At 38.5% G+C, this 57,671-nt stretch carries 44 protein-coding genes and 2 pseudogenes (1 of these 46 running past the window's edge); 9 read left to right on the top strand and 37 right to left on the bottom strand.

Going from position 1 to position 57,671, the window contains the following annotated elements:
* The 3 genes in view from H6G32_RS17035 to H6G32_RS17025 are tightly spaced (at most 2 nt apart) and all read left to right on the top strand, a layout consistent with a single transcriptional unit that may run on beyond the window.
* Positions 1-112, top strand: partial view of an NHLP bacteriocin system secretion protein gene (locus H6G32_RS17035; RefSeq protein ID WP_190460398.1) — the 3' end only. Its footprint begins 1,337 nt before the window's first position; only the last 112 of its 1,449 coding nucleotides appear in the window; its start codon lies beyond the left edge, outside the window; the stop codon is at positions 110-112.
* Entirely contained in the window at positions 99-2,378 is a 2,280-nt protein-coding gene (locus tag H6G32_RS17030; protein ID WP_190460396.1) for an NHLP family bacteriocin export ABC transporter peptidase/permease/ATPase subunit, read from the top strand. Before H6G32_RS17035 ends, H6G32_RS17030 begins: the two co-directional genes overlap by 14 nt.
* Positions 2,379-2,380: 2 nt before the next feature.
* Positions 2,381-5,338 (top strand): NHLP bacteriocin export ABC transporter permease/ATPase subunit, encoded by a 2,958-nt coding sequence (locus H6G32_RS17025; RefSeq protein WP_190460394.1) that lies wholly within the window; start codon positions 2,381-2,383, stop codon positions 5,336-5,338.
* On the opposite strand, the gene H6G32_RS17020 is transcribed toward H6G32_RS17025, so the two are convergent.
* The 29 genes from H6G32_RS17020 to H6G32_RS16880 form a co-directional block, all read right to left on the bottom strand.
* Positions 5,326-5,589 (bottom strand): hypothetical protein, encoded by a 264-nt coding sequence (locus H6G32_RS17020; RefSeq protein ID WP_190460392.1) that lies wholly within the window; start codon positions 5,587-5,589, stop codon positions 5,326-5,328. The genes H6G32_RS17025 and H6G32_RS17020 overlap by 13 nt on opposite strands.
* A gap of 58 nt (positions 5,590-5,647) precedes the next feature.
* A complete protein-coding gene (locus H6G32_RS17015) occupies positions 5,648-6,541 on the bottom strand; it encodes a helix-turn-helix domain-containing protein (protein ID WP_190460389.1) in 894 nt (297 codons plus the stop codon).
* Positions 6,542-7,475: 934 nt separating this feature from the next.
* Entirely contained in the window at positions 7,476-8,270 is a 795-nt protein-coding gene (locus tag H6G32_RS17010; protein ID WP_190460387.1) for a DUF928 domain-containing protein, read from the bottom strand.
* A 258-nt stretch (positions 8,271-8,528) separates the two neighbouring features.
* Positions 8,529-11,858 (bottom strand): type 2 lanthipeptide synthetase LanM family protein, encoded by a 3,330-nt coding sequence (locus H6G32_RS17005; RefSeq protein WP_190460385.1) that lies wholly within the window; start codon positions 11,856-11,858, stop codon positions 8,529-8,531.
* A 425-nt stretch (positions 11,859-12,283) separates the two neighbouring features.
* Positions 12,284-12,673, bottom strand: coding sequence for an NHLP leader peptide family RiPP precursor (locus H6G32_RS17000; RefSeq protein ID WP_190460383.1), 390 nt, complete (start codon positions 12,671-12,673; stop codon positions 12,284-12,286).
* Between the two features lie 133 nt (positions 12,674-12,806).
* Positions 12,807-13,205 (bottom strand): NHLP leader peptide family RiPP precursor, encoded by a 399-nt coding sequence (locus H6G32_RS16995; RefSeq protein WP_190460381.1) that lies wholly within the window; start codon positions 13,203-13,205, stop codon positions 12,807-12,809.
* Between the two features lie 198 nt (positions 13,206-13,403).
* Complete coding sequence (locus H6G32_RS16990; RefSeq protein WP_190460379.1) at positions 13,404-13,784, bottom strand: NHLP leader peptide family RiPP precursor; 381 nt, start codon at positions 13,782-13,784, stop codon at positions 13,404-13,406.
* A gap of 189 nt (positions 13,785-13,973) precedes the next feature.
* On the bottom strand, positions 13,974-14,339 hold the full coding sequence (locus tag H6G32_RS16985; RefSeq protein WP_190460377.1) for an NHLP leader peptide family RiPP precursor: 366 nt from the start codon (positions 14,337-14,339) through the stop codon (positions 13,974-13,976).
* 327 nt (positions 14,340-14,666) lie between these two features.
* A complete protein-coding gene (locus H6G32_RS16980; RefSeq protein WP_242046625.1) occupies positions 14,667-17,894 on the bottom strand; it encodes a type 2 lanthipeptide synthetase LanM family protein in 3,228 nt (1,075 codons plus the stop codon).
* Between the two features lie 201 nt (positions 17,895-18,095).
* Positions 18,096-18,416, bottom strand: a complete 321-nt coding sequence (locus H6G32_RS16975; protein ID WP_190460373.1) for an NHLP leader peptide family RiPP precursor — start codon at positions 18,414-18,416, stop codon at positions 18,096-18,098.
* Between the two features lie 35 nt (positions 18,417-18,451).
* Complete coding sequence (locus H6G32_RS16970) at positions 18,452-18,829, bottom strand: NHLP leader peptide family RiPP precursor (protein WP_190460368.1); 378 nt, start codon at positions 18,827-18,829, stop codon at positions 18,452-18,454.
* Positions 18,830-18,864: 35 nt separating this feature from the next.
* Complete coding sequence (locus H6G32_RS16965) at positions 18,865-19,236, bottom strand: NHLP leader peptide family RiPP precursor (protein WP_199328142.1); 372 nt, start codon at positions 19,234-19,236, stop codon at positions 18,865-18,867.
* On the bottom strand, positions 19,233-19,604 hold the full coding sequence (locus tag H6G32_RS16960; RefSeq protein WP_190460366.1) for an NHLP leader peptide family RiPP precursor: 372 nt from the start codon (positions 19,602-19,604) through the stop codon (positions 19,233-19,235). Before H6G32_RS16960 ends, H6G32_RS16965 begins: the two co-directional genes overlap by 4 nt.
* 213 nt (positions 19,605-19,817) lie before the next feature.
* On the bottom strand, positions 19,818-20,180 hold the full coding sequence (locus H6G32_RS16955; RefSeq protein WP_190460364.1) for an NHLP leader peptide family RiPP precursor: 363 nt from the start codon (positions 20,178-20,180) through the stop codon (positions 19,818-19,820).
* 216 nt (positions 20,181-20,396) lie between these two features.
* A complete protein-coding gene (locus tag H6G32_RS16950; RefSeq protein ID WP_190460362.1) occupies positions 20,397-21,422 on the bottom strand; it encodes an aldo/keto reductase in 1,026 nt (341 codons plus the stop codon).
* Positions 21,423-21,524: 102 nt separating this feature from the next.
* Entirely contained in the window at positions 21,525-24,803 is a 3,279-nt protein-coding gene (locus H6G32_RS16945; protein ID WP_190460360.1) for a type 2 lanthipeptide synthetase LanM family protein, read from the bottom strand.
* Between the two features lie 133 nt (positions 24,804-24,936).
* Positions 24,937-25,218: a Nif11 family protein gene (locus tag H6G32_RS16940; protein WP_190460358.1), complete on the bottom strand. Its 282-nt coding sequence runs from the start codon at positions 25,216-25,218 to the stop codon at positions 24,937-24,939.
* A 252-nt stretch (positions 25,219-25,470) separates the two neighbouring features.
* Positions 25,471-25,704 carry a hypothetical protein gene (locus tag H6G32_RS16935; protein ID WP_190460356.1) on the bottom strand — a complete coding sequence of 78 codons (234 nt, stop codon included), beginning with the start codon at positions 25,702-25,704 and terminating at the stop codon, positions 25,471-25,473.
* Positions 25,705-25,721: 17 nt separating this feature from the next.
* Positions 25,722-26,030, bottom strand: a complete 309-nt coding sequence (locus tag H6G32_RS16930; protein ID WP_190460354.1) for a Nif11-like leader peptide family RiPP precursor — start codon at positions 26,028-26,030, stop codon at positions 25,722-25,724.
* A 232-nt stretch (positions 26,031-26,262) separates the two neighbouring features.
* Entirely contained in the window at positions 26,263-26,583 is a 321-nt protein-coding gene (locus H6G32_RS16925; RefSeq protein ID WP_190460352.1) for a Nif11-like leader peptide family natural product precursor, read from the bottom strand.
* 698 nt (positions 26,584-27,281) lie between these two features.
* Positions 27,282-27,623 carry a Nif11-like leader peptide family RiPP precursor gene (locus H6G32_RS16920; RefSeq protein ID WP_190460350.1) on the bottom strand — a complete coding sequence of 114 codons (342 nt, stop codon included), beginning with the start codon at positions 27,621-27,623 and terminating at the stop codon, positions 27,282-27,284.
* Between the two features lie 464 nt (positions 27,624-28,087).
* Complete coding sequence (locus tag H6G32_RS16915) at positions 28,088-33,484, bottom strand: trifunctional serine/threonine-protein kinase/ATP-binding protein/sensor histidine kinase (protein WP_190460347.1); 5,397 nt, start codon at positions 33,482-33,484, stop codon at positions 28,088-28,090.
* 68 nt (positions 33,485-33,552) lie between these two features.
* Positions 33,553-35,379, bottom strand: a complete 1,827-nt coding sequence (locus H6G32_RS16910) for a hypothetical protein (protein WP_190460345.1) — start codon at positions 35,377-35,379, stop codon at positions 33,553-33,555.
* Between the two features lie 98 nt (positions 35,380-35,477).
* Positions 35,478-36,644 (bottom strand): hypothetical protein, encoded by a 1,167-nt coding sequence (locus tag H6G32_RS16905; protein ID WP_190460342.1) that lies wholly within the window; start codon positions 36,642-36,644, stop codon positions 35,478-35,480.
* Between the two features lie 65 nt (positions 36,645-36,709).
* Positions 36,710-37,363, bottom strand: coding sequence for a 2OG-Fe(II) oxygenase (locus H6G32_RS16900; RefSeq protein WP_190460341.1), 654 nt, complete (start codon positions 37,361-37,363; stop codon positions 36,710-36,712).
* 36 nt (positions 37,364-37,399) lie between these two features.
* Positions 37,400-38,848 (bottom strand): MBL fold metallo-hydrolase, encoded by a 1,449-nt coding sequence (locus H6G32_RS16895; protein WP_190460339.1) that lies wholly within the window; start codon positions 38,846-38,848, stop codon positions 37,400-37,402.
* Between the two features lie 369 nt (positions 38,849-39,217).
* On the bottom strand, positions 39,218-39,379 hold the full coding sequence (locus H6G32_RS16890) for a hypothetical protein (protein ID WP_190460336.1): 162 nt from the start codon (positions 39,377-39,379) through the stop codon (positions 39,218-39,220).
* 319 nt (positions 39,380-39,698) lie between these two features.
* Positions 39,699-42,308, bottom strand: coding sequence for a CHAT domain-containing protein (locus tag H6G32_RS16885; RefSeq protein WP_242046624.1), 2,610 nt, complete (start codon positions 42,306-42,308; stop codon positions 39,699-39,701).
* Between the two features lie 78 nt (positions 42,309-42,386).
* Positions 42,387-45,428, bottom strand: coding sequence for a two-partner secretion domain-containing protein (locus H6G32_RS16880; protein ID WP_190460333.1), 3,042 nt, complete (start codon positions 45,426-45,428; stop codon positions 42,387-42,389).
* A 33-nt stretch (positions 45,429-45,461) separates the two neighbouring features.
* Here H6G32_RS16880 and H6G32_RS16875 point away from each other — a divergent pair.
* The 3 genes and pseudogenes from H6G32_RS16875 to H6G32_RS16865 all read left to right on the top strand — a co-directional run.
* Positions 45,462-45,629: pseudogene (locus H6G32_RS16875) on the top strand (transposase); the annotation flags it as partial.
* A 314-nt stretch (positions 45,630-45,943) separates the two neighbouring features.
* Positions 45,944-46,105 (top strand): annotated as a pseudogene (locus H6G32_RS16870) (IS4 family transposase); the annotation flags it as partial.
* A 191-nt stretch (positions 46,106-46,296) separates the two neighbouring features.
* Positions 46,297-47,964, top strand: a complete 1,668-nt coding sequence (locus H6G32_RS16865; protein WP_190460331.1) for an NB-ARC domain-containing protein — start codon at positions 46,297-46,299, stop codon at positions 47,962-47,964.
* A 196-nt stretch (positions 47,965-48,160) separates the two neighbouring features.
* Here the strand turns inward: H6G32_RS16865 and rdgB are convergent, their stop codons facing one another.
* The 3 genes from rdgB to purN all read right to left on the bottom strand — a co-directional run bounded on the left by rdgB (position 48,161) and on the right by purN (position 51,120).
* Positions 48,161-48,748 (bottom strand): RdgB/HAM1 family non-canonical purine NTP pyrophosphatase, encoded by a 588-nt coding sequence (rdgB, locus tag H6G32_RS16860; protein WP_190460330.1) that lies wholly within the window; start codon positions 48,746-48,748, stop codon positions 48,161-48,163.
* A 181-nt stretch (positions 48,749-48,929) separates the two neighbouring features.
* Entirely contained in the window at positions 48,930-50,366 is a 1,437-nt protein-coding gene (locus tag H6G32_RS16855) for a phosphoglucomutase/phosphomannomutase family protein (RefSeq protein ID WP_190460328.1), read from the bottom strand.
* 85 nt (positions 50,367-50,451) lie between these two features.
* Entirely contained in the window at positions 50,452-51,120 is a 669-nt protein-coding gene (gene purN / locus H6G32_RS16850) for a phosphoribosylglycinamide formyltransferase (protein WP_190460327.1), read from the bottom strand.
* Between the two features lie 129 nt (positions 51,121-51,249).
* Between purN and H6G32_RS16845 the strand changes: the two genes are divergently transcribed.
* Complete coding sequence (locus H6G32_RS16845; RefSeq protein WP_190460325.1) at positions 51,250-52,137, top strand: carbohydrate ABC transporter permease; 888 nt, start codon at positions 51,250-51,252, stop codon at positions 52,135-52,137.
* Here H6G32_RS16845 and H6G32_RS16840 read toward each other — a convergent pair.
* From H6G32_RS16840 to fraC, 3 genes are all read right to left on the bottom strand, one after another.
* Positions 52,134-52,913 (bottom strand): ABC transporter permease, encoded by a 780-nt coding sequence (locus H6G32_RS16840; protein WP_190460430.1) that lies wholly within the window; start codon positions 52,911-52,913, stop codon positions 52,134-52,136. The two genes, H6G32_RS16845 and H6G32_RS16840, sit on opposite strands and share 4 nt — an antisense overlap.
* A 17-nt stretch (positions 52,914-52,930) precedes the next feature.
* A complete protein-coding gene (gene fraD / locus H6G32_RS16835; protein WP_190460324.1) occupies positions 52,931-53,938 on the bottom strand; it encodes a septal junction protein FraD in 1,008 nt (335 codons plus the stop codon).
* A gap of 64 nt (positions 53,939-54,002) precedes the next feature.
* Entirely contained in the window at positions 54,003-54,542 is a 540-nt protein-coding gene (fraC, locus tag H6G32_RS16830; RefSeq protein WP_190460323.1) for a filament integrity protein FraC, read from the bottom strand.
* Between the two features lie 344 nt (positions 54,543-54,886).
* On the opposite strand from fraC, the gene H6G32_RS16825 reads away from it, so the two are divergent.
* Complete coding sequence (locus tag H6G32_RS16825) at positions 54,887-56,023, top strand: cob(I)yrinic acid a,c-diamide adenosyltransferase (protein ID WP_190460321.1); 1,137 nt, start codon at positions 54,887-54,889, stop codon at positions 56,021-56,023.
* Between the two features lie 51 nt (positions 56,024-56,074).
* A complete protein-coding gene (locus H6G32_RS27125; RefSeq protein ID WP_255502436.1) occupies positions 56,075-56,206 on the top strand; it encodes a hypothetical protein in 132 nt (43 codons plus the stop codon).
* Between the two features lie 106 nt (positions 56,207-56,312).
* On the opposite strand, the gene H6G32_RS16820 is transcribed toward H6G32_RS27125, so the two are convergent.
* Entirely contained in the window at positions 56,313-57,209 is an 897-nt protein-coding gene (locus H6G32_RS16820; protein ID WP_190460319.1) for a hypothetical protein, read from the bottom strand.
* A gap of 41 nt (positions 57,210-57,250) precedes the next feature.
* Positions 57,251-57,508 carry a hypothetical protein gene (locus H6G32_RS16815; protein ID WP_190460316.1) on the bottom strand — a complete coding sequence of 86 codons (258 nt, stop codon included), beginning with the start codon at positions 57,506-57,508 and terminating at the stop codon, positions 57,251-57,253.
* Positions 57,509-57,671 lie beyond the last annotated feature (163 nt).

The raw sequence follows: 57,671 nt of genomic DNA, 5'->3' as shown, positions 1-57,671 counted from the left end.
ACAGAGGAAAATCTCTTCTGGAACTACTACTGTTGTGCGAGTCAAGGTAGAAGAACGCGCTCCCATAACATTTATGTTACCTATTTTGAGGTCGTTCAGTGGCATCTACTAATTCTGCTATAGTTTCACCTATAAATGTTTGGCAGTACCTGAAAAAATTACTGCCGATGAGAAGCAGACGAGTAAAAACACCCACTCTTTTGCAAATTGAGTCTGTTGAATGTGGTGCTGCTTCTTTGGGAATTATTTTAGGTTACTGTGGTCGGATTGTTCCATTGACAGAATTGCGCCGAGAATGCGGTGTGTCCCGCGATGGTAGCAAAGCGTCTAATGTGTTGAAAGCCGCAAGAAATTATGGTCTTGAGTCCAAGGGCTTTAAAAAGGGACTAGATGATCTGCTAAATCTCCAGCCTCCCTATATTGTCTTTTGGGACTTTAGTCACTTTTTGGTAGTCGAAGGATTTTCCAAACAGAGAGTTTATCTGAATGATCCAGCTACAGGTCGCCGTAGTATTTCTTGGCAGGAATTTGACCAGGGTTATACCGGAATAGTGCTGGTGATGGAACCAGGTACAGAGTTCCAAAAAGGTGGTCGTAAACCTAGCATGATTGGAGCTTTGTGGGATCGGCTACAGGGGTCTACTAGTGCTTTACTTTACTGTCTAGTAGCTGGATTTTTCTTAACTCTGGTGGGAATGGCAGTACCAGTATTCAGCCAGATATTTGTAGATGAAATCTTGGTAGAGCGAAGGCTAGACTGGCTGAATCCATTATTGGTAGGAATGGCGATCGCTGCATTACTTCAAGCAGGCTTAACCCTACTGCGGTTGCGCTATCTGCGTCGCTTGAAAATCAAGTTGTCTGTTGGGATGTCCACTCGTTTTCTATGGCATATGTTGCGCCTACCCGTAGATTTTTATGCTCAACGATTTGCTGGAGAAATCACTAACCGCGTCAGTCTCAACGACCAAGTTGCTAATGTGCTTTCGGGAGAGTTGACCACAACAATCATTGATGTAGTCATGGTATTTTTTTATGCCATAATCATGTTTCAGTATGACTGGTTACTTACCTTGATTGTCATTTGTTTGGCTAGTATAAACATTTTTGCCTTACGCTTAGTTTCCCGTCAACGCGTGGATCTAAATCAGCAATTGATGCTGGATTTTGGCAAATCTGAAGGTGTTTCCATTGCTGCCCTTCAAAGTATAGAAACACTGAAAGCATCAGGGTTAGAATCGGATTTCTTTGCTCGCTGGACAGGCTACTATACCAAAGCTATTAATAGCCAGCAGCAAATGGATGTGACTAACCAATTATTTTCTATCTTACCCACCCTCGTAGAAACTATTTCTTCGATGTTATTGTTGGTCATTGGTGGGTTACGAGTCATGGATGGGTATCTCAGCATCGGGATGCTTATAGCTTTTCAAGGTTTGGTGAGGAGTTTTGTAGCACCAGTGAGCAGTCTGCTCAACTTCGGTAGTACCCTTCAAGAACTGGAAGGTAATTTGATTCGCCTTGATGATGTACTAGATAACCCAACCGATACTTCAGTAGAACAGAGAAACTTGGTTGACGACTATGAAAAAAATCAGGATATTCACCTGCTTTCTTCCTCTACATCTTTGCCGAGATTGCAGGGATATGTGAAGTTGCAAAACCTGACATTTGGCTATAGCCGCTTAGAAGCTCCCTTAATCAAAAATTTTAACATCTCGCTTAAACCAGGACAGCGAGTAGCTTTAGTAGGTGGAAGTGGGTCTGGTAAGTCCACTATTGCCAAACTGTTAAGCGGACTTTATCAACCATGGACGGGACAAATTCTCTTTGATGATCAACCCAGAGAACAAATTCCTCACCAACTACTAACTAACTCTGTGGCTATGGTAGAACAGGATATTTTGTTATTTGGTGGCACAGTTAGGGAGAATTTGACTCTTTGGGATCACACTGTATCCGACAAAAAATTGAAGAAGGCTTGTCAGGATGCAACTATTGATGATGTCATACTTTCAATGAATGGGGGCTATGATGCAGAACTAATGGAAAGTGGGGCTAATTTAAGTGGAGGTCAACGGCAAAGGTTAGAAATAGCCAGGGCTTTGGTGAATAATCCCTCTATACTCATCATGGATGAGGCCACCAGTGCCTTAGATGCAGAGACGGAAAGAATTATTGACGAAAATCTGCGGCGGCGAGGATGCACCTGCATCATTGTGGCACACCGATTAAGCACGATTCGGGACTGTGATGAAATTATTGTCCTTGAGCAAGGAAAAGTAGTACAACGAGGCACGCATCAACAGTTGTGGCAAGTTGAGGGTGTGTACTCGCGGTTAATCCGTACAGAAGGTGAAGTCCTGGAGGAAGAATAAAGATGCACACACAAACAGATAACCAATTAAATAACTCAAAATCCCAATTTTTTATCCGAGGTCAAACTTATACATTTCAGGGAAATGAGCCGATTTTGTTAGATGACCCGTCTAGGGTTTGGTTGATTCAATCTGGCTCTATGGCATTATTTGCCGTCAAAGTTAAAGATGGTGTTATAGAAGGAACTCGCCGTTATTTATTTAGTATTAATGAAGGGTATGCATTATTCGGCACTAGTAATAGTGCGATTGATCAGCAACACCAAATTTTGGCTGTGCCGATTGGAGAAATTGAACTACTACAAATACATCAAGAATGTTTTCGCGAGTTAGTAGCTAATGCAGATACCAGAGAGAGAGCTATAACAAGCTTACCTCACACCTGGATAGAAAATTGGCTGTTGGAATTTAGCAGTGTATTGTCTCATGTTACTATCCCCACAATCGAGGTCAAGCCTGGGGAAGAAACACGGTTTTCTCTACTAGATGGTCAAACATTCCAGCCAGAATCAGGGGCGATCTGTTGGGTACAAATTCAGCAAGGGAGTGTCGGCTTTCTGGGGTTGGAAGAACAGAATTTGACAACTGCAACCGGATATTTCCCCCTGACTGACAAAATGTGGCTAGAAGCAATGGAGGGGGTTCAACTAACCACCCAAACAACCAGCCAATTTTGGAACTCAGATCACCTCCTAGCAGGGTTGTCTCAGATACACATTCAACTACTGCACAGTGTTGACTTTTTAGATCGGCAAGAAGCGCAAGATGAAATTATGCGGTTGCGCGATCGCCATCGTCTCAATCGTCAAGTAACATCTGAGTCCTTGGGAGAACTAGCATCAACTATCGGTTCTCAAGAGAGCAACTTTTTCCTGGAAGGCACACCCTTATTAGTGGCGGCTGGGGCTGTAGGAAAAGCTTTAGGGGTGACTATTCGCCCCCCGACGCGTTCAGAAAACCTCCAACGAGTAAAAGAGCCATTGGAAGCGATCGTCCGAGCCTCTCGCCTTCGGATGCGACAAGTGTTGTTACGCGATAACTGGTGGGAAAAGGATTGTGGCCCTTTAGTTGCCTATACCGAGCTAGACAATCGACCAGTAGCAATCTTGCCAGTTTCTCCTACTAGCTATGAAATCTTTGATCCCATTGAGCATACCCGCATCAAAGTAGATGAATCTATAGCCGAGACAATTGCTTCTGTCGCTTATATGTTTTATCGGTCTTTTCCGGATCAGGTACTCAAAAGTTCTGATATACTCTCATTTGCACTCAAAGGACGTGGTAGGGATATCCTACTCACATTATTGACTGGTGTTGCTGTCACAGTGTTAGGGATGCTCTCACCCCAAGCAACGGCAATCATCATGGATAATGCAATTCCAGATAGCGATCGCGGATTGTTGCTGCAAATAGGCATGGGGCTACTAGTTGCTGCCTTGAGTACAGTCGTATTTCAGCTAGCACAGGGTTTTGCTCTGTTACGAATCGAAACAGGGGTATCTACTAGTACTGAAGTCGCGGTATGGGATCGGCTACTGAATTTACCAGTATCCTTTTTCCGGCAGTACACTACAGGGGATCTGCACTCACGGGCATCATCTATTGGTCAGATTAGTCATCATCTCAGTGCTAACACCATTATCAAATTCATCACTAGTTTTTTTGCATTGTTCTATTTGGTACAATTATTTTACTACAACTTCAAATTAGCCCTACTAGCAGTTGCAGTTGCGATAGTAAGCAGTGTCGTTACTATGGTCTCTGGTCTACTTATGGTTAAAAAGGTGCGTCCCCTGTTGGAATTGCAGGGAAAAATTTTTGGACAAACAGTACAAATCATTAATGGAATTTCTAAACTGCATATTGCCGGGGCTGAGGAACGGGCTTTCGCCTCTTGGAGTAAAAACTATACTCGGCAACTTAAACTTACACTCAGCACCCAACAGATAGAAGATGCTGTTGTTATTTTCAATACGCTGATGCCCACATTAACTTCTGGAGTTCTTTACTGGCTTACTATCAACCAGTTTAAAGAAGCTCAGACTTCAGGAGCTATGGTGATCACAATTGGCACATTTCTCGCTTTCAACGCCGCCTTTGGAGAGTTTGTCGGCGGAACTACGAAACTGAGCAACATAGTAACGGAAATTGTGCAAATTACTCCTCACTGGAAACGTACTCAGCCCATTTTACAAGCCATACCAGAAGTGGATTTGAGCAAAGCTGATCCGGGGAAACTAATTGGCAAAATTCTTGTAGATCGGATTACGTTTCGCTATCGCAGTGATGGACCATTGATATTGGATGACGTTAGTATCTCCGCAGAGCCTGGAAAGCTAATTGCTCTTGTTGGGGGATCGGGAAGTGGTAAATCCACTATATTCCGATTATTACTGGGATTTGAGGCTCCTGAAAGTGGTAGTATATACTATGATGGTCAAGACATCTCTGGGTTAGATGTAGATGCACTCCGGCGGCAGTTAGGCGTTGTTTTGCAAAATGGTCGTCTGAATGCAGGATCTATTTTTGAGAATATTGCGGGTGGTGCGAATATTACCTTCGATGAGGCTTGGGAAGCTGCTCGGATGTCTGGCTTTGCTGAAGATGTAGCCGCTATGCCAATGGAAATGCACACAGTTGTTAGTGAAGGGGGTAGTAATCTCTCCGGTGGACAACGACAACGGTTGCTGATTGCTCGCGCTCTAGTTTTGAAGCCCCGTATTTTATTATTTGATGAAGCTACCAGCGCACTCGACAACAGAACCCAGGCGATCGTCAGTGAAAGTCTAGATAAAATACAAGTTACTAGGATAGTGATTGCCCACAGACTTAGTACCATCCGTAATGCTCACCTCATCTATGTACTCCAGGCGGGCAAAATTGTGCAACAGGGAAGTTTTGCAGAGCTAGCTGCTGTTGAAGGGCTATTTGCTCAATTGATGGCTCGTCAAATGGCGTAAATAAAATGGCAAAGAGCATCTCTTTGTACCTGACGTAGTGCTTCTCTGCGTTGTAGTAACCTGAGTTGCAAACAGAAGAATTCATCAAAAATCAAGCGCCGACGGGCAGCTGACAAACTTTGCTGATTTGGGGGAAAGTGGATGTGAGCGATCGCCTTTTTTAGTTGTACTAAATTGTATTTGTCCCTCAATGCGTTAGGGAGCGGGTTTATCAGTTCACTCAATGCCAACTCATCAATTTCGTAGAACAAACATTGGCATTGACTGATTTGTCGCCTCCTCAACGCAACAGCTTAGAAACTGCTTAAGTCAACTTACGCAAATTTGATTCTGTGCGTTTCTCCAAGCTTGGGGCGTAGTCTGATGCTGTTCACGAAACTGGCGAAAGAAATGACTCTCATTTTGAAAACCTACAGCATTAGCAATCTGACTAATTGATAGGTTGGTTTCTCTAAGTAATTTGCGTGCTGTTACCATTCGGTATTCGCAAATCCAATTATTTATCGTCTTTCCTGTATGACGACGTACTAAGTTCGTTAAGTAAGATGGACAGTAACCAATGCCTTTAGCCACATCAGACAAGCTAATTGGCTGTTGATAATTTACTCCAATAAATTCAAAGACTTTATTTAACAGGCTTTGATTAGTAAATGACAGAGAGTATTCTTTTTTTACTGTTTCAGCAACAGACATATATGTTGATTGTTGATTACACAGAGTCTCCAACTCTTTCTCTTGGGTAGGCTGTTGTATTTCATTCCTTGGTAAAATTAACGGAATTTGTTGGTACTTGAGATGACATATGAAGAGATAACTATACTTTTTGCCTTCGCACTCTACAGAGGTGACAGTTACGTGTAATGGTAAGCTATGACCTTCTTTTGTATGATGTAGAGTCTCAAAGGATAAATAACGTTGCTTTTCTATAGTGTTGCAAAAGCTTGACCAAACATTGATCAAGAAATCTAAATTTAGGTTTTGTATACCCATATACATCAGTTGCTCATGACGATAATCAACCAAACGACAAGCAGCTTGGTTAACGTATAAAAGCTGTGGGTTTAGTTTTTCATCTGGTTCTATCCAAAAAATTGGATCTGTTACGCGATCCATCAAAAACTTAGTAAAGCGTAACTCTTCTTGTTGTAATTTCAGTGTCACTTGGGGATTACTTTGTTCAGCAATACAGGTGCTAGAAACCATAGTTCAACCTCTCTATAATTAATAGACTGATCCAAAATAAAGAAATATCTACCAAAACTGAATTATATGGATCATGGCAATACAGTTCGGATTAACTAGGAGGCTGTCGGAGTTTTTTGTCTGTGTTGTCTCACGCTACTACCCCTATTTCAATAAATAACTTTGTTAACAAAAACTGATTGGGGATAATGGCGAAGATGCAGCCGAATCAGACAGTCTATTTAATTAGGTTTGACAGCAATTAAGAACGTAATGACCTCAGCAAGAGCAAATATAGGTGTGAGAGGAATTGAATTGGTGAAACTTTGCCCAAAATCATACTTTTGGCAAGTATTAGTTAACTGAGTTAAGGTTAACTTAGTTAATCAATGCTCGTACATATGTGAAGCTAACAAACAAAGATTAAGCTCAGTTTATCTTTTGATAAAATTTTACAAGCTAATCTTTTTGGGAGTTTTATGTATTTTCAATAGACCGAAAACTTTGGCGATGGCTCCGCCCGCCGCCGGCAGCGCCAAAAAATAGTATGATACCGTTTTTGGGAAAATGTGCAAAAGTTGATTGCTTTGGGTAGATTATCAATAAACCCCAAAAATTAACTAAAATCAACCAGATGGCAAGTACACTTCATAGGCTACTCCATAGTTGCAGTCTACGGCTTGACGTAAAAACTCAAGCATCTGTTTAAGGGGAATTTTCGGTCTAAGTAAGTAGGCGAGAATAAATAAAACTATGTTAAGGAATGTAAAAAAATAGATTAGCTCGTAGTAAGGACTAAAGTCCTGATTACAAACTTTTAATTATTTACGCTGCACTACTTACTGAAAGCTGGTAAGCAAATATCTGGGTATAAAACTGCTCAGAAGGCTCTCAATAGTTTCATTACTGAACCGATTAGTTCAGTTTAGCTGTTTTGGGAATTCGCCAACTGTATCTACTCAGTAAATAGAACCAAAGGTTTTTGGGCAATATCTTGTAAACCGACAGAACTTAACAACTTAACCCAATTCATTTTAATATTATTGTTTTGTGGATTAGCTGAAACTAATTTCCCTAAACTTGTCAGTGCGTCATACCAAATATTGTGATCAATATAAACTGTGTACTCCGGATATTTGTTTTGTTTCAATTTCATCTGAAGCTCTGGTGTGAGAGTAACTCTTTGTATCCAGGCATCAACATAAAAATATCCAGCCTCTGAATCTGCTTCTTGACAATAGAGTTTAAAGTACCAGTGATATTTCTGACTAATTTTTAGAAAGTATTTAGGATTTGATGGAACACTAATACCGATGACTGCATCTGTTTGGGTTAACTTTAGAGATGTGCGGTATATATCGGCTCCAGCGTCATTTTGTAAAATAAATTCTCCAAATAAGACATTTTTTGGTGTGTAAGGTATATAAACCCAGAAAGTGGGCTGTTCAAAGACGGTTGAGGCTAACAAGGCCTCAGAATTCTCCTTACCAGGAACTAAAGCAGTTAGGGGCGTATTGAATGCTGGACAATCATTACGGCTAGTTCCTCCTCGGCGACGACCGATGGGTGCTCCATTGTCTGGAAGATCCGGTGGACGAAAAGAATAAATTTGTCGGTCATTTACAGAAGTTTTCTCTGACATGACAGACTGTGCCTGTGCTGATAGACCAGAATTACAATAAATTGCGATCGCTAAAAAGATGACACAGATTAGTCTTTCAGATTGAAAGAGTATTTTTGTCTCAACCATGGTTCAAGGCTTGGAGTTTTTTCTATTCTCTCATCTAACACCTAATTAACGCCTAATTAATATTTAATTAATGTTTAATTAACCTTAAATGGTAGTGGTAAAGTAGTGATAATAGAGGCTGAAACTCTTGTTCTAAAAGGACTGACAAGAAAAAAATCACTACTTTCTTACCACTATCTTGGTTGTGTGGTTATGTGCGGGCTGTTTACCGAGATTCAGCACACAACGAATCGCACTAATACTCCCCCTCTATCTAACTCAATCCCATAACAAGACAGATGGTAATCGTTGAGGATATAGCAATCTCAACAACTCATAGCCAATACCAGCCGTTCCTTGACAAAAGCCTGGATTATCAATCTCTGGGGATAGATTAGGCAGCAGTTGGAAAGTACCAAGTTGTTGACTTCTGTGCAAGGCTAAAGCTATCTTTTGGCTTGCCGTTTCTAGTAGTTCTGGACGATTTAATTGTTCAGATGCAATCAGCAACACTTCTAGATGTCCAAAATTACCACAGGAAAGGTTATCTAATGGTTCTAGTTGTGATTTGAGGATTTCTGACAAGTTGGCTTCTATCTCTTGTCGAATCTCATTTGTATCGAGAGTATTTAAACCTCCTAGACGACCAAGAGTAATTCCGGGGAAGCCATGACACCAACTATTAATAGATGAAAAGATGTCGCTAGCGGGTAAATTACCTTTACTAGTTAAATATTTTTGCTCGTAGCTAATAGCTTCTTGCGCTGCTGATAAAAAGATGGAGTTTTGAGTGGCTGCATACAAGCGTAATAAAGCATAGGCAATCCCCGCTACACCTTCAGAGAATCCGATTAATGGTTCTGGTTCTTCATGAGAGTTCATCCATACTTGCTCGCCAATATCTGTATTCACCCGTAAATCTAATAAATGTTGACCCCAGGTAGTCGCTTGTACTAAAGTTTTTGGTTCTTTAGTAACTGCATATAAAGCTAATAAGCTCAGAATAATCCCAGCAGTACCATTCAAAATTCCAGGTGCTTGTTTTTCAGCAGTTGCATCTACTGTCATCCATGAGGCTATTTCTTTAGCATCATCAATTAACTTTGCTTCACCTAACAACTTGCCAATTTGTACCCAAGCATAGACGATAGAAGCTAGACCTTGAACACCACCAATTCCCATATTTCTAGTGAGAACTTCTTTGAAATATGGGTCTTTTTCTGATAAGTTTTGGCGTAATGCGGATATAGATGCTAGTGCTAATTCCCTAAATTCTGACTGGTTGGTGACATTTGCTAATGCTGCCAAAAATAGAGCTATGCCACAATTACCATTATATAAACTGTTTTCGAGGGGGATTAGTGTAAATCTGCGAAGATCAGTCTTATAGTTCATTCCCACCCATGCAGCATCTTGTTTAGTACCATGAACCGCTTGCTGCTGGATTTCTCGACCAATGTTGATGGCCTTTTGTAAGATAGTATCCTCTGTTAAAGGAACAACTGTGTTTGTACTAATATTCAGATTTGGGTTCTCTGCTATTAAACGACTCAAATCACCTGCACTCAGATTTGAGTAGAGTGCAGCCTGAATAATCTTAGTCTGCTCGGCTAAATTTTCATCACTCAGTTGTTGACAACGAGCAATCATGCTGTCATAAGGATAATCTGGGAAGAAATCCTCAATAGTTGTTTCTAAATTGATGGTGAGATCCTTCGCGTCAGAATTTCCACTGGCATAGGGAATATCTAACTGTTCTAAAGCCTGTTTTTCTGATAATATTGCTGACCATGAAAGACGTTGCTCCTCTGGTAAAAATATCAATCCTTTGCTGAGGATATCTAACTGAATGCTACGCTCTACACCATCTCGAAGACATTCATGATGTAAGGAATTGGCTAATATATTAAAATAAAGTTGTGTATGACGCAAGATAATACGTAATTTTTGATGTTTAAATAACTTGATGAGGCTATCCTCTGCTAATATAGTCTCTTGATGTTGGATAAAAAAGTGATACATTTGTTGAAAACCATCTATTAATTCTTGATGATGGTTTTTCAGTGATGTATCAAGAGCATCACCAAAAGGTTGGTTTCTAGTATCTTTTACCTCTTTACTGGTCTTTGTCTCCACCTCCATTACCATACCATCTGTATTAATATGATTCCATACCAGTTGTATGAGGTGAGTAATGTCTTCATTTATATCCCTAAGTCCAGCTACATCTATGGCTATCTTTATCGTTTGCCCAAGACCAATAGATGCGCCTGGTAATAGAGCTGTAGCAGTCACTGATTCAACTAATTTGTATGTTAATTTAAGTTTAGCAGCATCAATTTTTTCTGGTGTGAATTCGGGATTTAAGAGGGTTTCTAAATCTATCAGAACTGGTTGTTCTCCAGATGCAATGATGTTTTCATTATGAAAGTCTGTTCCTCTTAAAATATACGCAATACATAGCAGCATTCCTGCACGGTGATAATAGTGGTTAACTGCTTGTTGGTTTTCACAAGGTAAAGCCTCGACAAACTCAATCCAACCGTGAGTAGAATAATTGAGAACTGTCAATAATTTCAGGGGTAGAGTCATTCGTTGTTGATTTATCCAGCCCAGAAAATCAAAATAAGCCTGTTCTAAACCTAAGTCTTTAGGTTTGTAAACTAGCTTTAATTCAGAGGCAAATTTAATTATCATCACTGAACGCCCACGATTATGAGGATCGGAAAGTCCAGCTTCAATATTAACTACTTGTCCTAATTCTCTATCTTGGGAAAATTTTTGTTGAATTTTGCCCCACTCTGATGTTAATCTTAGGATAAATTCTTCTACATTTTCTACCCACAAATCTGTGACCGTCGCAGCTAATCTAGCAGCAACACTATAATTTTGAAAAAAGGATAATAACCGATTGCTAAGTAATTGTTGGACAAAATCCTGATACTTGTATCTAGAAAAACTTCCTTGCAATTTTTGGATAAGATGGCTGAGTTGAGAACTACGATAAGAGCGAAATAATGTAAATTCAATATTTAAACATTCTAACAAAATATCCTTTAATCTCTGGAGAAGATCACGCTCTAGTTGAGTGTGAACATCAGCTGATAAGAATTGGTAGTTAGCACCTAAACGAGCAATTAATTTTTTTCTTGCTGTCTCGATAAAGGGTATAAATATTTCTTGAAATGGGACTGGTTTCTGATTATGTATATATGGGTATTTTTGTATATCTGTCTCTGCAAAAACTTCCAGAGCAATAGAGCCAGCAACTACCATTGCTTGTCTTAAGGTGTCAATCCAATTTGGTAGTTCAACCGTATCTACCAGATTAGCCTTCCCTAAAGCAGAACGAACAGTATTAATATCTAGATTGTCCCAAGCCAGACGTTGGCTAAATTTTTGCTGGTCTCCTTTGGCTACAAGTTGACACCATTTTTCTAATCGCGAATTGATTAATTCTTGATTTGTTTCAGAGTCTTGGGGAACAAAATTTTCACCTAGTCGTTCCCAAATGGTGCTAGATTTTTCAACAATTTTTATCAGGTCTTGTGTATTTATTTTATCCTGATGATTAACTGCTAACTTTTCCAAAGTTGTTTGATTTTTCATGTTATACCTTTTTGGTGTAGCGGATTATATAGTGGCTAAGAGTGGCGTAAATCAATCTACTATTTCAAACAAGCTAAAGCTTTTATCTATAGACATTTTGACATTTGCTTTTCACTTTGTGGTATTAGTCTAAGCTAAGTTGTTAGGTTCAATAAAACTAGAAAAACTCTGATACCTCAATAGGATTGGGTTAAGGGTTATTAGTATTTATGACTATTATGTAAAAATGCGAGCAGAGACATTTTGACATTTGCTTTTCGCTTTGTAGTATTGGTCTAAGCTAAGTTGTTAGGTTCAATAAAACTAGAAAAAAGCTGATGCTTCAATAGAATTTGGTTAAGGGTTATTAGTGTTTACGAATATTATGTAAAGATGCGAGCATTTGCATCTTTACATAATAGTTTTGGCTTACACTATTAGTTTAGTTACTTACCTGTGAATCCAATAGAAAAGCCAGCAAACGCGTTAACAACTCCAGCCAAACTATATTTTGCTGCAGGGTATTTCGTAAGTTGCGCTGACATATAAGCATAAGGATTGCCACCAGCAATAGATGCTAATTCTTCATCAGAAATTTCTGCTAAATTACGATCATCAATCTGCGGGCGCATTGGCATAACAAAGTACAAATTGGTGGGGGTTTCTTCTAAAATTTGTACAGTTACTCCTTCTGGAATTTGGATATTAAATTCCCGTTCTATCACCGCCTTAGGATTGTTGAGTAGCTCTTGTTTATATTCCTCGCTTTTCCAAGCTCTAGCAATGATTTTAGCTTCGAGATTTTCTTGATTAATTTCTGGTTTTTGTTCGCTCATTTTCTTTCTCTTTAGTTTGATTATGATTAGAGGTAGTTTGAGAAGTGATTAAGGGTTATTAGCATTTATGACTATTATGTAAAGATGCTAACAATTGCATTTTTACATAATAGTTTTGGCTTACACTATTAGTTTACTTGCCTCCGCTTCCAATACCATAGCTAATACTATAGGCGCTTAGTCCAGTAGCAGTATATCTTCCAACAGAATATTTTGCAACCAGTGAAACCCCATTGATAATCGCGTTATAAATGTTTCCACCAGCAATAGATGCTAATTCTTCATCAGAAATTTCTGCCAAATTACGATCATCAATCTGTGGGCGTATTGGCATAACAAAGTACAAATTGGTAGGGGTTTCTTCTAAAATTTGTACAGTTACTCCTTCTGGAATTTGGATATTAAATTCCCGTTCTATCACCGCCTTGGGATTGTTGAGTAACTCTTGTTTATATTCCTCACTTTTCCAAGCTCTAGCAATGATTTTAGCTTCGAGATTCTCTTGATTAATTTCTGGTGTTTGTTCGCTCATTTTCTTTCTCTTTGGTTTGATTATGATTAGAGGTGGTTTGAGAAGTGATTAAAGGTGATTTGTGTTGATAACTATTATGTAAAAATGCGAGCAGTGGCATCTTTATATAGTTAGTTTTGGCTCATACCATTAATTCAGGTGCTTAGACGATGATAAGTTGTTGGGCTTATTAATACCCTTACGAATGAAGAAACACTTTTATTTCGACCCAATTTGACCTGCAATGTAACCTCCAATTACGGTTGATGAACCCCATATTGTAGAGAGTAGTTTATGTACCTTCGATGCCATTGCTGAAACAACACCACCAGCAATAGATGTTAATTCTTTTTCAGATATTTCTGCTAAATTACCATCAGTAATTTCCGGGCGCATTGGCAGAACAAAGTACAGATTGGTGGGGGTTTCTTCTAAAATTTGTACAGTTACTTCTTCTGGGATTTGGATATCAAATTCCCGTTCTATCACCGCCTTGGGATTGTTGAGTAGCTCTTGTTTATATTCCTCACTTTTCCAAGCTCTAGCAATAATTTTAGCTTCGAGATTTTCTTGATTAATTTCTGGCGTTTGTTCGCTCATTTTCTTTTTCCTTGGTTTGATTGAATTTTTCTTGGTTGCAGATTGACTTTTTGAAACATCTTCTAAGCCCTCAAAGAATGACTTAGAAATGATTAAGCTGTCACACATTTAACTTACATATCTTTTAGTGTTAACTGCTAGTAGTCAACGAACCGCATGAGTGACTATGTAATTTAAAAGCGCAATAGCTTATAGATTATTGTACTTTCTCCACTGGTCATAACTTACTGCTACTATACCGGCTATCGCTCCTTTCGAGAACTCTATTTTACCGGCAATACCACCGGCGATCGCTTGCAGTTCCTCCTCAGATATATTGTCTAAATCTGCTTCTGGAATCACTGGGCGCATTGGCATAACAAAGTACAAATTGGTGGGGGTTTCTTCTAAAATTTGTACAGTTACTTCTTCTGGGATTTGGATATTAAATTCCCGTTCTATCACTGCCTTGGGATCGTTGAGTAGCTCTTGTTTATATTCCTCACTTTTCCAAGCTCTAGCAATGATTTTAGCTTCGAGATTTTCTTGATTAATTTCTGGTGTCTGTTCGCTCATTGTTTCCATTTTTTTTAGAAATTTGACTCAGGAATTATTTGTTTCCTTACAGTTAAATAATATTAGAATTGATTGATAATTACTATGCTTTTTTTATAGTTATCATTCTAGTTTTTATAGATTTAATAAAATAATGGTTATTACCAATAAATTATTTAAATTAAACTCTAAAAGATGTTTAAATACTTATTATAAAACATAATTGCTAATTGGTTACAAATAACCTCCTTCCCTACCTAGTCTAGTAAGGAAGGGGGTTATGTTAAGGGTGGATTTTCGTAAATAACGTGGAAAATCAGGATTTAAATTAAAAAAGTTATAGTTAGTTTATGCAAATAATAAAACTGAGGGTAATAATTCTGGATAGTTAAGTCTCAATAATCCGTAACCAATACCAGCGACACCGTTGAAAAAACTAGGATTGTAAATATCCTGCTGCTGTCTAGAAAACAGGTAAAAAGAGCCTTGATTTCGCGCTCTATTCACTACCCAGGAAGCTCGTTGTTGAGCATCATGCAACAAATTTGGCTGCGATAACTGACGAGATGCTTCTAAGAGAATATCAATGATGCCAAAGTTACCACAATCAAGACGATCAACTCTATCAAAACTAGTTTTTTGGGTTGTATTTAAAGCAATCTCTATCTCTTGAGCAATTGGCTCATCATTAAAGATGGAGAGACTACCCAAGCGAGCTAAAGCAATACCAGCCGCTCCATGACTCCAACCACTCATAAAAGAGTTATCAGGAGTTCTTAAATCCATCCAATTACCAACCTCAGGTACAAACAGACTGCGTTCATAGGCGATCGCTGCTTTTGCACCCATGAGAAAATTAGTCTCTAAGGTGATATCGTATAGCCTCAACAAAGCATAGGCAATGCCAGCCGCTCCATGAGCAAACCCCGCTAAGAGTCTTTTCCCTGTAGTTTCCCAAGTTTTCACTCCCACGCTGCTATCAAGTCCCTGGCTGAAGATATGATGACCACTCTTGACAGCTAGCTCTAAACACATTGCATCGCCAGTAGCTTGATATAAGCTCAGTAATCCTAAAATTGCACCAGCAGATCCGGAAATTAAAACTAACTCTTGATCCTTAGCAATGGTTTTGGGTGTGAGTAGACTGGTGAGTTGTTGAGCATCTTCTAACAAAGTCGGTTCATTTAGGAGTTTGCTAATCTGCACCAGACCATAGAGCATCGAACCTAATCCTATCCCCGCCCCAATATTAATATACTGAATCAGTTTTTCTTGGGTTGCGGGCGGAGAACTATGCACAAATTGGCGTAATGGGATTAAGGAATCTAGAGCTAGTTGACGATATTGCTCATCTTTTGTCACTGTCCACAGTGCTGCCAAAAATAGAGATATACCACAATTACCATCATACAAACTATATCCTAGTGCTTGAGTGCTAAATCGCTCAACTTTTGGCATATATCCCAAGCCAATCCAAGCAGCACTACCATCCTCAGCACGAATTGCGCGTTGTTGAATTTGATTAGCGATCGCGATCGCCTCTTGTATACATAATTCCTGAGTTAATGGTGCAGTATTTTGGGGACTTGGCTTTGTTACTGCCACACAGTTAGACAAAGCACCTTCTAAATTATTCGCCACACTAGCACTAAATGTAGCTCGAATTACCTCTATCTGAAGAGTCAAGTCCTCTTGACTAAGTGTTTGCAATTTAGTCAGAACTTCTGGATAACTAGGTATTAAACAATCCGCAAAGGGTATGCTTGATAAGCCACCAAATAACTCTCCTTGATCTGTAAACGCGCTCAAATAAGGAATATCCATCTGTGCCATTGAGCGCAGTTCTTCACGTAATAAAGGCCAAAATAATGATTTTTTCTCCCCTGCCAAAAAAGGTAGGCTGAGAACATCAATCCTAATACTATAATCAATGCCGTCTTTCAAGCATTCAGGTCTAAGTGCATTCGCTAGCACAGAAGCATAAATCTGCGTTGCCCGAAAAAGATATCGAATTCGCTGATGACTAAATCGTGATAACGGACTATTATTTCCTACCAGGCATTCTCGATGATTAATGAGAAAACAGTAGATTTTTTCAAATCCTGCTACAACATCTTCTATATACTCACTTGGTGAGATAACGCAGCCGTCTATCCTTGGCAGATGGTTATCACCTTTTGCAATTTGAACCGATTCATGCTTAATGCACATTTTATCGGTATTAATATTCAAAAAAATCGGTTGCTCATATTCAGAATTTTGTTGTTCATTTATTCCCAGAGGGCTCAAATCATACACTAATTTCCCATCTAATAATGGATTCCACTGTGGTAAAAGATGGGTAGCCAATACAGAATTCTTGTGCAGAAAATCAGATGCTAAATTGAGGGCATTGAGTTTTTTCTCAGATTCTCCTTCTTCTTTCATTATAGGATGTATAAGCGTCTCTAAATCTATCAGAATTGGATGTTCACCACAAGCTATCAAATTTTGATAATGACAGTCATTACCCTTGAGAACATATAGCAAACCTAGCAACATTCCAATTCGCTGATAATAACGCTCAATAGCTGGCTCATCCTTGCAAGGTAAAGTAGGTACAAACTCAACCCATCCATGATCGCAGCGATTTAGCACCTTGAGAGATTTAAAGGGTAAATCAATTCCCTCTTCGTTAATCCAAGACAATAAATTGAAGAATGCTTGATCTATTTCCAAACTTTTTGGTTTATACACCACTTTTAAACCAGAAGCAAAAGTGATGATAATTACAGTATGGTGATTGTTATGAGCATCTGAAAGATCACATTTAACCGATATAACTTGACCTGATTCCGTTTCTGGCTGAAATACTTGTTGAATTTCAGCATAATCTGCTGCTAAGTGAGTAATAAATTCTTCAATTGCATCAACCCAAAAGTCAGTTTTAGCAGCAATTAGCCTTGCTAATACAGGGTATTCTCGATATAAATCTACAAGTCCTCCCTGATGCAGCATCTGATTAATAAATGTTTTATATAAATCCCGATTGACAATATTTTGCGATTGTTTAAATATATAAGCTAAAGGAGATTCTCTTACAGCTCGAAAGCTGGAAAATTTTAACTCCGCAACAGATGCACCCAGATTCGATAATGCACTGAGTAAACTACGCTCTAGCATATTGTGAGCATCATCTGAAAGCAGATAATAATTACTGCCTGTACGAGTAACTAATCTTTGTCTAGCAAGATAAATAAAAGGTAAAAATAGTTCCTCAAACGGAATTGGTACTTCTGGGTCAATACAGCCATAGATAGCCTCTTGTCCAGAAGCGACTGTAGCAGCTTGAATCGACTCATGTAATGTCTTTGTCCAAGCGGGTAAATTGATTTTGTCAACTAAACAAACAGGTGCAATAGCCAGTTTTACAGTTTCCCAATTTAAGCCATCCAATAAAAGACGCCTTTCAAACTTTTTAATATCCCCTTTAGCAACATATTCACACCATGTTTCCAGTCTAGAACTTACTAAATTTTCAAATTGTGGTGCATTATCATTTACTGTAAACTGAGGGCTAAGACGTTCAGCTATCATACTGGATCTTTCAACAAGATCAATTAAATATTCGGGTAATATGCTCATATATTTATAACTATTAAAATATATAAATAGCTTTTCAGTTGTCAGATAACGGCGATATAGTAGGAGACTTAAACCCAATTAATATTGACTCATATAGATAGAGTTTCCTAATCACTCATTGGGAAACTCTATACTCGTGAGTATTTGTGTTATTTAGGTCAAGTGTTTATATGCTTTATAGAGTGTAGCTATATATCTCAAACCTCCAGCTACTGCATCTAATTCTGCTTCAGAAAGCGAACCATTACGCACCAATTTATCAATATCTATTGGTAATAACAAATAAAGATGCTTTGGACTCTGTTGTAAAACTTGAACTGTCAAATCATCAGGTAAGCTTGCATCCAACTCTTCTTGCAGAACTGCTTTAGCATCACTCAACAACCGTTGCTTGTAAGCCGGATCTTCTATTGCTTTAGCAATGATTCTTTCCTCTAGTGTTTGAGGGGTTAATTCTTCAGAATTTGTAGTCATGATTGTTTCTCAAGTAATTTGTATGCTTGTTACTTTCATAGACCTGGAAGGTATTTTTTTCCCTTCTCGTAAATATATCTAGCTACCGTATCAGCCACAGAATATACTAAGCCAGCTCCCAGTGCAGATAAAAATACTGAACCTCCAGCTACAGCTTCTAGTTCTGTTTCAGAAAGCGTACCGTTACGTACCAATTCATCAATATCCATTGGCAATAACAAATAAAGATGCTTTGGACTCTGTTGTAAAACTTGAACTGTCAAATCATCAGATAAGCTTGCACCCAACTCTTCTTGCAGAACTGCTTTAGCATCGCTCAACAACCGTTGCTTGTAAGCCGGGTCTTCTATAGCTTTAGCAATGATTCTTTCCTCTAGTGTTTGAGGGGTTAATTCTTCAGAATTTGTAGTCATGATTGTTTCTCAAGTAATTTGTATGCTTGTTCTTTTCATAGACCTGGAAGGTATTTTTTTCCGTTCTCGTAAGCATATCGAAATGCCGTATTAATCACGCTATGTGCCACGCCATATCCCAATACTGTCAATAACGAACCTCCAGCTACAGCTTCTAGTTCTGTTTCAGAAAGCGTACCGTTACGTACCAATTCATCAATATCGGTTGGCAATAACAAATAAAGATGCTTTGGACTCTGTTGTAAAACTTGAACTGTCAAATCATCAGGTAAGCTTGCACCCAACTCTTCTTGCAGAACTGCTTTAGCATCACTCAACAACCGTTGCTTGTAAGCCGGGTCTTCTATAGCTTTAGCAATGATTTTTTCTTCTAGTGTTTGAGAGTTTAATTCTTCAAAACTAGTCATGATCTATAAACAACTGAAATATAAGGTGTTGCCTTTTTGTACGCGTAATCTGTACTCAGTACTGTAGCTAGATAAGTTCCTATTTGAACCAATGAGCCTCCAGCTACAGCTTCTAGTTCTGCTTCAAAAAGCGTACTATTACGCACCAATTCATCAATATCCATTGGTAATAACAAATAAAGATGCTTTGGACTCTGTTGTAAAACTTGAACTGTCAAATCATCAGGTAAGCTTGCATCCAACTCTTCTTGCAGAACTGCTTTAGCATCACTCAACAACCGTTGCTTGTAAGCCGGATCTTCTATTGCTTTAGCAATGATTCTTTCCTCTAGTGTTTGAGGGGTTAATTCTTCAGAATTTGTAGTCATGATTGTTTCTCAAGTAATTTGTATGCTTGTTCTTTTCATAGACCTGGAAAGTGTTTTTTTACCTTCTCGTAAACATATCGAGATGCCGTATCAGTCACGGTATATGCCACGCCATATCCTAATACTGTGAATAACGAACATCCAGCTACAGCTTCTAATTCTGTTTCAGAAAGCGTACTATCCTCAATCACGATAAAAGAGGTGAAAAAACCACTATTTTTTCTTGTTAGCGTTATATAAGTCGTAAGTATATCGACCAATAGTAGTGGCAATTCCCCAGGAAATTGCACTGACTAGTGGGATAACACCTCCTGCTACAGAGTTTAATTCTGACTCGGAAATTATTCCTGCTGCCACTAACTCATCAATTTCTGCTGGCAACAGCAGATAAAGATGCTTCGGACTTTGTTGTATTACTTCAATGATCAAATCATCTGCAAGTTTTTCCCCCAACTCTTTTTCTATTACTGCTTTGGGATTACTTATTAAACATTGCTTGTAAGTTGGGTCTTCCATGGCTTTAGCAATGATTTTCTCCTCTAACTTTTGAGGTTGGAATACTTCATGGAATGACATAGTTTTCAGACTTGATTTGGCTATTTGTAATCTGTTTATATTGTCAATATATAAAATCAAAAACTTTATTACAATGCTATATTTGTAGGTCTTTTTATATTATTTATATTATTGATAGGACATTTTTTCAATGCACATAGCAATGCCCATACCATGATATGGTAGGCATTGCTATACTTAAGTTTTAATTGTGCAAGATATTTTCAGTAATCTATACTAAGTTTGTGGTTGGCGAAGTAGCTGAAGTAATAGCTTAGGGGGTAATTTCTGAAAGTTAACATCATACCGAATTATGTCAGCGTAGAGATTGAGATAATTAATCTCAGCAGGGGAGAGTTTTCCTTTCTGCATTGCGGCGATCGCCGCATCAATTTCTGCTCGGTTTGTAACTCCAGCTATCGCTACATCTACACAATTTTGTGATAGAGTATAGCGATAAAAATCAGGTATGTCAGGTCGCCAACACCACTCTGGTAGACTCGGATGCGCTATGCAAAGAGGAGCTGAATGAGAGGCCATTGACTTAAATGTAAAAACTCCGGGGCGTTGTGGATCTTGCGGTTCTAAATTGGCAAATATCTTTTTCTGTGCTGTTCGGTGGGCTGCATTATGCCTGACCATTACTACATCTAAAAGAGGATTATTTAAGTGTTCTTGAGCATAATCAAGATTATGAAATGAAGCACCAATATAGCGAACAGCCCCCATCTTCTTTAGGCGTTCAGATGCACCAAACATTTCTTCTATATATCTCTGATAAATCGTATCTGGCCCTCGTAGATGAGGAGAAGAATCTAAGCAATTTTTAAAGACTGCACGATCATCATTGCCAACCCAGCCCCACATTAATATGTCAATGTAATCAATTCCCAATTCTTCAAATTGATCATAAAGAGTACCAACTAAGGCTTCTGGACTTTTAATATATGTAACTGTTGCTAAAACTACTTTCTCCCGTACCGCAGAACCCCGTCCACAGAGTTGGCGCAAACCACCCGCCATATTTTGATAAATAAAATGATGCAAATCACTGGAATAGAAAAAAGTGTTAATTCCTTGGTCAAAAGCATAGAGTGTATCTTCGCTCGAAATACCACCACCACCACCAATTCCCAAACAACTAACAGTTAAATCAGTACGCCCTAGTTGGCGATAAAAAGGAAGAGGATATTTTGGTGAATGAAAATTACTTTCACTAGATAAACTACTATCAGATTTAACTACAGAACTTACCTGATTCATAAACTTTATTTTTGATTGGTTTAACAGGGGATTAAGTTCACCATAGGTGAAAGAGTCAGGATCATAGAACAGAGCACAAGCATCAGCGTGAATCGCAGGTTATTACTCCCATAGCAAAATTGAAGGCAACAAGTCAGGATATGCAATTCTTAATAGTTGGTAACCAATGCCAGTACTACCATGAAAAAAGCCTGGGTCGTAAGCTTTGAAATTTGATGAAAAAATAAATGTTCCTCTGACTTTAGCTTGGTTAGTTATGTGTCTAGCTACCCCTTGGACAAATTCTAAAAGCTCTAAACGGTCTAGTCTTTTGGCAGCCACTAATAAAGTTTCTAAGCGACCAAAATTTCCCCAGCATAGATTATCTACATCACCTAGAATATATCTTTGCGTTGTTTCTAAGGCTATCTCAATATCTTTATCCATTTGTTCGTTATTGCGGATAGATAGACCACCCAAACGTCCTAGAGCTATACCAGGCGCACCTTGAGAAAAACTAACTCGAAAGCAAGGGTTTTCCGCTCTTAAATCAGGCCAATTGTGAAATTCATCTGAAAAATGTCTCTGTTCATAAGAAATTGCCTCACTTGCTCCCGCTAGGAATCGTTCATCTTGGGTCACTGCAAATAAACGCAATAAGGCGTAGGCGATTCCCGCAGTACCTTGAGAAAACCCTGTTAGTTGTTTATCTTGCCAGTTTTGCCAAGCTTTAGGCAGATTATCAATACTAGTTTGATGCTGAAGCAGATGTTCACCACAGGCGATCGCTTTTTTTAATAATGGCGATGCTGTTGATTGCTCATCTGTCTCAATTTCATACAATTCTAGAAGACTCAGTAGTGTACCTGCTGATCCTTCCAGAATGTTGAATTTCTCGTCGGCATTGATTGCATCTATGGTTATCCAGGTAGCTATTTTTCTGGCAATCTCTAATAATCCAGGATTTTCCAGTAATTGACTAATCTTGATGAGAGCATAAATATTAGCAGCTATCCCTCTCAATCCATGAGCAGACTCTTGGGTAATAAACCGATTAATCTTTTCTACACTATTTAAATCTTCCAGTATAAGTTGGTGATATGGTTGCAATGATTTTACAACTAATTTTTGCCACTGCACATCTTTTGTAACTCTGAACAAACCTGCAAAAAACAGCGCTAAACCAATCATGCCATCGTATAGATTGTAGCCTAAAAGCCCAACATTAAAATCTTGATGTTTAGGTGTATATCTTAAACCACTCCAAATAATGTTATCATTATCAGTGTAAATAGCTCGTTGCTGCAATTCTTGTCCAATAATAATCGCCTGCTCTAATAACTGTGTTGCGATCGCAGATTTATCTTCTGATAAAACTTGTGTTGTATCTATTTTTGTCTCCTCACAGTTTTGTTGTGGTTCTTTATTAAACCGTCCATAAAAAGATTTTTGAATAATATCTATTTGTTGTGCTAAATCTTCTTCACTTATTTTATTGATTCGCGCTATCAAATTGTCAAAACTAGATTTCTCAAACTGATTTTGGATAACCGTACCTGTAGATAGAGACAAATCTCTACTAGATGAATCAATGCAAAAATAAGGAATATCCAAGTCCTCATCCATCCCTTGCAATTCAGCCTCTAACATCGGCCAATATAGTGGCTTTTCATCTGAAGTTAGAAAGGCTCTACTCAAAATCTCCAAAGCAATACTGCGATCTAATCCACTTCTCAGCAAATGTGGTCGCCAGGAGTCCTTGAGAGTCCACGCATAAACTTTAGTAGCACGAAATAGATATCTTACTTTCTGTCCAACCATATCGACGATTGGACTATCAGAGCCTAACAAAACATTTCGCTTACTAAGCAAGAACCTATACATCTGCTCAAATCCCACCACTACCTCAGCCAAATATTCCTTCGCTATACAAGAATTTCCTGCTAGCTTTGGCACATTATATCTTGGTTGCTCAGATGCTGTATATGTTAAACACATACCATCAGTATTAATATTTAAATAATTAGGAATATATTCATAAGTTTGCTCTTCTTTTCCTCCTAAACCACCAGCATCATAGTTTTGCTCATCAGCATCAGATAAACCACGTCTTGGTAGTATAAATGTCTGCAATACTGATTCCATTAAATACATATTGGCTATATTTAGTGTAGATTTCTTCTGAGACAGGTTTGTGATCATGGCATCCTGAGTCATCAGAGTCTCTAAATCTATCAGCACTGGCTGATCCCCATGAGCAATTAAATTTTCATAGTGAAAGTCATTTCCATTTAAGATGTAAGCAATACACAAGAGCATCCCAACTCTTATGTAAAAAAATCTGACGGATTCCTCAGTTTCACAAGGCAATGATTCTACATATTCTACCCAACCATAGTTAGAATGACTAAGAAGTTTAAGAGTTTTTAAATCTAGTAATCCACTATATTGATTACACCAGTCTTGAAACTTATAAAAAGCAGTATCTAAACTCAGGCTTCTAGGTTTATATATTAGTTTCATCCCTGTATCAAATGTGAGACAAATTACCGTTTTTCCTTGATTATGAGTATCTGATAAGTTTCCTGCAAATTTGACTACTTTGTTGATTTTACCGTCTGGAGAAAAGCACCTTTCAATATCAGACCAGTCTTGGGATAGATGGTGGATAAATTCCGATTTTGCTTCCACCCAATAATTAATTACAGTTCCTATTAACTTCCCTAAAACACTATACTCAGAAAACAGTGAATATAAACCATCCCTAAATAGATTTTGAATAAATTCATTGTATCTATGTCTATGCTTGTTAAGACCAATTACATAATAATACAATAAATTATTTTTACTATCATTATCTGATGAACGGAATTTATCAAACTCACTTATCAAGGTAGAAACGCATAATTCGTCCAATATTTTCAAAAGGCTATGCTTTAATTCTAATTTAGCAGTTTTTTCTAACAAACTAATTTTCTCGCCCACTAAATCTAAAAGCAATTCCATCCCTACTTCTACAAGTGGAAGATAAAAAGGTATAAATGGTATATTGTTATCTTCTAAATAAAAATCAAATACTGCTTGCTTGTCATAGATTTGTTGAGCCTTGTCAATTATTTTTTCCAAGGTCAATGCCCATTTTGGATAAGATTCATCCTCAATTGTATAATGGTCGTTTAATAAAACTCGAATTTTATTAATATCTAAATCTCGCCATTCTAAATATTTTTTAAATTTGACACCATCACCCTTAGCTACGACCTGACACCAATCTTGCAAACGCTCATCAATTTTTAATTCATCCTTAGTAATTAAAAATTGATGTGATCTTCCTGCTAAATGCTCTGCCAAACTGCTAGCTTTACTAATAATTGATTCTAAATTTGTCTTATTATTACCCATTTTAGTTAAGATGGTTAAAGTTGTACAAAGTTTAAATTGATACTTTTATAAGAGGCAGGAGGCAGGAGGAAAAGTACACACCTTGCCCCTTGTGGGCAAAAGTCCCGTAATCACATACTCAAAAGAGCCATGATTACCACTTAACTTGTATTGAGGACCCTGTTTTAATACTAAAACTACCACCTGACATAGTTATCAATTCTTGATCGGACAGAATTTCTGAACCAGATTGAATCCTTTCAATTCCATCTCTAATCTCTTGAGCAGAGAGATCATAGCCATACTTCTTAGCTAGTTCAGCAGTAGCTTGGCGATCATCTTCTGCTGCTTCTAAAACTGCGAGTAACTCTTGTTGCAGTTGTTGATTTTGACTAACTGCTTGCAAAAACTGATGAAGTTTATCGTTGGTAGACATAGTATTTTACTCCGAAAGTCTTGTTTTACTCGATACTTTTATCTTATGTTTAATGTCAATTATTTACACTGTATAATTTATAGTTTTAACTCATATTTATTTTTCAATTTAGGCATTTTGGTATTTTTTCATGACCAATACAATTTATGGAAAAAGAGTCATCAATAATATTGATGACTTTTTTTAAGTTAAGTAAGTTGGTGAAAATAAACCTAGCTATGTAACAGTGCAAGTTGTATACTTAACAGCTTATCACTTAGCTTTTGGTAGTCCTTTTGGCTTATAAAGAGTAATTACAATGTCAGCAGAAACATTACTACCACCTGATACAGTTTCCAATTCTGCATCACTTAAGACCTGATTTACAGTCAGAAACTCAGATTGAATTCTTTCAATTCCATCTCCAATTTGTTCAGCAGAGAGATCATAGCCATACTTCTTAGCTAGTTTAATTCCACGGTTAGACAGAAAAGATATATTTGCCAAAGTTGGATGCTCCCAACTTACCACTTAGTATTTGTTGGTCTAGTAGCATTTGGTTCATAAAGAGTAATGACTACCTTGCCACCTGATACAGTTTCTAATTCTGCGTCACTTAAAGCCTGATTTGCAGTCAGAAATTCAGATTGAATCCTTTCAATTCCATCCCCAATATCTTGAGCAGAGAGTTCATAGCCATACTTCTTAGCTAGTTCAGCCGCAGCTTGGCGGTCATCTTCTGCTGCTTCTAAAACTGCGAGTAACTCTTGTTGCAGTTGTTGATTTTGACTAACTGCTTGCAAAAACTGATGAAGTTTATCGTTGGTAGACATAGTATTTTACTCCCGAAAGTCTTGTTTTACTCGATACTTTTATCTTATGTTTAATGTCAATTATTTACACTGTATAATTTATACTTTTAACTCATATTTATTTTTCAATTTAGATATTTTGGTACTTTTTTGGAAAAATAGTCATCGATATTATTAATGACTATTTTTAAGTTAAGTAAATTGGTGAAAATAAACCTAGCTATGTAACAGTGCAAGTTGTATACTTAACAGCTTACCACTTAGGTTTTGGTACTCCTAGTGGCTTAATAAGAGGAGCAATTACCATGTCAGCAGAAACATTACCACCACCTGATACAGTTTCCAATTCTGCATCACTTAAGACCTGATTTACAGTCAGAAACTCAGATTGAATTCTTTCAATTCCATCTCCAATTTCTTCAGCAGAGAGTTCATAGCCATATTTTTGAGCTAGTTCAGCAGTAGCTTGGCGATCATCTTCTGCTGCTTCTAAAACTGCGAGTAACTCTTGTTGTAGTTGTAAGTTTTCACTAACTGCTTGCAAAAACTGATGAAGTTTATCGTTGGTAGACATAGTATTTTACTCCTGAAAATCTTGTTGAAATCGACACTTTTATCTTATTGTCTAATGCCAATTATTTACACTCCATAATTTATAGTTTCAACTCATATTTATTTTCTAATAATTGGGGTATTTTTCTTATGAAGAAGACAATTTATGGAAAAAAGAGTCATCAATATTAATGACTCTTTTTAAGTTAAGTAAGTTAGCGAAAATAAACCTAGCTATGTAACAAAATGTAGAATCGATATAATTCTTGCGATTTCTTCATTCCATTTCGTTCTATTCGCAATAATATAGCGTAAATTATTCTAGCAGTTTTACTTAACTCATATCTTGTAGCATTCTCAACAAAACTAGAACTTACGCACTATACAAATTGAACACGATATGGAGCAACGATAGTTGGTCATTTTCGGCTTTTGAACATGGCTTTGTAGGGTGCGTCAGATGTCCAAAATCTGTTCATTATTGCCAAATTATTGGGTCTGACGCACCCTACAACAGACTTAAGCAATGCTCCATATTTGGTGTTTCCTGTCAATGCGTAAGTCCTAAAAACTGGGGTTATCAATGATTAATAGTTTCAGCTTTTAATATTATCAATAAACCCGGTTTTTGAACCTGCTGCAAGATGCAGCTTCATCAAGTATTGATTGGAGGCGATTATTTTTGTTGAAAGAGTAATCGCATACTCAAAAGAGTCGTAATTACCACTTAATCGTTTCTCTAGCTTTCCAACCACCTGCCAAGGTGGCTGCTGCTGCTGTGGCTGCTACACTAGCTACACAGACACCAGTAGTACCACCTGATACAGCTTCCAATTCTGCATCACTTAAGATGTGATTTACAGTCAGAAACTCAGATTGAATTCTTTCAATTCCATCTCCAATTTCTTCAGCAGAGAGTTCATAGCCATATTTTTGAGCTAGTTCAGCAGTAGCTTGGCGATCATCTTCTGCTGCTTCTAAAACTGCGAGTAACTCTTGTTGCAGTTGTTGATTTTGACCAACTGCTTGCAAAAACTGATGAAGTTTATCGTTGGTAGACATAGTATTTTACTCCCGAAAATCTTGTTTTACTCGATGCTTTTATCTTATAATTAATAACAGTTATTAACACTACAGAATTTATACTTTTAACTCACATTTATTTTGTAACTCAGGTATTTTGCTCAGGACTAATACAATTCATGGGTAAAAGAGCCAACCCCTTCGGGGAATGAAAAATTAAAAATTAAAAATTAAGGACAATCAGTGGTGGGTTCAGAGCTACCACTGATTGTAGACCGCTGATTCTTAGAATCAGTCGGAGCCTGTACTCGGAATTAATTAATTCAAAATTGTTTTTATTCTTCATTTTTAATTTTGCATTTTGAATTCAAAAAAAAAGTCATTAATATCAATGACTCTTTTAAAGTTAATGTTTTTCATCATCCAGTATTGATTTGATTGAAGTATTTTTATTTAAAAAGTAATCACATACTCAAAAGAGTCGTAATTACCACTTGGTCTCTTTAGTTGCTAACAGCACAGATAGGAAGAGAAATTATAAATTCTGTTCCTTCTCCTAGCCTTGAGTTTACCTCAATTATTCCTCGATGTTTTTCTACAACAATCTGACGGGCGATCGCCAGTCCCAAACCAGTTCCTTTACCTACAGTTTTGGTAGTAAATAAATGGTCAAAAATCTTCTGTTTTACCGCTTCACTCATCCCCTTACCATTATCAGCAATTGATATTTTTACTACGTTGTTATCTACCATAGAAGTTGTAATTATAATCTGGTTGGGATTATTCTTAATTTCTGAAAAACTCCGCCCAGCACTTGATTCATCTAAAGCATCAATGGCATTTGCCAGAATATTCATAAATACCTGATTTAATTGCCCAGGGAAACACTCAACTGGATGTAAATTACCATAGGTATTCATCACTTCAATAGCTGGGCGTTTGTCGTTAGATTTCAAGCGATGTTTGAGAATTAAAATTGTACTATCAATGCCATGATGAATATTAAAAGGTACTTTGTAATCTTGATCAGCGCGGGAGAAAGTCCTTAAACTAGTGCTGATATTTTTTAATCTGTCGCAGGCGATCGCCATTGAGTCAATCATCTTGGGCAAATCTTCTGAAGTATAATCCAAGTCCATTTCTTCGGCATGGTCGAGAATTTCTTCACTCGGATTAGGCAGAATTGCTTGATAGAGTTTTAAATGTTCTAAAATATCAGCTACGTTGGGTTTAGCTTGTTCGAGAGTAGCAGTAATAAAGCCCAAAGGATTATTCATTTCATGGGCTACCCCAGCGACTAAATTACCCAATGCAGACATTTTTTCACTTTGGACGATTTTTAATTGGGCCTGTTGTAAATCTTGTAGTGCTCGTTGGGCTTGTTGATAAAGTCGGGCATTTTCTAGAGAGATTGCAGCTTGAGAGGAAAGTAGATTGATAACTTGCAGACATTCCCTGGGAAATACTCCACTTGTCAGTTGATTTTCTAGATAGAGAATCCCTACTAAATTACCTTGATTAATCATCGGTGTACATAATACACTCTGGGGTTGATATTGAAGCATATATTCCCTAATCACACCAGGAATATCTGTTTTACAATTATCTATGACAACTGTTTTCTGGGTATTTTTGACGTAATGGATCAGATGAACGGGAATATCTGGGCAATTATCTAATAATTGTGGGGTAGTAATTGTCTGGATATCCATCAAGGTAATTACTTTAACTTGCCAAGTATCTTCTTGAGGAAGAATGAGGGCACATTTTTTTGCCCCAGAGTTTTCTAAGATAATACGGGTGAGATTGGCAATCAGTTCATTTAATTCCAGAGAACTGGAGATAGCTTGAGCCGCTTTCAGCAAAGAGGTGAAGTCTAGAACATCAGAAATATTGCTGCTAGAGCTAGAAGTGTGGGTAGGTGAATGAGTAACAGCGTAGCCAATCGTTTCTAGAGGGTTGAGATTGAGTTGTCGCTGTTGCAGGATGGGTTGGAGAAATTGGGGATAGCGTTGTTCTAGGTGATCGGTTTTGGCTTTAGCACCCCAGCGAGCATAACAATAGTATGCCTCTTGCATATAGTCGGTGGCAATTTTTTCCCTGCCCCAGTCAAGATAGAATTTAGCAGCCAGTTCGTTAGCTAGGGCTTCTTCTTGGATGTATTCATTTTCTTTAGCAAGAGCAATGGCGCGATCGTACCAATCTCCTGCTTCATATTTCTTCCCTAACACCCGGTATTTTTCTGCTTCTACCAAATCAACCTTATGTTGGTGATTCATGGGTGCATGGTTTGCCCAGTGTTGCTGTAACTGGATTTGATTTTGTGCCACACGCTCTAATACTTCTGATTGCTCATCTGAGTGTTGACTCAACTGTGCCAGAGCAATTAGAGAATCATAGAAATAAAACCCAGGTTCACCAACTGATCCTGCACCACCCATTAAATAGCATCTAACCTTACCTGCAAAATTATTAGCTTGTTCAATTTCCTCAAACAAGAAGCAAAGGAGCAGCTTAGATAAATAAAAGTGATATAACCCAAGGATGTCATTAGCACTCAGTAGCAGGGATAGAAATTCCTTCTCTTCGAGGACTTCTCCAGACAAAATGGTGCGATTTTCGACATAACCAAGCAAATTTAATAAACATTGCCAATCTACATGGCAGTAATTAGCTGTGTTCAATTGCTTCAATTGCACCAATTCATTATGGTAAATGCGCGTATTTTCTGCTAGAGCAGGCAAGGGCTGACCACACCAAAAAGAGTTGTAACAAATTATGCTAACGTTATGCCCTACAAATTCTAAGTTTCCAACTTCTAAGGCAGTGGTGTAACCTTCTTGTACAAGTGGTAATGTTTCTTTGATATGAGATTTGCGGTGAACAAGAAACGTTCCCAATAATGCTAATACGTTAGGTTTAGTAGTCTTGGCATCGAATTTTGAAAGAGTCTGAAGTGCCAATCGGCTAAACTTTGTCGCTGTATTTATATCTTGTAAAAAGCTACACAGAATGATGCCATACCAAGCATAGGCAGAGCTGGAAACAGCTATGTTGCCGTAGAGAAGGGATAGCTTGACTGACAAGCAAATGAGTAATTGAAACAAGGGAGAGACACCGGCGTAAGCTGCTGGTATGACGCTATTAGCAACCTGAACAATGGCGATTTTTTCAGCATCGGTCATCACCGGGAGAAGTGCAAAATCTTCAATATTTCTGTCGCCAATGATGTCATTAATCTCTTGAATTGCCTGTTGATAATCGCTTGGTGTAGGTGCTTGCGGAAAAGTTACACCCAATTGTTCCACAAAATGTTGGGCGATCGCAATGGCTTGAGCAAATTTTTGCCCAGAAATGTCAGCTTGAATTTTCACTCGGTAAACATTCACCTTTTCTGGTAATGAATGTGCTTGTGTAGTGACAATCTCAATCAACTGTTCCATCGCCTCAAACTCACCGCACAGGGAAGCTACTTCCGTCGCTAATTCATGCAAGGCGAGACTCATTTCATACTGCTGTTGCCAAGCATTTTCTGCTAACAGTGATAATCCCACAGTGGCATATTCTCGCGCCGCTTGATAGGCTGTTGCACCTCTAGCTTTGCGACAGGCGGTTAAGTTCAATTGTGCTAATTGATCTCGTTCAGCTTGTTGAGCAATTAAAGCCTTTCCATAATTTAATTGATTGACCAGTTCAAAAATGCGGTCTTCTCTAGATGATGGGGAAATCTGCTCTAAGAGTAGTTGTCCGATCTGATAATGAGTAGTCGCTCGCTGTTCTTCAGGAATGAGTGAGTAAGCAGCTTGTTGCACTCTATCATGTAAAAATTTATAATTGACAATCTGGGAATCTGTGGCGGTATCTTGGGTTTCTCGCCCTAGAAAAAACTTATAAATTTCATTAGTAGGTAAAATCAACTCTTCTTGTAATCCTTTCCACAAACAAGCTGCCGTTTCTATCTGTGATTGTTGTGAAACAATCGCCAAAGTTGCCAAATCAAACTGATTTCCAATACAAGCTGCTAACTTGAAAACTGACTGAGTTTTTAGTGGTAGTTTTTGTAATTGCAACGCCATAAAATCCACCACATTATCAGTTAGTGCTAACGCCTTAACTTCGGTAATATCACATTGCCAATTTCCCCCATTCCAGTCAAATCTAATCAGTCCATCTGCATAGAGTGCCTTGAGAAACTGAGTGCTAAAAAATGGATTGCCCTTGGTCTTTTGGTATACCAATTGCGTTAATGGTTGGGCAACTTCTGATGAACAACTCAGGGTGTCCGCTACCAATTGATTTAAGCTGAAATTACTTAGAGGTTCGAGAGTAATAGCATTAACTGTTGCTGAGGATTTCTTAATTTCTTCTAAACTTAAAACCAAAGGATGGGCGGCTGAGACTTCATTATCTCTATAAGCACCAATTAATAATAAATATCCTCTAGCTGATTCACTCATCAACAACTGCATCAAGTTTAAAGAGGCGGAATCTGCCCACTGTAAGTCGTCTAAAAACATCACTAATGGATGTTCTTTAGTGGTGAAGACCTGCACAAAATTATGGAATAATAAATCAAAGCGATTTTGAGCATCATTTCCTGATAGTTCTATCGCTGTTGATTGTTGACCAATAATACTTTCTAATTCGGGAATTACGTCAATAATTACCTGTCCATTCTCGCCGACAACCGCTAATATCTTGCTTTTCCATTGCTGGATTTGAGTATGGCTTTCTGTTAATAATTGCCCCATTAAATCTCGGAAGGCTTGTACAAAGGCACTAAAGGGAATATTACGGTTAAATTGATCGTATTTGCCTTTGATGAAATAACCTCGTTGTCTAACAATGGGTTTATGGACTTCGTTAACAACCACTGTTTTTCCAATCCCAGAAAACCCTACCACTAGCATCATTTCTGTTACACCTTGGCTAACTCTTTCAAATGCTTGTAGTAGGGTTTTTACTTCATTTTCTCGTCCATAAAGTTTGTCGGAGATGATGAATTTATCGGAGACATCCCTTTGTGCAATTGGGAAGTTTTGAATTGTTCCTGTTTCTTCGATTTGAGTTAAACATTTTTCTAAATCATGTTTGAGTCCCAATGCACTTTGATAGCGGCCTTCGGCATTTTTCACCATCAATTTATTGACAATGTCTGAGAGGACATCAGGAATTTGAGGGTTGATATTATGTACTAATGGCGGTGCTTGAGCAATATGACAATGCACCAACTCCATTGCATCTTCTGACTGATAAGGTAATTCTCCTGTTAGTAATTGGTAAAATGTTACTCCTAAAGAATAAAAATCTGTGCGGTAGTCAATCCCTCTATTCATTCTCCCTGTTTGTTCTGGGGAAATATAAGCGAGAGTTCCTTCTAGTAAGTTGGGACTGATTAAAGTTTGTGTTTCTTTTGGTAGTAGGGATGAAGTACTAAAGTCAATTAATTTAATTTGTTTGGTTTGGGGATTAATTAATATATTGGCAGGTTTTATATCTTTGTGAATTACTCGATGATGATAGAGAATATCTAAGGTGTTACACAAAGATATCGCCATCTGTAAAAATTCCTTTAGAGATGTTTTATCCCATGTCTCTACCTTGGTAAAGTTGTTGAGGGATATTCCCCCAAAGTCTTCCATTACTAATACATAACCATTTTCGTACCTTTCCAGGCTGTAGGTTTGAATGATTCCGGGTATATTCAGATTTTTGGCGATGGTGTATTGATTGCGAAACTGTACTAGTTCTGAGAATATGGGATAGGTTTTTTTTAGCAGCTTCATGATTACAGGTACGGAGTCAATCTTTCGATATCCTCGATACACTATGGTTCTAGAACCGTTATACAGCTCTTCATTGACTTGATAGCCGGGAATGTTCACTTGTGTGCTAACCATGCTGCTAAAACCGCGAGAGTACTGAACTTATTATCCTAGATACAACCAGGAATCTTAGATGTAAATACTTATTTGTGAATATAAGAAGTCAGCACAAATTTAGTAATATATTCAGAATGGTTACAACATTGATAGCGAGGATGAACACTCTGCTGACTAGTATTCAACTCCCAATCTGAGTTAGTTACTGAACATTCTTCAGAGAGAGCTAAAGCAGCTATAGAAGTGGTAATTATACTATGGGTATCAAAATATAGAGAAATTTCATAATATTTCTCTTGCACCTTTCTGATTTGTTTTTGTTTTGTACCTGTTGATTGCTGGCTCATTAGCAGCCCTAATAAAGCATTGACAGGAATTTGCTGCTCGTCAATACGTAAACTAGAGTAAAAAGGTATTGCGGCAGGCCATGAACCCTGAGCATCCATAAAATCTAACAATCGTAATTGTGACAATTGCAGAGTTCTCCCTCTAAACCCTAATTCAGCCATACAGAGGATTGCTAAAGCAGTGGAAAATGCTACATCATAAATCCCAAAAGAATAATCATCATTCATACTGGCAAGGATATCAGCCAAAAGTTGCTTCCGTAGCAATGCTGCTGATTCATCTTTACTAACAGCGCAAGCTACAACCCAATCTACAAGATAGGGATTAGCAAAATATAAACCACTGCGGTTTGCCATCCCAGCAGCGATGTATTCTGTTGAGGTTTTAGTCTCTAAACCTAATTTTTGCCGTAAAGCCTTTACCAAACAGGTAGTCGCATAATCTGATTGACACCAATGAATACAGCTTTTATCAACCACCATTTTTTCTGCTTGTTTGTCCTCAGACCAAAGTTGAGGATAGTAACCCCCCAGCCCATCGGCAAAAATTTCTAAAGCTTCTACCGACTCTGAGTCATAAAATCCCTGTAGTATCAAGGCTGAATCAGTTGCAGTAATTAATCGGTCGGTGTGAAATGCCCAGAGTTTATTTTGACGCTTACTCAGTAAAAATTGCCTCAATTCCTCACAAGCATTGACAACCGATTTCCTCAGCATAACTAAGCCAGGGTCTTCAATGCTGTTCGTCAAAATCATTTTTGCTTGATTCAAAGCTTTTAAAACAAAGCCTAAGGGTACTAAGTCTCCATAGGAAAATGACTTAGCTGGTGGTGCTGGTTGACAAGTCATCGCCATAGATTGCTGGCAAGCAACTTGCGCTAGTTGTGCTAGAGTTTGGAAACTCTTGTTTCGTCCCCAAATAACTCTGCTAGTAGCTGCTTTTAGCAAGCCATCTTTTAAATGTTCATCAATATCTCCATGACGCAGAAAAAACACATTACAATTTGCTGTCCGACTAAAGTGAGATAAAATCCCTGCATGAATATGAGTTGGTAGACGGTTTTGAAAGTGAGCTAAGTAGTAAGAATCTTTAGTTTCACCTCCCACAAACTTAACTCCTACAGCTTTGAGTAGTTCATAATCTTTTTGAGAAGGTTGTTGATTAAAAATTGCCTGGGCTTTGCCATAGCCAGCTTCAATTTTGATATGTAATAAAACGGGAGAAAAAGGAGACATTTCTCCAAGTCCAAGACAATCTGCTGCGTCTACTGGAAATAAAGCTAAGTGACCTAAAAATCGGTCATGTAGAGAAGTTTTTATCTGCTCAGAAGTCCATGTTTTGCCTGAAATCGGCTCAATTAGCTTGGGTTCATCAGAAAATGCCAAAAACCTACCTTGACTACAGAGAACCACATGACTGTAGGGTTCTAAATCCAGTTCAGAGGGTAGATGGTACATGGCTCTAGTGATGGCTGCGTTAGCTAACTTACGTATAGCAGACAAATTGAACAACACCATCCACTCTAGAGGCGCAGGTAAGGTTTTGAGGATTTGGGAAACTAGCATTTTATTTTACTTCTCTCAAATAGGTTGGTCATAATTTTTCTACTTGATGGGGAAACCAGGAATTATGTTATTAAAAATTTGATATCAAATTTTTGATATCAAGTTTTTGATATCAAGTTTTGTTTTAAAGCACTCAAATTTTTGTAAGAACGAGTAACTAAATGATTACTGGCAAACAAGTATGCCTTTGCTTGTAAAGATTCACTTGATTGAAAAACAACTTTTATATGATGTAATCCCTTCAGAAATATCCACTCATACTGTGGTCCCATGATGCGTGATATTTTCAATAGGTTACTTGGGAATAAATCTTGATTAGAGTTTTCGCGGATATATCCAGGATATTCTAATAAGGCATCACGTTTTTCAGAGATACATAGCCCTACATCTACCAAATAATCGAGAAATAACTGCCATTTGGGTTCTTGCTTTGGTTGCTTTTCAAAATAACATTCCAAACCAATTTTAGGAGATATAACTTCACCTATATCTAAATCCAAGTCAATTCTTGTTACTAAACTAGATAATTCATTTAAAATTATGCTTAGTTGCTCTATGGAACCAGACCAGTTAAGTTGCTCAAGATAATTTAATATTTCCTCTGGAGAAATATTGCGGATACAAATCCTGACAGCATCCGATTTTCTCGCCAACATTACTCCAACCTGGAAAACATAAGCATTTTTAGGTAATAAATCAAAACACTGAAAAAGTTGGTGTTCTACAGCAGAGGATAAATCTTGTTTTAAAAGTAGCTTTAGGGCTATTTGAGATATCCATGTATGAGGATATAAATAAGCTGGAGTGTCTGAGTAGGTATGTGCAGGTGCGTAAACTGGTTGTGGCCCAAAAAAGCAACTAGGAACTGGGATATCAGGATGGCTATCATCAACATCAAACTCTAGCCACATATTATTCACTTTTTCATATAAAGCAGAGGTGTCATTATTCCAATGTTTCCCAAATTCATATATGCGATTCCAAATATGATGCTGCATCAAGAAATCTGGCAATTTAACCACATAATCATCTTCTCCTAAAATTTTACGTCCAGCTTCACTAGCATCTAGACAAATTAGAAAATCAGCTTGAGCTTTTTGAATACCTAGTTGACACTCAAAACCAAAAAATGTAGTGATTGCACTTGGTATGACCTGAGCAATTTTTTGAATATTATTGATGTTTTCATTAGAAATTAGTTGGCTAGGAATATAAGGTGCAAGGGTTGCCAAATAATTACCAAGAGAGTTTTTGAGAAGAGTCATAATGATGAAAATGATTGGTTGCTAAGATAGAAATAAATTTCAACTAAAATTCTGATTACCAGATTTTATTGTTCATTCTTGTACTCATAGCCTTTATCTTCTTTTGAAAGAACTTGAAAATTAGGAATTTTCTCAAGGCGACTACTCTGAAGAGTATACTGTTCGCAAACTAGACTTATTCGCGGCTGTGAAACTTTTTTCACCTGATTAACTGAGTGTGTGAGATTTCCTCTAAAGTAAGTAAGACTATTTTCCTGGGGTATAATTTTTCCTACTTCAAATTTACCCGCTTGTAGTATCAGTTCTCCTCCTTCCATATCTGGTGGTACTTGAATATAGAAAACACTAACAAGATTTGGAATTGTTAATTCTCTGCCATGTTTAGAAAGGCTCATATCAACATGAGGAGCAATACTATTTCCTGCTTCGATTATCAGAACATTGAAATAAAAAGCATTACAAGCTTCTTTAAGTACCAAGTTTGAATAATCCTCCAAAAAAGGAAAGTTATGTTTAAATTCACTAATACCCGAACGTTTAAATGTGACTGCAAAACCATAATTTGTTCCAAAAGCATCACCAAATGAATTTAAATGATGTAAACATGGAGAAGACAAAACTTGATGCTGTAATTCTTTTATATATTTTGTGCTAAAAACGCTATGATACTGCCAGTAATTCCTAAACAGATTGGTAATATTTCGGGTTTGGGATTGCATCTATTTGACTCGCTGCTTATTTCGACAAGTATTTGATTAAGCAAGTGCGCCTGCTAAAATTTCAGCCTTGCCATTTACTACATAACCATCGCCAATTTTCCAAGGGACAACCTGAGATAAGCATCCTAAATTTTTTAGTTCTATTGCAACTGCTGGTATAAGTTTCTCATCATTGACTCCAGGCTGGCCTATTTCTGCCCAACTATCTGCATAAGGAAGACAAGATTTGGCCTCAACAATCTTGCAAATTTCTGCCACTCCTGTTGGACCAAGGGTAGCAAGATGTTCTCCTTCTGGTTTATTAGTAACTGATAAAATTTGAGGATTACTCAGCAAATTACCAAGAATATCAATGCCCCAACTAGATAAATTAGCACCGATAGAATTGTACGACAAAGGTTGAAAGTTACTCACGATATAATCAACCTTGCCAAATTTTTGCTTGACATATTCTGCAACATCGAACATTGAACCCATAGGGTCTTGTCCAGCATCAATCAAGAACCAAGAAGTGTAGTATTCTGTACGCAGTAAGTAAGTATTACCCCAATTTCTTAAATTTGGGTGCTTCGGTTGATTATATTCTGGAACTAAAGGTTGTTCTCCGTAAAATGGTAGGATATTGATTTCTATATCCCCAACCATTATTGGATCTGCATTCCAATCTACACAAGTAACATTCTTAAATCCCAGGATTTTTAATCTTGCTTCCATGTCCTCACAAATAATTGAACCTCTAGGAACTTTAGGAACAAAAATTGGGATTTCTGGAGAGAACATCATCAAAGTAGGATAATGCCAATGATCATAATGGCTATGGGAAATTAAAATCGCATCTACACTTCCCTCCAATTGAGCGCGAGTAATATCATTTTTGATGTTGGAGATGCCATAGTTTGAATGAAGATGTGGATCTACTAAAATCCCTGTAGTTTTAGTTCTATAAAGCAAAGTTGCATGTTGTAAGCGAAAAATGCCTGGTTTTTTTTGAGGAATACTCTTCCTTGAAGGTTCTTGTTCTCCGACAATTTTATATTTGATCAATTTATCTAACAAATCAATTGCATAGCTACTTATTTGTTGACAAATTTGCTTATAAGTTAAATTAGACTGACCACAAAGATAAAGTAAGTTATGTATATCTGGCAAAATAGATTCATTTTCAATAATCTCTTGACCTACTTTAGACAACAAGCGTTGTTTATTTTGATAAGAAAAGCTTGTGATTGGGTTGTGGTTGAGAAAAAGAAACTCATCTTTTAAAGAAAAGCTTTCAGCTATATTGTTAGCTCCATATTCAAAATATGACTCTGCTAACTGCTGGTGCTTTTTGGCTGCTTTGGTTATAGCTTTTTCTAAAATATCTCCTACTACCAAATTATCCAATATTTCTTGAATAAAAGGTTGAATTTTGTAAGAAATATCATCATTTTTGTTTAATGCGCTTAGTTCAGATCCATTTTTGAAGGCGATTACTTTACTCATATCAGTTTTCCTTAATTTTTAGAGAATAAATTTATGAAGGGTGAAAAGAATAACAGGCTGGCAATAAAATGATACAAACCACGAAAAATCATCTCTATTCACATCTTGCGTCCATAAAATTTGATGTGATTTAATCACGCAGTAGGAATTACAAACCTCTGATTTAGCGAGAGAAGCCAATAAAAATAAGGTAGCCTTATTGCGCATCTTTTTAGGATGCTTGGGTTTGTACAGTGAGGTCCAAGATAAGAGTCTAGAGGAATGCGGTCAAATTGCAGAGATAATTCTTTAGTAACCGCGTCTATTAAATCAACCAAGACGGCATAAACCCAATTCGCAATTAAATACAAAAAAGCTCTTAATTGTTAATTAACGGGTAAAAGTCCCCACCCCCGATACTTTTTCCAGGTTTTCGTCAGAGACTGCCAAGGACAAATGATCCTCATCAACAGACTCTTTAAAAGGTTGTTGTTGGCTTAGTTCGCCAGGTTGAGCGTGTGAAGTTGGTTTTTGGCTGTTGTTATCTTTCATAAAATACACTCCTTTTGGTGATACTTTTAAGTGAAACATGGTTTAAACTGTAGAACAATGTACTATTTTGATTTAAATATCACTGATTTTTTGTAAGACTGCTTGTTAGGAAGAGATATTACAATAGACCTCTTGCAAAAGTCCCAGATGCGTGGGACAAGTAGGTTAGACTAGGGTAGCATTTATAACCTACGAACAAGTAAATAGCCTAAAGCCAATTTCCTAGTAAAATATATAGACCTCTTGCAAAAGTCCCAGATGCGTGGGACAAGTAGGTTAGACTAGGGTAGCATTTATAACCTACGAACAAGTAAATAGCCTAAAGCCAATTTCCTAGTAAAATATAAGGAGACCAGAAGTATGGGCGTTTGTCCTGTTTAATGAGAAATAGTTGCGCACTCTGAAGTGCTTCTGATTTAGTCATCCCAGTCTTCAGTTGTTGGTAAAACTGACTCATGGCTTGAGTGACAGATTTATCATCTACTGACCACAAGGTCGCTAGAGTGCTACGCGCACCCGCCCGTACAGCTATACCAGCTAATCCCAAGGCTGCTCTTTTGTCTCCTCTGGCGGTTTGACAAGCACTGAGTACAAGTAATTCGATAGGGCTAGTCTGATCGTTAAGTTTAACTAATTGATCAAAATCTTTGGCTTTGAGTAACTGATCCCACATGAGAATAAAAGTTTCTTCAGGATTAGAACTAAACTCACCGTGAGTAGCTATGTGAACAACAGAGAAGGATTTAGACCTTAGCTGCTTCTGTAGGTTAGTTTTAGTAAATGCCTGATTGAATAGTTGTCGACTGGGAGATACTTCCGACGTAATTTCTGCCAATTCACGCTCTACATTTTGGAGCGTGGGAAACTCGCGGTTTTCAATTTGGCGTTTTTCTCCTATTCCACCTGTTAAAACACTTAATTTGATATTTTGCAGAGGTTTGGGGTTAATAAGTTGTAGACCAGGTGCGGAGGCGATCGCATATTTCTCTACTAAATATTTCTGCTGTTGCTGATCATAGAGAACAGCCATCGGTATACTTCCTAATACGCCATCAAGTACAAAAACTAAAGTCTTAATGTCGCTGCTTGTTAACTCTGGTTCAATTGGTCTAATTAACCAATCATATATTTTTTGAGATTTTTCCTGCACTTTAATAGTTGCAGTTACATCTAGCAAGTATTTTCTCAGTTCTTTTACTGTATCCTCAAGTTGAGCTTTGGCTACTATAGTCTCATAATGCAGCAATTTTTCTTGTGATGGTAATTTCAGTATCACCTCTATACGGTCTGGTAAAATAATCGGATAGATAAATGTGGCTTGTGGGTCTTGTTTTTCAATTACTAAATCAATTGTTTGTTTAGGCTGTAAACAGGCTGACCGAAAGAAGTTATCTAGCTCTGCCAATTGCAAGGATTCAATTACATAACGAGCTTTCTGGAGATAATCTTGATTGCTGTCCAAGTCATCTGATATTGAAGCACTACTATCTTTATTTGTTTGCAACAGCAAATCCACTAACTCTCTATATACTGGCTCGACTTTTTCTCGGAAGGAAAACTGCACATCTGAGTTAACCGCCATTAAATCACTACGCAGAGATTGTAAAGTGTTGTATGCTGCATTGTATAGTGTAATTGCTTCTTTAATATTACCTTGGCTTTTTAGTAAGCGTCCTAACTGCCATTGCCACTGATAGCTCATATCCGATGCCTGAATATTATTGGCGATCAATAAAGCCTTCTGTGTGAAATCTTCCGCATTAGCTAATTGCTCTGTTTGTTCATATAACCAGCCCAGAGTACCCATAGCATAAGATTCTGCTCGCTTGTCTTCCAAGCTTTGCCCCTGCTCAATGGCTTTTACCAAGATTTGGGCAATATCTAGCCATGAGGGACTATCTAATGTAGAGTTCTGTTTTAGTCTGGCTAGATTCTGGGCAAAGTTAACTTGAGCATAAACTGTCATGCGACTAGGAGGCAACTGATTAATTTTTGACTGAATTTGAGATGATAATTCCGCCGCAGTGTGCCATTGCTTTGTTTCCACAAGCAAGCTAAATTGATTCAATAGCAATTGAACACGGGTACTTGTAGGAACAGATATATTGAGAGCCTGTTGATAAAAGCTGAAAGTGGCTTGAGTATCGCCTTGGAGGCGGGTTGTATGAGCCAGACTGATGAGAGCCTCAGCGATTTGTTGATTGGCCTGCAAAGATAAAGCTATTTTTAAACTCTGCTGTAATATCTGTTTTGATTGATCTAAATCACCAATTGCTTGCAGAACATCACCAAGACTACGCAGTGCTGTAGCTTTTAAAGGTGATTCTGCTTGAGTTGCCAGTTTTTGCTGAATATCACTCAGCATTTTCTCAGATTGAGGGAAAAGCCCTAAAATTTGTAAAGCTTGGGCTGAGTTAATGCGATTGCGGATAAATTGAGTCGGTTCGCCGATTTTTGTATAGATATTAGCCGCTTGTTGCCAAGTTTGCACTGCAGCTTCAGTTTGTCCTTGTTTTAATTGCCAGCGTCCTTGAACATCGAGAGTTTGAGCCTGAAGAAGCGATCGCTCTGGTGATTTTTCTAAATTTTCTAATAAGCTGAGACTTTGAGCGATCGCCGCTTGTGATTCTTTCCACAAGCCAAGTTCTTGTTCAGCTAAGGATAGATTCCTTAAAGCCATTGCTTGCCGCAGTTTATCCCCCTCAGCAGCATAGTTTCTGGCAGCTTGCTTTAAAATCTTGACGGCATCACCAAATTTTTCAGTTTCATATAGGATTCTCCCCTGTTGTGCCAAATTTTCTGTGTTATTTAAATCTGAAGTCTGTGATTTTACCCCAACTCTCTGGGCTGTACTAGGCAAAATCATTCCTACTAAAAATAATGTTACCAGGATGCTCAAGCTAACATGGCGTTGCCATTTTCTAGGCAAATGTCTGCTTCTAGATGGGAATCTCCGCCAAAATTTACTAAGTTCAAACAACATAATTTATATAAATTCATTTTAGCCCTATTTCGATACAGCACAGGTGGCTGGTTGCTGCTCTTGATTTTGAGCCGTCAAATTTGTGGAACTGTCTATGAGTAATATTTCGCCTTGAATAATAGTCTTCCAACCTGTAGCTTCAACAATCTTGACTGGTTGAGGAATATGAGAATTTATGGTTACAGTTTGAGCATCGCGGTTATTATCTTTTGGATTGAGAGTTGCCCAATCTAGCTCAACTTGATCGCTGTGAAAAACTTCTCGAGGATTTTGTGGTAAACCACCTCTGCCTGTAACTACAAAACTACTTTGATTTTGACTAGCACTAACTTGACAACCTTGAGCAATTTTTATCTCTACTGGTTGATTGGGTAAGTTAATCAACCCTTGATTGGAGTTAGTATCCCGGATGATGATTTGGATGCTACCACTTAAGTCTGGACTTGCTCCTGTAGCAGTAATGTCGCTTAGTTCAGTAGGTGTATTGCGGGGCTGGATGCCAAAGATACTTTCAGCATTAATTATCACTTGGCCACCGCGAGATTCAGCCGAATTAGCACTAATATCACTGTTTTCTTGGGGAACAGCCACAATGAAACCATCTGTAGCATCGATAGTGATGTTACCTCCAGGAATGTTTTCGCCAGTGGCATTGGTAGTGATCGCACTTTGATTACGTAATATAACTAAAGGCGATCTTAAGAAGATATTGCCCCCACCACCACTAGTATCAGCGTTGATTTTTCCCTGGTTATTCAGACTAATAAAACTAGCGTTAATGTCTATGTTTCCGGCATTGCCTCGGCCTAGACTGCTCACAAATACTCCACCTGGATCTGTGATTAACAAATCACGGGTATTAATCGTTAAATTGCCAGCATCTCCTGTGGCATCAGCCCCCGATGTCGCAGACAATTGAGATGTACCAGTTAGATTAACAGACTCAGCTGTGACGCTTAAATTTCCGCCTTTTCCTGCACCAGACGTACCAACATTAACTTGTGCACCATTTTGAATTAATAAATCACGGGTGTTAATTGTCAAATCTCCCGCATTTCCTGTGGCATTACGCTCCGATGACGTAAACAATCCAGTGGTAGAATTAGAAGTGGATGCACCAGTGATATTTACAGACTCAGCCGTGATGGTTAAATTGCCTCCATTTCCCGCACTAAACGTACCAACACTAACTTGTGCGCCATTTTGAATTAATAAATCACGGGTGTTAATCGTCAAATTGCCGGCATCTCCTGTGGCATTAGTATCCGATATCGCAAACAATAAACTAGCAAAACCATCAGTAGATGTACCAGTGATATTTACCAAGTCAGCATTGACAGTGAAATTGCCGCCTTTTCCTGCACTAAACGTACCAACACTAACTTGTGCACCATTTTGAATTAATAAATCACGGGTGTTAATTGTCAAATCTCCCGCATCTCCTGTGGCACTAGGCTGCGATGACGTAAACAATCCAGTGGGAAACCCATTAATGAATGTACCACTGATATTTACAGACTCAGCCGTGATGGTTAAATTGCCTCCATTTCCCGCACTAAACGTACCAGTTGCAACTTGTGCGCCATTTTGAATTAATAAATCACGGGTGTTAATTGTCAAATCTCCCGCATCTCCTGTGGCATTACGCTCCGATGTCGCAACCAATAAACTGGCATAACCATCAGTAGACGTACCAGTGATATTTACAGAATCAGCATTGACAGTTACATTCCCGCCGTTTCCTGCACTAGACGTACCAACAGTAATAAATGCACCATTTTGAATTAATAAATTACGGGTGTTAATAGTCAAATCTCCCGCATCTCCTGTGGCATTACCCACCGATGAAGTAAGCAATGCACTCGGAACATTAGAAGTAGATGTACCAGTGATATTTACAGAATCAGCATTGACAGTTACATTCCCGCCGTTTCCTGCACTAGACGTACCAACAGTAACAAATGCACCATTTTGAATTAATAAATCACGGGTGTTAATAGTCAAATCTCCCGCATCTCCTGTGGCATTATCCACCGATGAAGTAAACAATACACTCGGAACATCAGAAGTGGATGTACCAGTGATATTTACAGAATCAGCTGTGACAGTTATATTCCCGCCCTTTCCTGCACCCAAAGTGCTGGTACCAACTTGTGCGCCATTTTGAATCAGTAAGTCATTGGTTTTAATTGTTATGCTTGCGGCATCTTCTGAGATAGTATATGCTTCGAGCCTAGAATCATCAGTCAGAGTGACTCGCTCACCCTGCACTTGTATATCTGTACCACTAACAATAATTCCTGCCTGTTGGGATATGTCAATATTCCCGAAGTTCTGAACTAGATCATAACCCAAGGCAAAACCTGGATTGTTGGGAGTGATGCTGACTAGACCCGAACCTGCAACACTACCTAGTTCTATCCGTCCGCCAATATTCCTTAAGGCTGCTCCCTCTATGATCAAGTCACCACCTACTAAAGCTAAGGTCTGATTATCTTGCACCCGCAGAGCGTTATCTGTATCAATTGTGAAGCTGCTGGTTTCACCATTACCTTTGAGTTGAATTGAACCTGGGTTTCTCTCAAATTGCAAGCCAATAGGTAGATTGATACTCAACAAAGGTGCAGATTGAGGATTCTTAGCACTAAATTCCACATTATCAGCAAATTTAACGCTACTGGCTGTACTAGCAATAAATGAACCACCAACATCCAAACGGGCATTTTCACCAAATATAATGCCATTAGGATTGATCAAAAACAGATTAGCTGCGCCATTAGCGCGGATTAAACCATCAATATTCGATATGGATTGACCTGTAACTCGACTAATGATGTTTTGAATATTCGGGGCATGATTAAAATATGCTGTGTTACCTGTGGAAATAGAAAAGTCTTGAAAACTGTGGAATAAATTGTTTCCTGCTTGAGTACCACCTTGAATATTAATGATGTTACTGTTGGTCGTGACAGTAGAGTTCTGGCGTAGAGTGGTATCTGGATTAATTTGAGCAATGGCAGTGTTTCGATCCCAAATTATCGCACTTATGAACGCAGCGATCACCATTTTTAATCTGATTACACTACTTAAGCGTATATTTGCCGTAGTATACATAACATCTTTGATCACAAAACAACCAGCGGGATGGTAGAAGGAATTAATAACAAATTGAAGCTAATAAAACGATTAGGCTACGGTTTTCGTAACTTTAGCAATTTTAGGTTACGAAGTCTCTTAAACTGGCACTTTAGTATTAATTTTGCATAAAGGGAGTAGTAGAACCATATTTTGTTAATCTATTTATCAAGAGCAGATTTCAATAACCAACTGTTAGAAAACATTTTTTCAATTTTTTGGGTTAACTTACATTAATTAAAGTATGTTATCCTAAGTATTTATTTTTTAATATTAAGCTTGGTTTAAGGATCAAATAAATCTTAGTTATGTTCTTGAAACCCTTGTAGTTTGGTAGGTGCTGCTTTTCAATAAACAAAACTACTTAAAATATTGCCGAAAATAGCTGACTTTTCAGGGGAAGTCCTAAAACACCTGTCAAGGCAGAGGGTAAATGCAGTTATGTCATTCTTTTTTATGCCAGTCTCATTGCTTATCTGATTTTACAACTTGTATCTATTCCCAAACAATGAGGTGATCAAATATTAGATAAATTCAGCTATTTCCAAGCATGTATGTGCCAACAAATCAGTTATGTTCATTGGTTTGAGGAAATAATTGTTTGTTGAGTAGGCTACTCTTTTTAGGCTTACTTTTTTAAATATGTAAATTTTTGTATCGAAGTTGAACATTTCTGATTTTTATGTTAACTATGTTAATGTTATTTGATAAAATCATAAGATAATAAAATTAATACAGAATTAAACACAAGTACATTATTTTGTAATGTGTTATGCTAAACCCTATTTTGGAGGAACTGATGAATTTAGAATTAGTACTCAAAGATATAGATAGTGTAGTTTTTGCTAAAGTAGGTCGCCATTTAAGAGATGTGGAGATAGTTGTACTCAAAGGAGCTTGGGAAGCGAAAACTTACGAACAGATGCAAGATACTTGTAAATATAGTTTGAATTATATTAAACAAGCCGCTGCTCCCAGACTGTGGAAATTATTATCAGAAATATTAGAAGAAGATATAAGTAAAACGAATTTTCGCTTTGTCGTTGAGAGAAGATGGCAAAGTCAACTAGAGAAAGTCTCAACCGTCTCTTCATTAGCAGTAGATATAGATAGAAGACAAGCCAGTCCTAGTAGAGACATATACCAAAATGCCAGTGAATTACCAGATATTAACATCTTCTATGGCCGCACTCAAGAACTTACTACATTAGAGCAATGGTTAGTTGGCGATCGCTGCCGAATAATTGCCGTTGCAGGTGTAGGGGGAATTGGTAAAACAACTCTATCTATACGCTGCATTCAACAGGTACGCGATCAGTTCGAGTTTGTTGTTTGGCGATATCTGCGGAGTGCGATAACAGTTAACAACCTCTTGGCTGACCTGAAACAAATTTTCTCGCTGCCATCACAAAATGATTCGATACAAAACTTAGATAGTAAAATCTCCAATCTCATAGGTCACTTACGCCAACACCGATGTCTGATTGTTCTGGATACAGGATCGTCAATTCTTCAAAATAGCCTGGGAGGAGATAATCGAGAAGGATATCAAGGTTATACCCAGTTCTTAAGACGATTGGCACAGGAATCTCATCAAAGTTGTTTGATGCTAATAGCTCGTGAGAAACCAAAAGAAATAGCTCTCATGGAAGGAGCTATTTATCCGGTTCGCTCTTTATATCTCAGGGATTTAGGCTCACAAGCAGAGGGAATATTGAAAGAGAATAATTTGTTAGATACAGATAAATGGAAAGATTTGATTCAACTTTATAGAGGTAATCCCTTAGCATTAAAAATTGTTGCTAGCACTATTCAAGAACTGTTTGGTGGTAAAGTTAGTGCTTTTCTAAGACAGGAAACCATTGTGTTTGGTGAGCTGAATGATATTCTAGATGAGCAATTTGAGTGCATATCAGCTATGGAACAAGAAATCATTTGTTGGTTAGCGATCGCCTGTCAACCGATTTCCTTATCTCAATTACGTTCTGATATCTTAGTACCCATAAATCAAGCAGAATTTATCGAGGCTCTGAGGTCACTGTTGCGGCGATCGCTCATTGACAGAATTGTTGTGGAAGAAGAAGTTATGTTATCGCTCCAGCAGCCTGTCCTTTGTCAATACGTTATCAATAAAATCGTTGAGCGTATTTGCCAAGAGATTCAAGAGGTTTGCAAGACTCAAAAGATTGATAAAATGGAACTTTTAAGAACTCTGAATTTAGCTAATAATAAACAAACAGATCAAAAAATCAAGGAAATACAAGTCCAAGTACTGTTGAAACCAATCAAAAATCGGCTATGCAAAATTTTTCAAGATGAATCACTGATTGAGGCTCAACTAACCAAAATCCTCTCCCTCCTACAAGGGAAAACTTTACTAGCTGTTGGATATGCTAGCAGCAATCTTCATCACTTACTTTTAGAACTCAAATTAGATACTAATGCTAGTGCGATCCAGCGTAAATAAAGTTACTATCTAAGAATCAATATTTTTTTCTGGCCCTCCGGGTGACTAGTAATATTCCTTTTGTCAAGTGTCAAATAGGGGTAAAGTTACAAATATTAGTAACATCTTTGATATTATTAATTATGAGAATGTCATTTGTTTCTATGGTACGTAAAAAAAGGAATTAAAAAACCTGTTGTTTCAGCCTAAATATAACTCAAGATTCAGAACTCAACGCTTTTACCAACTGGGGAATTAAAGCTTTCAATGCTTTACCCCGATGACTAATTGATTTTTTCTCTTCCGGTGTCATTTGGGCAAAAGTTAATTGCTTCTCTGGAACGTAAAAAATAGGATCATAGCCGAAACCGCCATCACCAAGGCTTGCAGTCAAAATTTCGCCACGACATACACCTTCAGATTGTAAAGCGATCGCACCATCAGGACTAGCGATCGCAATTGCACAGGCAAACTGCGCTTGACGATTCACCCCATCACCCAATTCTCTCAATAGTCTAGCGATGCGTTCTGAGTCGGTATTGCCATATCGCGCAGAATATACCCCTGGTGCACCATTCAGGGCGTCTACTTGCAAACCAGAATCATCAGCAATCGCCCAATTTCCTGTAGCTTTGGCAATTTCTGAGGCTTTAAGACAGGCATTAGCCGCAAAAGTTTCACCTGTTTCTTCAACGTCTAATTCTTCTGGTTTGAGGGTTAATTCCCAACCAGAATCAGCAAGGTAAGCTTGCATTTCCCGCAATTTACCGGGATTTCCTGTAGCGACTACGAGTAATTTAGTCATTGGCGATTGGTGATTGGTGATTGGTCGTTGAGTAATCAATAGACCGCTTGCAAAAATCCCAATTTATTGATACATCCACATCAACACACTTAAATTTAATCTGTATTAATCTGTGTAAATCTCGTGGTTTATCTGTGGTTTAATGTTCGTAAAATTGACTTTTGCAAGAGGTCAAATCATTTTATTCTGCCCAGGTTTTCGCCCAAGCGAGAGTTTGATGCACTTGTTCCATTGTGGGGGCTTCGCAGTAGAGGCGTAACACTGGTTCAGTACCACTAAAGCGAATCATTAACCAACTATTATCAGCTAGGCGGTATTTATAACCGTCAATTGTTTGACAGCCAATCACAGCTTTCCCGGCAATTTCCGTTAAAGGTTGGGTTTGCAGTTGTTGCAATAACCGCTCTCTCACAGACATACTTGCTAGGGGTAAATCGATGCGATCGTAAGCTGAGGTGAAATTAACTTGTTTTTGCAAGTAGCGATAATAATCACCTAAATCTAGCCCAGATTCAACTACCGCCTCTAACACATACAATGCCGACAGCAGGGCATCCCGTTCGGGTATATGGCTACCATAACCAATTCCTCCCGACTCTTCACCACCTAGCAACACATCTGCGACTAACATTCTATCGGCAATGTATTTGTAACCAACTGCTGTTTCAAACACTGACAGGTTATGGAGTTTGGCCACAAGGGGTATCAAGTCAGAACCACTAACTGTTTTGACAATTTCTCCGCTAAAGCTGCGCCGTAGGGTTAAGTGGTCAATTAAGATTGGGATTAATATTTGGGAACTCAAGAAGTTTGCTTCTCCATCCACTGCGGCGATGCGATCGCAATCTCCATCAAATACCAACCCCACCGCTAAACCTGAGTTATCTATTTCCCGGTGATTCTTGATGAATGTAAATAGACTTGAAAGGTATTTCGGCAAGGGTTCCGGCGCACCGCCACCAAATAGGGGGTCACGGTTACTGTTGATTTCTTTTACTCCAACACCTAGTAGTTTCTCTAGTCCGCCGGCAGCCGCGCCGTGCATCACATCAGCAAAGATTGTTAGTTTGCCAGAAGCGATCGCATTTTGAATTTTAACAATATCGACTTTACCTTTTAGTGCTCCTGTATAACTCGGCCAGGGGTCAAACTTCTCTTCTTTGCCTGGGGTGGCTGCTGGTGAAACTCCCACCGATAACAGCCCTTCAATCTCTTTGGTAACTTCGGGCGGCACTGATCCACCAAAAGCACCTTTGACTTTTAAACCTAAATATGATCCAGGATTATGACTAGCTGTAATTACCAGTGCCCCTAAAGCGTTGAGTTCTTTTGCTGCCCAGCTAAAAGCTGGAGTTGGGGCAAAGGTTTCACTCAGCAGCACGTCAAAACCGACTGCGGTGACAGCATCGACGACAACACGGGCAAATTCTTCTGCCATAAATCGGCGATCGTAACCGACAATTATTGTCCGGCTACCCACCGTCGAAAAATATGTATTATATAACACCTGTGCGGCAACTGGCGCGACCAAGGCCAGGCGTTCAAAGGTGAACTCTTCACCTATTACGCCCCGCCAGCCGTCTGTACCGAACTTGATTGAGTTAGCTACAACTGGCATGGAGGTATCCTATTTGTCTATCTGGAGGATTCTAGCATTTATACAGTGTAGGATGTAAAAAAAAGGTGTATTTCTCAGGTGGTATTTATACCAAAGTTAGGGAATGTCTTGCAGCTGCTAATGCGATCGCCTGTGGTAAAGTCCGATGTTCCTGAACTTGAATTCTGGCATGGAGTGTTTCTGGTGTGTCGTCTGGGAGTACTGGCACTGCTGCCTGGATCAAAATTGGCCCACTGTCTACCTCTAAACAAAGTAGATGCACAGTACAGCCAGTAATTTTCACCCCAGATGCCAAAGCTTGTTCTACAGCATGAATACCCTTGAAACTAGGTAACAAGCTGGGATGGATATTAATCATCTGCTCAGGAAAAGCATCAATTAATACTTGTGTCACCAGACGCATCCAGCCAGCCATCACCACAAATTCCACATCATATTGCCGCAATTTCTGCACAATTTGTCGGTCAAAATCTTCCCGGCTTTTGTAGTCACGGTGATTCAATAAAACTGTTTCTACACCCCAATTTGCTGCCCGTACCGCTGCCTTAGCCTCAGGATTATTGTAGATTAAAACTTGAATGGAGGCGTTTAGCTGCCCGTCTTGGATAGCTTGGGCAACTGCCTCAAAATTGCTACCATTCCCAGAAGCCATAATTCCCAATTTCAAGGGGGCGCTTGGTGTAAATTTTTGGCTAGAGATGATGGGAGAAATTAGACTAACAGAGGCAACATCTATTGTGGAATTCTGACTCATACCAATTTGGAATTTTAAAGTTTAAATGTTTGAGCGTTTTGAAACTAGCCTATCCCAATTCAAGACCATCCACAATCAAGGTTTTAACAAAAATAACTCTACACCGACATTCAGTAACGAAGATTTTTTATGAAAACATCCCGCTTTTCTCGTTTACATCTGCTGGATAATGATACAGTTGCCGCCTGGGTTTTTCTCACACCAGCACTGATTTTGCTAGGTGTATTTATCATTTGGCCAATTGCCTATTTGTTTTACCTCAGTTTCACTGCTGGTAGTTTCACCTCTACAGGTATTTATTGGGTAGGCTTTAAAAATTACTGGCGCTTGCTACTCAATGGCGATTTCTGGCAAGTTGTGGTTAACACCATTTATTTTACCCTTGCCACTGTCCTTCCCAGTTTAGTTATCCCCTTGGGGTTAGCGGTGCTATTAAATCGCTCCCTAGCCTTGCGGGGCGTCCTGCGGAGTGCCTACTTTCTGCCTTCAATTGTCTCCTTGGTAGCAGCTGGTTTGGGATTTCGCTGGCTGTTTCAAACCACTGGCCCGGTGAATGCATTTTTAAATTTGTTTAGCGTTCCACCAATATCCTGGCTGGGTGATACGAGTTGGGCAATGCCAGTCATAATTTTATTGAGTATTTGGAAGCAACTAGGTTTTAATATGGTGGTGTTCTTGGCGGGGCTGCAAGCAATTCCCTCCAGTCGTTATGAAGCTGCGGAACTAGATGGAGCAAATGTATGGCAGCAATTTTGGTATATTACCTTGCCGGGCTTGGCATCTACTGTCATATTTGTGGTCGTCACCACTTCTATTTTTACTTTGCGGAGTTTTGAGCAAGTTTATGTAATGACCAGTGGTGGCCCATTGAATTCTACAAATTTGCTGGTTTACTACATTTATCAAGAGGCTTTTGCCCAATTTGATTTTGGTTATGCAGCGGCTGCTGCGACGGTGCTGTTAGCAGTGACTTTGGTATTAGTCTATGTGCAGTTACAAGCTTGGGGCAAGGATTAAAATTCTCGCTGGGAGAAAATAAGAATGGCGATCGCTAACAACATAACACTGTACAGCAACCCATAACCAGCATTGATAATTAATGCCATTGGGTCAGGTAAGGCTTGTAATCCATAAACGGCATCATTTTTCAAATCTAATCGAGATAAATCTGGCAATATGAGATATAACCCTTGAGTGAGTTTTTCCATACCAGAGTTACGGCTTAGACGGCCCAGCTGTACTAAATCTGGAGTAATATTCCCCATTAAATACACAGCAAATGTTAAGGCGGTCGCCAATAGGGAAGAAGTAAATACACTTAAGGTAATAGCCACAGCAGTAATTAAGGATAACTGCAAAAATAAGAAAATTACAGCAATGAGAATACTAGTCGTTTGGTAAGGAATCTGGCTAAATTGCAAAAAGACAAAATAAATTGCTGTCATTGCGGCGACTAATACCGCCAGCACCGCTGATAACCCCAAGTATTTACTGATGATAAATTCACTGCGGCTGATGGGTTTAGCCATGAGCACCAAAATAGTGCGTTTGTCAATTTCTTTGTTAACCAGTCCTGTACCCACAAATATTGTCACTATTAAGCCGCTTGCATTCATCGCTGCCAGGCCAAAGTCTAATAACATTTTTTCTTTGGCTGTGGCTGCAAATTCAGGAATGATGCGGCTGGCAAGGGCGAATAGAAACACATAAAAACCGATAATGTACAGGATGCGATCGCGGATCACTTCCTGAAACACATTCTTTGCCATCACGAAAATTCTGCCGAAGTTCATCATTGGTTAATAGTGATTTACTGCCGCGCTGGGGGTGTTCCAGCAATAAATTTATTTAGGCGATCGCAGACAATTTCTGCAACAGCGCCTTTATTATCTGGTTTATTGGAGGCTGAAACTGGGGTAATCCGACAGGATTTTTTTAGATAAAATCCCCGTTGATTGAAACTTGGCCCTGTCCAAATACTGAGGATATCTAATTGATAACCAGACTTAATATTGACTACACGTGGTTCAACACGCCATAGTTGCTTTTCACCAAATTTCACCAGGTTTTTTTCGATGACTCTATTACCCAGATTCCCTACCTGCTGGTTTGCATCTAATAGCCATCTCTCTACTTCTGACCAAGGTCTAGCTACAATTTGTTCTTCAACTAATGGTTGCAGTTTATTTAGCAGCACTACGCCATTTGGCGGAATTTTAACTTGGTTATCTATTCGCGTCACAAAGGTACGGCTCTGAAACTTATCTGCTAGCAAAGTAGGATATTCTTTGAGCCAATTATCCATAACAAAGTAAAACTGAATCCAGCAACTAATTAGCATACAACTAGCAACTAAAATTATAATTTTTTGGCGGTCTGGCAGCTTAGGAATTTGAGCTTTAGATTCTGTGCCAGTTCCTTCAAAAAAGTCTGGTATTGCTGTAATTAGTGCGGAAATTGTCGGCCAGAGAACGATTGTTCTTGATGTAATGATATTCTCCTGATGTCCAAATGCAAATACACTAACTAAAAATCCAGTTATCACTGCACCTACTGGCATAAAAGTACCAGGAACCCTTAAAGGGTCGTCAGTGGTATACCAAGCTGTCCCAGCCATTAAAAACAACCAACCACAAAGTGCAATTATATCTTTTACATAATCTGTAGCAAAATAAGAGAGGATCCAAGAAAAAACACTCAAATAAATTAATGTCTGCCAGGAAAAAGGCTTGGGTGGCATCAAGAGCTTTTGAATTCCTGAGAAGATATCTTCAATAAATTTGAAGATGCCAAATATATCTTTAAACAATGAATCCATATTTTTGCCTCTAATTTATTACGCTATTAATCATTTTTTCCTAACCCGCTCAATTAAGTAAATGCTACCTACCTCGAATTAATATAACTAAGGCAATTGCGGTATAACTCAGGGAATTTGCTATTAATGTGGTAGTAATTAAATTTGCATTTTGCAATTTTAATATGCCAAGACGACGCCCTCTCTGCCGCTGAGATGTTTCTGATTCTTCTACTTTTTTTATGCCTAATTCATTTAATGAAATTAAAAGAACTTTTAGCAACAAGAATTTTAACAAAAAAGTAGTGAAGAATATGATAAAAGCTGTAAAAATCACGAAGGTATGTATATTAGGTGATTTAAACTGGTTGAAAAAAACATAACTAATTAATTCTGATTTCGCCTGAATTGGCAGTATTGGCTCGACCATAAAAAACATAATCCAACCAATGACGCTGGAAAAAAGATTAATCGAAATGGCATAAAAAGTACTAGTCTTTTTGTCAAATTTTAGCCAGTGATGGAGAACATAGGCTTCTATGGGAATGGCGACCAGTAAAAATAAAAGGTGAAATAAAATTGTGCCAATGGGTAAAAGTCTGGGAATTGACAAATCTTCAGGCATAAATGGTTAATGGTAAGGGTTTACTGCTGAGAGTGTAACTGATATGGTACGAATGGTACCAATTTTTGATTTGGGAACGCTCTAGCCTAGGCTGTTTTCTCTGTTGGAAACAATACAAGCTATCCCAATTTGGTGTGATGGGGGCAATTATCGCATTGTTCTTGTCGTTTACTATCTTGGTATGCCAGTATACTCCTATTTATTTTTTTAATACATCCATCTGAACTTGATACAGAGGCACAGAGACGAAACAATGAGAATTTGCTGGTGCTATTGGTCAGGGTTTCACCCTGAGAGCGAAGTTCTGTAAGATAAGAGACTGCCACGTTAAAGCTTTTCGAGAAATGACAAGGAACGGTATCGGTATTCGCACGGCGCAAGTGCGTCCTGAACGGCTCACTGGTCAAATTCACGTCTATGATGGCGCGGGGAAAGGTAAGTCCCAAGCGGCCTTAGGGGTGGTTTTGCGCTCGATTGGCTTGGGAATAAATGCACCGAGCAATTCTAACCGCGTTTTACTACTGCGGTTTTTAAAGGGGCCAGAACGTGATTATGATGAAGATGGGGCGATCGCAGCTTTACAGCGTGGTTTTCCCCATTTAATCGATCAGGTTCGCACGGGTAGAGCAGAATTTTTTGGCAGCGATGAAATTACCCCCTTTGACCAAACTGAAGCGTCACGGGGTTGGGATGTAGCTAAAGGTGCGATCGCCTCTGGTTTGTATTCGGTTGTTGTTTTAGATGAAATTAACCCTGTCTTGGATTTGGGTTTGCTCTCAGTTAATGAGGTGGTGCAGACGTTAAAATCTAAACCCCAGGAGTTGGAAATTATCGCTACCGGACGGGCCGCACCGCAAAAGTTGCTGGATATTGCGGATTTACATTCAGAAATGAAACCCCAGCACCACCCGACAGCTAAAGCACTGTTAATTGAGGGGATCGAAATTTATACTGGTGCTGGTAAAGGTAAGTCTACTAGCGCTTTGGGTAAGGCATTACAAGCCATCGGTAGGGGAATCAATCATCCTGGTTCTACCCGCGTGTTGATTATGCAATGGCTTAAAGGTGGCACTGGTTATACTGAAGATGCAGCGATCGCCGCTTTGCAGCAGTCTTATCCAGAAGTGGTGGATCATCAACGCTGTGGTCGAGATGCGATCGTCTGGCGCAATTCTCGCCAAGAATTAGACTATGTGGAAGCGGAGAGGGGTTGGGAAATCGCCAAAACTGCGATCGCTTCTGGGATCTATAAAACCATTATCCTGGATGAACTTAACCCCACGGTGGATTTGGAATTACTCCCTGTAGAACCCATTGTCCAAGCTTTACTCCGCAAATCCCGCGACACGGAAATTATTATCACCGGTCGCTGCCAAAATCAACCAGCATACTTTGATTTAGCTAGCATTCACTCTGAGGTTTATTGCCACAAACACTATGCTAATCAAGGGGTAGAACCTAAACGGGGGGTAGATTTCTAAATTTAGTCATTGGTCATTAGACTAGAGACTGTGGACTTTTGGCTATTGATTATGGAAAACAGCAATATACTGGACTTGATTACTGGGGGACTGGCGATCGCTATTGTGATTGGTGGGATGCTGATGATGTTCACTACTGTATTCAGCACCAAATTCAACACCAAGAAAGGGCCTAAGAATTAGAAATTGGGGATTATGGGGATCTTCACTAATCAGACATAATTGAACTCACCCAGGTTTTCTGGGTGAGCAATCAGCAAAAAAAGCCTTCTTTTCACTTCCCCTTTCCTTAATTTAGTGGTTGAAATCTGGCAATTAATTCCTCACGGGAAAGTTGCAATAGTAGGCGAGTAAATTCTTCTGGTGGTAATGCTAATAATGGTTCAACAATGGCAGTAACTTCTGCATCTAATTCACCAAATCGGTTACGGAGTAAACTTTCAATAACGCGACGTGCTTCTTGTTGAATACCTTGCTGAATACCTCGCTGTTCTGCTTGGGCGAGTTTTTCTTGATAAAGTGGTCGCAAGCGCATAATTAACTCCCGATCTTCTGCTTCTATTGGTTGGTTAATGTTTAAGTTCTCTTGCAGTTGATAAAATAATTCTAAAGTGATGAGCCGCAAGGGGTCATCTGGAGAAAGCGCTTCTAGTTCGTCAATTGCTTGTTCTTGAACTTTTCCCCTGCCTAAAACTCTTAACCAGAGGGTTTCTGAGGTGCGGGGTAGTTGATGAATCACAACTACAGATGTTCTCAGTTTTTCTGGTAAAAAGTAAATTCCTTGATGCCAGTCTGCCTTTAAGGTAGCACCGAAACCGTCGAGAATGTTAGAGGATGCGGTGGGGGTAAGTATCCACAGTTTGGGTAAGTTGGACTCTTCCAGGTTGCGGTTGTTGCGGTTCGCTTCTCGTTGATATTCCCCACGCACTTCTAAGAGTTTGAGCAGACAGTCGCAAATTTCGCCAGATTTGGCAGGGTTGCGGTAAGGTTCAATGATGGCAGTGTTTTGGGTGAGTTTTGCTAATAACCCAAGTTTGGTAATATCGGGGGGTTGGTTAGGAACAAACCAGACATCTATCTGGCGCATTTCTCCAGCAACTCGGCGCGGTGCTTGAATTTCACCGTAAGGTGATAAGAGTTCTTCTAAATAGTCTTTGGCAAATTGATCATGTATAAATCTGGTCATGTTATAGTGTTATTAGGTTGTTGGTTATGAAGTTATAATTTTCAATTATCTTCCATAAAGAAAATGATTCTATCAATGATTAGAATTAGACGCAAAGAGTTTTTATCGACACCAAAATCTGTTTGCAACCCATGACATATTCCGTGACGATAAAGTCCATGATCCAGCGCTTCTGCTGATTTATATTTTTGATAGAGATTACTTATAACTTGCGGTAGGTTGGTAAGCAATAGCAGCCAATCTTCCTTTTGATTCTGCTTTTCCCATTCTTTTTTTAAAGATTCTGTTGCGGAATACATTTGATTTGGTTTCAGCGAATCAATTTTAGGTTTCGTTATAATATCGCTACTATAGGACTAATATTTGATTTTTGAAAAAGCTCCGTACATCTGAAGGGTGGGAAAATCAAAGGTAGTGTGTCGGATAAACCATTCAAACATCCATTTTAAATGAGAGAATGTT

It is taken from the genome of Cylindrospermum sp. FACHB-282 (assembly GCF_014697195.1).
In the GTDB taxonomy this organism is placed as follows: Bacteria; Cyanobacteriota; Cyanobacteriia; order Cyanobacteriales; family Nostocaceae; genus Cylindrospermum.
This window is presented reverse-complemented; position numbering and strand designations above follow the sequence as displayed.

Bases quoted from the DNA above. Each gene is read 5' to 3' on its own strand.
- H6G32_RS16845 (WP_190460325.1), top strand. From the start codon at position 51,250: ATGAAAACATCCCGCTTTTCTCGTTTACATCTGCTGGATAATGATACA.
- H6G32_RS16975 (WP_190460373.1), bottom strand. From the start codon at position 18,416: ATGACTACAAATTCTGAAGAATTAACCCCTCAAACACTAGAGGAAAGA.
- H6G32_RS16995 (WP_190460381.1), bottom strand. From the start codon at position 13,205: ATGAGCGAACAAACACCAGAAATTAATCAAGAGAATCTCGAAGCTAAA.
- H6G32_RS16865 (WP_190460331.1), top strand. From the start codon at position 46,297: ATGAATTTAGAATTAGTACTCAAAGATATAGATAGTGTAGTTTTTGCT.
- rdgB (WP_190460330.1), bottom strand. From the start codon at position 48,748: ATGACTAAATTACTCGTAGTCGCTACAGGAAATCCCGGTAAATTGCGG.
- H6G32_RS16925 (WP_190460352.1), bottom strand. From the start codon at position 26,583: ATGTCTACCAACGATAAACTTCATCAGTTTTTGCAAGCAGTTAGTGAA.
- H6G32_RS16940 (WP_190460358.1), bottom strand. From the start codon at position 25,218: ATGTCTACCAACGATAAACTTCATCAGTTTTTGCAAGCAGTTAGTCAA.
- H6G32_RS16955 (WP_190460364.1), bottom strand. From the start codon at position 20,180: ATGTCATTCCATGAAGTATTCCAACCTCAAAAGTTAGAGGAGAAAATC.
- purN (WP_190460327.1), bottom strand. From the start codon at position 51,120: ATGAGTCAGAATTCCACAATAGATGTTGCCTCTGTTAGTCTAATTTCT.
- H6G32_RS16945 (WP_190460360.1), bottom strand. From the start codon at position 24,803: ATGGGTAATAATAAGACAAATTTAGAATCAATTATTAGTAAAGCTAGC.
- H6G32_RS16950 (WP_190460362.1), bottom strand. From the start codon at position 21,422: ATGAATCAGGTAAGTTCTGTAGTTAAATCTGATAGTAGTTTATCTAGT.
- H6G32_RS16980 (WP_242046625.1), bottom strand. From the start codon at position 17,894: ATGATAGCTGAACGTCTTAGCCCTCAGTTTACAGTAAATGATAATGCA.
- H6G32_RS16970 (WP_190460368.1), bottom strand. From the start codon at position 18,829: ATGACTACAAATTCTGAAGAATTAACCCCTCAAACACTAGAGGAAAGA.
- H6G32_RS16825 (WP_190460321.1), top strand. From the start codon at position 54,887: ATGACAAGGAACGGTATCGGTATTCGCACGGCGCAAGTGCGTCCTGAA.
- H6G32_RS16895 (WP_190460339.1), bottom strand. From the start codon at position 38,848: ATGAGTAAAGTAATCGCCTTCAAAAATGGATCTGAACTAAGCGCATTA.
- H6G32_RS16890 (WP_190460336.1), bottom strand. From the start codon at position 39,379: ATGAAAGATAACAACAGCCAAAAACCAACTTCACACGCTCAACCTGGC.
- H6G32_RS17005 (WP_190460385.1), bottom strand. From the start codon at position 11,858: ATGAAAAATCAAACAACTTTGGAAAAGTTAGCAGTTAATCATCAGGAT.
- H6G32_RS16855 (WP_190460328.1), bottom strand. From the start codon at position 50,366: ATGCCAGTTGTAGCTAACTCAATCAAGTTCGGTACAGACGGCTGGCGG.
- H6G32_RS17010 (WP_190460387.1), bottom strand. From the start codon at position 8,270: ATGGTTGAGACAAAAATACTCTTTCAATCTGAAAGACTAATCTGTGTC.
- H6G32_RS16990 (WP_190460379.1), bottom strand. From the start codon at position 13,784: ATGAGCGAACAAACGCCAGAAATTAATCAAGAAAATCTCGAAGCTAAA.
- H6G32_RS16930 (WP_190460354.1), bottom strand. From the start codon at position 26,030: ATGTCTACCAACGATAAACTTCATCAGTTTTTGCAAGCAGTTAGTCAA.
- H6G32_RS16815 (WP_190460316.1), bottom strand. From the start codon at position 57,508: ATGTATTCCGCAACAGAATCTTTAAAAAAAGAATGGGAAAAGCAGAAT.
- H6G32_RS17015 (WP_190460389.1), bottom strand. From the start codon at position 6,541: ATGGTTTCTAGCACCTGTATTGCTGAACAAAGTAATCCCCAAGTGACA.
- H6G32_RS16960 (WP_190460366.1), bottom strand. From the start codon at position 19,604: ATGACTACAAATTCTGAAGAATTAACCCCTCAAACACTAGAGGAAAGA.
- H6G32_RS16920 (WP_190460350.1), bottom strand. From the start codon at position 27,623: ATGTCTACCAACGATAAACTTCATCAGTTTTTGCAAGCAGTTGGTCAA.
- H6G32_RS16910 (WP_190460345.1), bottom strand. From the start codon at position 35,379: ATGCTAGTTTCCCAAATCCTCAAAACCTTACCTGCGCCTCTAGAGTGG.
- H6G32_RS16965 (WP_199328142.1), bottom strand. From the start codon at position 19,236: ATGACTAGTTTTGAAGAATTAAACTCTCAAACACTAGAAGAAAAAATC.
- H6G32_RS16985 (WP_190460377.1), bottom strand. From the start codon at position 14,339: ATGAGCGAACAGACACCAGAAATTAATCAAGAAAATCTCGAAGCTAAA.
- H6G32_RS16905 (WP_190460342.1), bottom strand. From the start codon at position 36,644: ATGACTCTTCTCAAAAACTCTCTTGGTAATTATTTGGCAACCCTTGCA.
- fraC (WP_190460323.1), bottom strand. From the start codon at position 54,542: ATGCCTGAAGATTTGTCAATTCCCAGACTTTTACCCATTGGCACAATT.
- H6G32_RS16880 (WP_190460333.1), bottom strand. From the start codon at position 45,428: ATGGTGATCGCTGCGTTCATAAGTGCGATAATTTGGGATCGAAACACT.
- H6G32_RS27125 (WP_255502436.1), top strand. From the start codon at position 56,075: ATGGAAAACAGCAATATACTGGACTTGATTACTGGGGGACTGGCGATC.
- fraD (WP_190460324.1), bottom strand. From the start codon at position 53,938: ATGGATTCATTGTTTAAAGATATATTTGGCATCTTCAAATTTATTGAA.
- H6G32_RS16840 (WP_190460430.1), bottom strand. From the start codon at position 52,913: ATGAACTTCGGCAGAATTTTCGTGATGGCAAAGAATGTGTTTCAGGAA.
- H6G32_RS17025 (WP_190460394.1), top strand. From the start codon at position 2,381: ATGCACACACAAACAGATAACCAATTAAATAACTCAAAATCCCAATTT.
- H6G32_RS16900 (WP_190460341.1), bottom strand. From the start codon at position 37,363: ATGCAATCCCAAACCCGAAATATTACCAATCTGTTTAGGAATTACTGG.
- H6G32_RS16820 (WP_190460319.1), bottom strand. From the start codon at position 57,209: ATGACCAGATTTATACATGATCAATTTGCCAAAGACTATTTAGAAGAA.
- H6G32_RS16915 (WP_190460347.1), bottom strand. From the start codon at position 33,484: ATGGTTAGCACACAAGTGAACATTCCCGGCTATCAAGTCAATGAAGAG.
- H6G32_RS17000 (WP_190460383.1), bottom strand. From the start codon at position 12,673: ATGAGCGAACAAAAACCAGAAATTAATCAAGAAAATCTCGAAGCTAAA.